The organism is Methylocapsa sp. S129 (genome assembly GCF_009765995.1).
In the GTDB taxonomy this organism is placed as follows: Bacteria; Pseudomonadota; Alphaproteobacteria; order Rhizobiales; family Beijerinckiaceae; genus Roseiarcus.
Map to the genome: position 1 here is coordinate 183,178 of NZ_LMUI01000008.1, position 40,856 is coordinate 224,033.

Annotated in this window: 40 protein-coding genes and 1 tRNA gene (1 of these 41 running past the window's edge); 21 read left to right on the forward strand and 20 right to left on the reverse strand. The window is 62.9% G+C overall.

The window, feature by feature from the left end; genetic code table 11:
- Nucleotides 1-552: the 3' portion of an amylo-alpha-1,6-glucosidase gene (locus tag GSQ90_RS01765; protein ID WP_158812755.1), read on the forward strand. It extends 1,665 nt beyond the left edge of the window; only the last 552 of its 2,217 coding nucleotides appear in the window; its start codon lies beyond the left edge, outside the window; its stop codon occupies nt 550-552.
- On the opposite strand, the gene GSQ90_RS01770 is transcribed toward GSQ90_RS01765, so the two are convergent.
- A complete protein-coding gene (locus tag GSQ90_RS01770; protein WP_158812756.1) occupies nt 549-2,705 on the reverse strand; it encodes a hybrid sensor histidine kinase/response regulator in 2,157 nt (718 codons plus the stop codon). The genes GSQ90_RS01765 and GSQ90_RS01770 overlap by 4 nt on opposite strands.
- A gap of 168 nt (nt 2,706-2,873) precedes the next feature.
- On the opposite strand from GSQ90_RS01770, the gene GSQ90_RS01775 reads away from it, so the two are divergent.
- Nucleotides 2,874-5,582, forward strand: coding sequence for a glucosidase (locus tag GSQ90_RS01775; protein ID WP_158812757.1), 2,709 nt, complete (start codon nt 2,874-2,876; stop codon nt 5,580-5,582).
- Nucleotides 5,583-5,603: 21 nt separating this feature from the next.
- Here GSQ90_RS01775 and GSQ90_RS01780 read toward each other — a convergent pair whose 3' ends face one another.
- The 3 genes from GSQ90_RS01780 to GSQ90_RS01790 are packed head-to-tail and all read right to left on the reverse strand — an operon-like array spanning nt 5,604 to nt 7,398.
- The gene (locus tag GSQ90_RS01780) at nt 5,604-6,485 is read right to left on the reverse strand and encodes a VOC family protein (protein ID WP_158812758.1); all 882 of its coding nucleotides are present in this window, start codon (nt 6,483-6,485) and stop codon (nt 5,604-5,606) included.
- Nucleotides 6,482-6,925, reverse strand: coding sequence for a cupin domain-containing protein (locus GSQ90_RS01785; RefSeq protein WP_158812759.1), 444 nt, complete (start codon nt 6,923-6,925; stop codon nt 6,482-6,484). Before GSQ90_RS01785 ends, GSQ90_RS01780 begins: the two co-directional genes overlap by 4 nt.
- A complete protein-coding gene (locus GSQ90_RS01790; protein ID WP_246731367.1) occupies nt 6,922-7,398 on the reverse strand; it encodes a DoxX family membrane protein in 477 nt (158 codons plus the stop codon). Before GSQ90_RS01790 ends, GSQ90_RS01785 begins: the two co-directional genes overlap by 4 nt.
- A gap of 124 nt (nt 7,399-7,522) precedes the next feature.
- Between GSQ90_RS01790 and GSQ90_RS01795 the strand changes: the two genes are divergently transcribed.
- Both GSQ90_RS01795 and GSQ90_RS01800 read left to right on the forward strand, forming a co-directional pair.
- Nucleotides 7,523-8,380: an SDR family oxidoreductase gene (locus GSQ90_RS01795; RefSeq protein ID WP_158812761.1), complete on the forward strand. Its 858-nt coding sequence runs from the start codon at nt 7,523-7,525 to the stop codon at nt 8,378-8,380.
- A gap of 40 nt (nt 8,381-8,420) precedes the next feature.
- The gene (locus GSQ90_RS01800; RefSeq protein WP_158812762.1) at nt 8,421-10,013 is read left to right on the forward strand and encodes a GMC oxidoreductase; all 1,593 of its coding nucleotides are present in this window, start codon (nt 8,421-8,423) and stop codon (nt 10,011-10,013) included.
- 20 nt (nt 10,014-10,033) lie between these two features.
- Here GSQ90_RS01800 and GSQ90_RS01805 read toward each other — a convergent pair whose 3' ends face one another.
- Together GSQ90_RS01805 and GSQ90_RS01810 are read right to left on the reverse strand one after the other, a co-directional pair.
- Nucleotides 10,034-10,843 (reverse strand): NAD-dependent protein deacetylase, encoded by an 810-nt coding sequence (locus tag GSQ90_RS01805; protein ID WP_158812763.1) that lies wholly within the window; start codon nt 10,841-10,843, stop codon nt 10,034-10,036.
- A gap of 481 nt (nt 10,844-11,324) precedes the next feature.
- A tRNA-Ala gene (locus GSQ90_RS01810) sits at nt 11,325-11,400 on the reverse strand.
- Between the two features lie 106 nt (nt 11,401-11,506).
- On the opposite strand from GSQ90_RS01810, the gene GSQ90_RS01815 reads away from it, so the two are divergent.
- The 3 genes from GSQ90_RS01815 to GSQ90_RS01825 all read left to right on the forward strand — a co-directional run bounded on the left by GSQ90_RS01815 (nt 11,507) and on the right by GSQ90_RS01825 (nt 13,542).
- A complete protein-coding gene (locus GSQ90_RS01815) occupies nt 11,507-11,797 on the forward strand; it encodes a YggT family protein (RefSeq protein ID WP_158812764.1) in 291 nt (96 codons plus the stop codon).
- Nucleotides 11,798-11,876: 79 nt separating this feature from the next.
- A complete protein-coding gene (locus GSQ90_RS01820) occupies nt 11,877-12,941 on the forward strand; it encodes a MaoC family dehydratase (protein WP_158812765.1) in 1,065 nt (354 codons plus the stop codon).
- A 10-nt stretch (nt 12,942-12,951) separates the two neighbouring features.
- A complete protein-coding gene (locus GSQ90_RS01825) occupies nt 12,952-13,542 on the forward strand; it encodes a cysteine hydrolase family protein (RefSeq protein WP_158812766.1) in 591 nt (196 codons plus the stop codon).
- Nucleotides 13,543-13,547: 5 nt separating this feature from the next.
- On the opposite strand, the gene GSQ90_RS01830 is transcribed toward GSQ90_RS01825, so the two are convergent.
- From GSQ90_RS01830 to GSQ90_RS01840, 4 genes are all read right to left on the reverse strand, one after another.
- Nucleotides 13,548-14,324, reverse strand: a complete 777-nt coding sequence (locus GSQ90_RS01830) for a sulfite exporter TauE/SafE family protein (protein ID WP_158812767.1) — start codon at nt 14,322-14,324, stop codon at nt 13,548-13,550.
- 2 nt (nt 14,325-14,326) lie between these two features.
- A complete protein-coding gene (locus tag GSQ90_RS01835; protein ID WP_158812768.1) occupies nt 14,327-14,959 on the reverse strand; it encodes a TetR/AcrR family transcriptional regulator in 633 nt (210 codons plus the stop codon).
- 228 nt (nt 14,960-15,187) lie between these two features.
- Entirely contained in the window at nt 15,188-15,313 is a 126-nt protein-coding gene (locus tag GSQ90_RS32650) for a hypothetical protein (RefSeq protein ID WP_256366581.1), read from the reverse strand.
- Nucleotides 15,310-16,497: a dipeptidase gene (locus GSQ90_RS01840; RefSeq protein WP_158812769.1), complete on the reverse strand. Its 1,188-nt coding sequence runs from the start codon at nt 16,495-16,497 to the stop codon at nt 15,310-15,312. Before GSQ90_RS01840 ends, GSQ90_RS32650 begins: the two co-directional genes overlap by 4 nt.
- A gap of 111 nt (nt 16,498-16,608) precedes the next feature.
- Between GSQ90_RS01840 and GSQ90_RS01845 the strand changes: the two genes are divergently transcribed.
- Entirely contained in the window at nt 16,609-17,958 is a 1,350-nt protein-coding gene (locus GSQ90_RS01845; protein ID WP_158812770.1) for a UDP-glucose/GDP-mannose dehydrogenase family protein, read from the forward strand.
- 12 nt (nt 17,959-17,970) lie between these two features.
- Here the strand turns inward: GSQ90_RS01845 and GSQ90_RS01850 are convergent, their stop codons facing one another.
- The 5 genes from GSQ90_RS01850 to GSQ90_RS01870 all read right to left on the reverse strand — a co-directional run bounded on the left by GSQ90_RS01850 (nt 17,971) and on the right by GSQ90_RS01870 (nt 24,342).
- Nucleotides 17,971-20,517: a bifunctional diguanylate cyclase/phosphodiesterase gene (locus tag GSQ90_RS01850; RefSeq protein WP_158812771.1), complete on the reverse strand. Its 2,547-nt coding sequence runs from the start codon at nt 20,515-20,517 to the stop codon at nt 17,971-17,973.
- Between the two features lie 175 nt (nt 20,518-20,692).
- Nucleotides 20,693-20,851: a hypothetical protein gene (locus GSQ90_RS01855; protein WP_158812772.1), complete on the reverse strand. Its 159-nt coding sequence runs from the start codon at nt 20,849-20,851 to the stop codon at nt 20,693-20,695.
- A 135-nt stretch (nt 20,852-20,986) separates the two neighbouring features.
- The gene (gene hisS, locus GSQ90_RS01860; protein ID WP_158812773.1) at nt 20,987-22,582 is read right to left on the reverse strand and encodes a histidine--tRNA ligase; all 1,596 of its coding nucleotides are present in this window, start codon (nt 22,580-22,582) and stop codon (nt 20,987-20,989) included.
- 238 nt (nt 22,583-22,820) lie between these two features.
- Nucleotides 22,821-23,537, reverse strand: a complete 717-nt coding sequence (locus GSQ90_RS01865; RefSeq protein WP_158812774.1) for a DUF1345 domain-containing protein — start codon at nt 23,535-23,537, stop codon at nt 22,821-22,823.
- A gap of 79 nt (nt 23,538-23,616) precedes the next feature.
- The gene (locus GSQ90_RS01870; RefSeq protein WP_158812775.1) at nt 23,617-24,342 is read right to left on the reverse strand and encodes a DUF930 domain-containing protein; all 726 of its coding nucleotides are present in this window, start codon (nt 24,340-24,342) and stop codon (nt 23,617-23,619) included.
- A 406-nt stretch (nt 24,343-24,748) separates the two neighbouring features.
- Between GSQ90_RS01870 and GSQ90_RS01875 the strand changes: the two genes are divergently transcribed.
- The 11 genes from GSQ90_RS01875 (at nt 24,749) to GSQ90_RS01925 (ending at nt 31,855) form a co-directional block, all read left to right on the forward strand.
- Nucleotides 24,749-25,162 carry an AtpZ/AtpI family protein gene (locus GSQ90_RS01875; RefSeq protein ID WP_158812776.1) on the forward strand — a complete coding sequence of 138 codons (414 nt, stop codon included), beginning with the start codon at nt 24,749-24,751 and terminating at the stop codon, nt 25,160-25,162.
- 26 nt (nt 25,163-25,188) lie between these two features.
- Nucleotides 25,189-25,932: a F0F1 ATP synthase subunit A gene (locus tag GSQ90_RS01880; protein ID WP_158812880.1), complete on the forward strand. Its 744-nt coding sequence runs from the start codon at nt 25,189-25,191 to the stop codon at nt 25,930-25,932.
- A 50-nt stretch (nt 25,933-25,982) separates the two neighbouring features.
- Nucleotides 25,983-26,210: a F0F1 ATP synthase subunit C gene (locus GSQ90_RS01885; RefSeq protein ID WP_158812777.1), complete on the forward strand. Its 228-nt coding sequence runs from the start codon at nt 25,983-25,985 to the stop codon at nt 26,208-26,210.
- A gap of 76 nt (nt 26,211-26,286) precedes the next feature.
- A complete protein-coding gene (locus tag GSQ90_RS01890) occupies nt 26,287-26,835 on the forward strand; it encodes a F0F1 ATP synthase subunit B (protein WP_158812778.1) in 549 nt (182 codons plus the stop codon).
- A 15-nt stretch (nt 26,836-26,850) separates the two neighbouring features.
- Complete coding sequence (locus GSQ90_RS01895; RefSeq protein WP_158812779.1) at nt 26,851-27,336, forward strand: ATP F0F1 synthase subunit B; 486 nt, start codon at nt 26,851-26,853, stop codon at nt 27,334-27,336.
- Between the two features lie 152 nt (nt 27,337-27,488).
- Nucleotides 27,489-27,971, forward strand: coding sequence for a hypothetical protein (locus GSQ90_RS01900; protein ID WP_158812780.1), 483 nt, complete (start codon nt 27,489-27,491; stop codon nt 27,969-27,971).
- Nucleotides 27,972-28,205: 234 nt separating this feature from the next.
- A complete protein-coding gene (locus GSQ90_RS01905; RefSeq protein ID WP_158812781.1) occupies nt 28,206-29,024 on the forward strand; it encodes a ribonuclease T2 in 819 nt (272 codons plus the stop codon).
- A 34-nt stretch (nt 29,025-29,058) separates the two neighbouring features.
- Nucleotides 29,059-29,922 carry a 23S rRNA (adenine(2030)-N(6))-methyltransferase RlmJ gene (locus GSQ90_RS01910; RefSeq protein ID WP_158812782.1) on the forward strand — a complete coding sequence of 288 codons (864 nt, stop codon included), beginning with the start codon at nt 29,059-29,061 and terminating at the stop codon, nt 29,920-29,922.
- Between the two features lie 302 nt (nt 29,923-30,224).
- Entirely contained in the window at nt 30,225-31,187 is a 963-nt protein-coding gene (locus GSQ90_RS01915) for a nitronate monooxygenase family protein (protein ID WP_158812783.1), read from the forward strand.
- A 69-nt stretch (nt 31,188-31,256) separates the two neighbouring features.
- Nucleotides 31,257-31,469, forward strand: a complete 213-nt coding sequence (locus tag GSQ90_RS01920) for a type II toxin-antitoxin system VapB family antitoxin (protein ID WP_158812784.1) — start codon at nt 31,257-31,259, stop codon at nt 31,467-31,469.
- Entirely contained in the window at nt 31,466-31,855 is a 390-nt protein-coding gene (locus tag GSQ90_RS01925) for a PIN domain nuclease (protein ID WP_158812785.1), read from the forward strand. Before GSQ90_RS01920 ends, GSQ90_RS01925 begins: the two co-directional genes overlap by 4 nt.
- An 82-nt stretch (nt 31,856-31,937) precedes the next feature.
- Here the strand turns inward: GSQ90_RS01925 and ilvD are convergent, their stop codons facing one another.
- Nucleotides 31,938-33,791, reverse strand: coding sequence for a dihydroxy-acid dehydratase (gene ilvD, locus GSQ90_RS01930; RefSeq protein ID WP_158812786.1), 1,854 nt, complete (start codon nt 33,789-33,791; stop codon nt 31,938-31,940).
- Between the two features lie 381 nt (nt 33,792-34,172).
- Between ilvD and GSQ90_RS01935 the strand changes: the two genes are divergently transcribed.
- On the forward strand, nt 34,173-34,898 hold the full coding sequence (locus tag GSQ90_RS01935; protein ID WP_158812787.1) for a hypothetical protein: 726 nt from the start codon (nt 34,173-34,175) through the stop codon (nt 34,896-34,898).
- A 175-nt stretch (nt 34,899-35,073) separates the two neighbouring features.
- On the opposite strand, the gene GSQ90_RS01940 is transcribed toward GSQ90_RS01935, so the two are convergent.
- The 3 genes from GSQ90_RS01940 to GSQ90_RS01950 are packed head-to-tail and all read right to left on the reverse strand — an operon-like array spanning nt 35,074 to nt 36,673.
- On the reverse strand, nt 35,074-35,991 hold the full coding sequence (locus GSQ90_RS01940; RefSeq protein WP_158812788.1) for an NAD(P)-dependent oxidoreductase: 918 nt from the start codon (nt 35,989-35,991) through the stop codon (nt 35,074-35,076).
- 41 nt (nt 35,992-36,032) lie between these two features.
- The gene (locus tag GSQ90_RS01945; RefSeq protein WP_158812789.1) at nt 36,033-36,425 is read right to left on the reverse strand and encodes a PIN domain-containing protein; all 393 of its coding nucleotides are present in this window, start codon (nt 36,423-36,425) and stop codon (nt 36,033-36,035) included.
- The gene (locus GSQ90_RS01950; protein WP_158812790.1) at nt 36,422-36,673 is read right to left on the reverse strand and encodes an AbrB/MazE/SpoVT family DNA-binding domain-containing protein; all 252 of its coding nucleotides are present in this window, start codon (nt 36,671-36,673) and stop codon (nt 36,422-36,424) included. The genes GSQ90_RS01945 and GSQ90_RS01950 overlap by 4 nt, the downstream gene beginning before the upstream one ends.
- Before the next feature lie 221 nt (nt 36,674-36,894).
- Here GSQ90_RS01950 and GSQ90_RS01955 point away from each other — a divergent pair, with 221 nt between their 5' ends.
- Nucleotides 36,895-38,115 (forward strand): hypothetical protein, encoded by a 1,221-nt coding sequence (locus tag GSQ90_RS01955; RefSeq protein WP_158812791.1) that lies wholly within the window; start codon nt 36,895-36,897, stop codon nt 38,113-38,115.
- Between the two features lie 36 nt (nt 38,116-38,151).
- Here the strand turns inward: GSQ90_RS01955 and gyrB are convergent, their stop codons facing one another.
- Nucleotides 38,152-40,605 carry a DNA topoisomerase (ATP-hydrolyzing) subunit B gene (gene gyrB / locus GSQ90_RS01960; RefSeq protein ID WP_158812882.1) on the reverse strand — a complete coding sequence of 818 codons (2,454 nt, stop codon included), beginning with the start codon at nt 40,603-40,605 and terminating at the stop codon, nt 38,152-38,154.
- Nucleotides 40,606-40,856: the final 251 nt, after the last annotated feature.

Below are 40,856 nucleotides of genomic sequence, written 5' to 3' on the forward strand. Positions count from 1 at the left end.
CGCGTCGCCGACGCGATGATTTCGCCCGACTTTTTTTCCGGCTGGGGCGTTCGTACGATCGCCAAAGGGGAGCCGCGCTACAACCCGATGTCCTATCACGACGGCTCGATTTGGCCGCATGACAATGCGCTCATCGCGCTGGGCCTTTCGCGCTATGGGTTCAAAGAGCATGCGGACAAGATATTCGAAGCGGCGTTCGCCGCCGCCAGCTACATGGATCTGCGGCGGCTGCCGGAGCTCTATTGCGGCTTTCGCAGACGACGCGGCGCCGGCCCCACGCTTTATCCGGTGGCTTGTTCCCCGCAGGCCTGGGCGAGCGGCGCGCTGTTCCTGATGCTTCAGGCGACGCTTGGCCTCGAATTCGCGCCGGACGCAAGCGAGATCCGATTCAGGAATCCGCGGCTGCCCGCTTCCTTCGATCGGGTCATATTGCGTCAACTCGGCATGAGCGGCGCAAGCGTCGATATCGAACTCAGACGCTCGGGAGGGCATGTATCGATGCGGGTGTTGCGCAACAGCGGCGCGGTTCAGGTCTCGATGATCGTCGGCTAAACCGGACGCCTGTTCGCAGCCTTGTGCAACGCGCGCGACAATTGCTCGACCGAATAAGGCTTGTGCAGAAGCTCGAACCCGTCAGCGCCGTTGCGCGCCAACGCATGGCTGTAGCCGCTTGTCAGCACGACGGGCAGATCGGCATAGCGTCGACGAATTTCCCGACCGAGTTCGACGCCATTCATGCCCGGCATCACGACGTCGGAAAACACGACGTCGAAACGTTCCGCGTTCTTGGCCAGTTCGGCAAGCGCCTCCTCGGCATTGGCGGTCCGGACGCTGGAATAGCCAAGTTCCGTCAAGGTCTGGGCGGCGAGGGCGCCGACATCCGCATTGTCCTCGACCACGAGCACGCAGGCGTCATGACCGTCGGCCGGCGGCGATTCGCGAGTCGCTTCGTCCGGGCGGCTGTCGGCCGCCGCCCTCGGAAGATAGAGCGTGAAGGTGGCCCCCCGACCGACCTCGCTTTCCACCGTAACCTCGCCCCCCGATTGCTTGGCGAACCCAAACACCTGCGAAAGGCCCAACCCCGTGCCGTGGCCAATTCCCTTGGTCGTGAAGAACGGTTCGAATATCTGCTCCAGTTTGTCCGAGGCGACGCCGGCCCCGGTGTCGCTCATCGCCACGGCGATATAATCGCCCGGCGCGGCTGGCCGGGACCGCAGGGCGGGAATCTCGCTGACCGCCTTTACCGTAATGGTCAGGCGTCCTTCGCCGTTCATGGCGTCGCGCGCATTGACCGCCACATTGACAATGGACGTATCGAACTGACTGGGGTCCGCGTTGATGTAGAGCGGCTCGTCGGGAAGATGAGTTTCAATCGCAATGCGCGATCCCGTTAGCGCGCGAACCATTTCGATAATTTTCGTGACATTGTCGACAATGTTGAACGCTTCGGGCTTGAGCGCCTGCCGGCGCGCGAAGGCAAGCAACTGGCCTGTGAGCTTGGTTGCGCGGGTCGTCGTGTCCGAAATGGCGTCGAGGTAGCGGCGGCGGCGGTCATCGGCGAGATCCGGGCGTCGGAGCAAGTCGATCGAGGACCGGATGACGGTCAGCAGATTATTGAAATCATGGGCGATGCCGCCGGTGAGCTGCCCGACCGCCTCCATCTTCTGGGCCTGGCGAAGCTGGTCCTCGGCCAATTCTCGCCGGGCCATCTCCTCGCGGACCTGGGCCAGGGCTTCCTGTTCGCGCCGCGCGCCGCGAAGCGTGGCGAGCGTCACCAGGAAGAGGGCTAGCGCGCCGGCTACGCCCACCGCGAGATAGGCGAACATGCCGTGCAGCCATTCGCTCGTCACGGCGCCGAATGAACGCCCCGCGACGATATAGATCGGATGTCCGGGAACCTTTCGAAATGCGTACAAACGTTCGGGGGCGTCGCTGTCGATCACGGACCGGTTCACATACGCCCCGCCATTGGGATCCGTGTGAATCGCAGCGAAGAAAGGATTGGAGGAGGAAATCGGCGCCGGATTGCCTTCGAAGGCGGGATAGCGCACGAGAATCTGCCCGTCGTCACGGATCATCGTCACGACGCGGCCGTCGAGGCCTTCGCCGACTTCCCGGACGAGCGTGTCGTAAAATCGCATGAAGAAGCTTGGCGAGATCGCGATGTCCACGACCCCGGCCACGGCGCCGTCGGGGCCCCGTCGGGCTTGGCCCCAACCGAAAAATGTCTTGCCGTTGATGCGGCTCGTCTGGAGCTTGCTGATGTAGGTGACGGCGCCGCCTTTCGTCAAAGCGCCGAAATAATCCCGGTCCGAAAAATCCTCTGAGGAAGCGACCGGAAAGGCGGCGGTGGCGACAAGAGGGCGAGCGTCGCGATCGAGGACGATAAGGGACTGAATTTGTGGAAGGTCGCGAATGATCTCGACAAATTTATTATGGAGCGATTCCTCGGACGCGGTAATGGCCTTGTCGTCAAGCCTGTCAAGGAGCCCTTGTACGCGATCGGACACCAATGCGAAGCTATCGAAGACTTTTGAGGCATGTTCGCGTGCAACTTCGCTGGTGCGAATGATCTCATGCTTCGCATCCACGAAAGCGGCCTGATAGGTCAGCCAGGCCACCGCGGCGAGAAGGATCGCCGGGCCGGCGATCGAGGCGACAAGGAGGAAACGCAGCAGCTCTATCGTGCGCAGCTTCCCCGGCATCCGATTGACCCTTGCTGTGAGCTTTGACGCCTGCAAGATATGCCCCAAGCCGAGGCTTATCGCAACGAATGCGCAATGCGAGGGCGCTATCGGATTTGATGCGGACTTCGGATCGCGGCGGATTATACTGGCCGCCCCGCGTGGAGGCGTCGACTTGTGAAGACGGAAATGCCCAATGCCCCTCATGCGCAAGTGCGCGACACGCAGGAGGGGCGCCGCCTCGCCAGCATCGCGTCCGGCGCCGCATGGCGTCGATGGGGCCCCTATCTCAGCGAACGGCAATGGGGAACGGTTCGCGAGGATTACAGCGCGGACGGGTCGGCCTGGGAGTATTTTCCTCACGACCACGCCCGTAGCCGCGCCTACCGCTGGGGCGAGGACGGCATCGGCGGCTTTGCGGACGATCAGCTCCGGATTTGCATGAGCGTCGCCTTATGGAACGGCTGCGATCCGATCCTGAAGGAGCGGCTGTTCGGCCTGACCAACGCCGAGGGCAATCACGGCGAAGACGTCAAGGAGCTCACCTACTATCTCGATGGCCTGCCGACGCACGCCTATATGAAGATGCTCTACAAATATCCCCAGGCGCCCTTTCCCTATGCCGACCTCGTCGCCACGAACGCGGCGCGTGGGCTGCGGGATCGCGAATACGAGTTGATCGACACCGGCGTGTTCGACGACAATAAATATTTCGATGTCGAGATCGAATATGCCAAAGTCGCGCCAGACGATATTCTGCTGCGCATCACGGCGCATAATCGCGGCGCGGCGGCTTCGAGGCTGCATGTGCTGCCCCAAATCTGCGCGCGCAATATCTGGTCGTGGACCGCGGTCCTCGCCAAGCCCCGGCTAGAAGCCAAAGGCGACGACAATATCCTGATCGACCATCCCGATCAGCCGCCGATGGCGATGGCCTGCGAGGGCGCGGCGGCGTTGCTGTTCTGCGATAACGACACCAATACGAATCGCTTGTACGGGACCGATGTCCAGGGCTGGTTCAAGGACGGCTTCAATGACGCGCTGGTCGACGGCAAGACTTCGGCCGTCAACCCGGACCGCTGCGGAACCAAAGCCGCCGCGCATTACGCCCTGGACATTCCCGCTGGCGGCAGCGTGTCCGTCCGGGTGCGGCTGAGGCCGCAGGATGCGTCGGCGCCGCCATTCCTTGATTTCGATTCGACGTTTGCGGCGCGGCGCGCCGAGGCCGACGAATTCTATGCCGCTCTGCAATCGGGCATTGCGGACGAAGATCAGCGGCTTGTGCAGCGTCAGGCGCTCGCGGGCATGCTCTGGTCCAAGCAATTCTATGGCTATGACGTTCGCCGATGGCTGCAAGGCGATCCGCTGCAACCGGCGCCCGCGCCAGAACGCGCCAGCGGGCGCAATGCGAACTGGAGCCATCTTGTGCTGGGCGACATCATGTCGATGCCCGACACTTGGGAATATCCCTGGTTCGCCGCCTGGGATCTGGCGTTCCATTGCGTCACCTTCGCGCTGATCGATCCCGCTTTCGCTAAGGCGCAGCTCGTGCTTGTCACGCAGGCGCGATCGCAAAATCCGAACGGTCAATTGCCGGCCTATGAGTGGAATTTCAGCGACGTGAATCCGCCGATTCAGGCCTGGGCCGCCTTGCAGATCTATGAAATCGACCGCAAGCGTTCAGGCGTCGGCGACACTCTGTTTCTCGAGCGCGTCTTTCATAAATTGATGCTGAATTTCACCTGGTGGGTGAACCGGGAGGATTCGGAGGGACGCAATATTTTTCAGGGCGGTTTTCTCGGCCTCGACAATATCGCCCCTTTCGATCGCAGCGCGCCGCTGCCGGATGGGGGCCATATCGATCAGTCGGACGCCACCGCATGGGTCGCCGCCTTCGCCCTCGACATGATGCGCATCGCGCTCGAATTGTCGATAGAGAACCACGTCTACGAAGATCTCGCTACAAAGTATTTTGAACATTTTCTTTACATCGCCGAAGCGGTTCACGCGAAGGGCGGCGCCACGCAGACCGGACTTTGGGACGAACAGGACAGCTTTTATTATGACGTCCTGCAGACGCCCGGCCACGCCAGCGAGCAATTGCGCGTGCGCTCGCTTGTCGGCCTGATTCCTTTGCTCGCGGTCGAAGTGCTGCACCAGGATTTCGCGCGCACGCTTCCTCATTTCGCCGCGCGCCTCAACTGGTTCATGGCCCAGCGTCCCGATCTGGCGCGCCTCGTATCGAACTGGCGCGAGCCTAACGAACTCGACTATCAATTGCTGTCGCTGATGCGCCGCCATCGGTTGAATTGCGTGCTGTCGCGCATGCTCGACGAGACGGAATTCCTGTCGGATTTCGGCATCCGGTCGCTTTCGAAATATCACGAGCAGCACCCTTGCGTCTTCGTGCTGGGCGATCGAAGCTTCACTGTCGCTTATACGCCAGGGGAAGGAGACACGCGGCTGTTTGGCGGAAACTCGAACTGGCGCGGCCCAATCTGGATGCCGATCAATTATCTGATTGTGGAAGCGCTCCATAAGCTTCACAAATTTTACGGCGACGCCTATCGGATCGAATGCCCCACGGGGTCGGGCGTTTTCCTGTCGCTCGAAGGCGTCGCCGAGGAGCTCACCCGGCGATTGCAGCGCCTGTTCCTGAAAGACCCATCCGGCCGCCGTGTCTATCTCGGCGAGTCCAGCCGGGAGTGGGAGGACGTCAATTTCCGCGACCGTCTGCAGTTTCATGAATATTTCCACGGCGATACCGGACGCGGCCTCGGCGCTTCGCATCAGACCGGCTGGACCGGGCTGATCGCGCTGCTGCTTCATCCGCGCGACGAAACGGATTCGGCGCATGTCACGCCGGCCGACACGACCAATGCGGGCGCAAAGGGCTGATCGCGTCGATGCGCTCGGCCTTTATGCGGACGGCGGAACGATCAGCAGGCGATGGCCGTCCGGATCGATCAGGCTATGCGGCGCGATGCCGCCCGCGTCGGCCGACGGCGCGCGCGTCTCCAATACAAGACGCGTGGCGGCGATGTCATTGCTTTGCGCGACGGCGCCGTGGTCACGGGCGTCCGCGCGATAGCGCAGCAATTCGATATGCGGGGTATCCTGCGCTGGGGCCAGCGCGATGACGTCCACAGGAGGCTCGCGCGCGCCGTCGAGGCGCTCCTGCTCGGGACCGCGGTTGAGCGAGCGCGCGGATACGCTCAGGCCAAGCCCTTCATAAAAGGCGATGCTGCGGGCGCTATCGGCGACGCTGATCGCGGAATGATCGATGCCCAGGCAGGGTTCGCCAGCCACGTCTGCGCGCCAGCGCGGCGGCGCTTTGCCGACGGGAAAGCTGAGAAGTTCAAGCGGGTGACCTTCCGGATCGCGAAACTTGAACGCCGTGACGCCGCCGGAAGTCTCGGGCAGGCGCTGCGGGCCTCCGCTTGAGATGGCGGTCCAGCCTGCAACTGTCGACAGCTTGCGAAAGGCGGCGCCCATATCGGCGACGATAATCGCGAAATGCTGGAAAATGAGGTCCGACGACGACGCCTTTTCGGGATAAGATCGGCCGGGCCGATCGAACTGCAAGAGTTCGACGGTTTCGCGTCCAAGGCCGAGCGTGACGCTTGTCGCTCCTCCCGTCACGCCCATGAGACTTTCAAAACTCCGCCCCGACAGCCTGTTCGCGGCGCGTCGGCGAAAGCCCAACGCGCGCTCGTAGAAAGCGGCAAGATGGTCCGCCTTGGCGGCGACGAGGACAAACCGCGCCAGCCTGCCGATCTCTATGCGATCGCGCGCGCTCACGCGAATGCGCAGGGCGCCGATGGGGCTGGCGCATTGTCGAACTGAACGATCATCAGCACGGCGGGCGCGTCGCCGACCGTCCCCGAGCGATGGCCGCGCTTTCCCGCGATGTCGCGGCAGTTCTGATCGCCGCCGAAAGATATTTCTCCCGGGCCCATCTCGACCCGCGCGCCATCCATCGATTCGACAAACCAGCGTCCCGACAAGGGAATGATCCATTGCGGCTTGGGGTTCTCGTGCCACTCGCCGATCCAGCCGACGGGAAGCACCGTGATCATGGTCGACATGGCGCCGCTGGTCTTGTCGCCCTGCCATTGCGGCGTGGCGGGCTCCTGAATCGATTTCAGCGCGAAACGGGTCATTGCGCATTGCTTCTGGCGGCTGACCCCATCCGAATCCGTCCACAAATGCCAATAGGGAACGATCGGCTTGTCGGTCATCGCCCGTCTCCCGCGTCGCTGATGGCGTAAGGGTGCGATGACGCCAGCGGATTGCCGAGGAAGCGCCGCACCCCGGATGCGTCGGCGCCGAAGGCGAGCAGAAGAAAGCCTCCGGCCAGCGCCAGATTTTTCAAAAAGTCCCAGAAGACGTCCCGTCCGCCGCTCTCGCCTTTCAACCGGAAGTCCGAAGCTCTCCAGAATTGCTTCCAGAGCAAGGCGGTGACGATGCAATAGCCGGCGAGGATAAACGCGGCGAGGCGGTCGGCGACGCCGGCGAGGATGGCGAGCGACATGAAAACCTCAACGCCAAATCCGCATAAAATCAAGATGGTGGCGAGCAAATTCGATCGCACGGCCTGTCCGGCTTGCCCGACCGCTTGCCTAAAGTTCAGAATCTTGTCGAGCGCGCTGAAAGGCAGAAACAGCGCGACCAGCAGGCTGCGCACGGCGAAGGTCACGAAAACGCTCAGCAAAGCCTGCCTCCTGTCGCCGTCCGATAAGACCGCGGCTTCGCATTCTCGCGATAGAAGCAACGCTAGAGGATTCCCTCGCCGTCCGCTACGCTGGCGCCTTCAGCGTCCCGAACAGGAGCCCCGCGTGACAACATCCGAGCCGACGACGCCCACTGAATCGACCGCGCCCGCACTTGCCCCGCAAAAGCTTCTCGCCGGGCAGAAAGCGCTGGTGACCGGCGCCAATTCCGGCATTGGCCGCGGCGTCGCGATCGCCTTGGGGCAGGCCGGCGCCGATGTCGTGGTCAATTATGTCGACGGCGACGATTCCGCCAGTGCGGTGGTCGATGAAATTCGCCGGTCGGGCGCCAACGCGTTCGCCTACAAGGCCGATGTGTCCTCGGAGGATCAGGTCGCGGGCATGTTCAAGAGCATGATCCAGCAATTCGGCACGATCGACATACTCGTCGCCAACGCCGGCCTGCAGCGCGATTCGGCGTTTCACCAGATGACGATGGCGCAGTGGAACATGGTGCTCGGCGTCAATCTGACGGGTCAATTTTTATGCGCGCGCGAAGCGATTCGCGAGTTCCTGCGCCGCGGAATCGTTCCTTCCGTGTCCTGCGCCGCGGGCAAGATCATCTGCATGAGTTCGGTCCACCAGCAGATTCCCTGGGGCGGTCACGCCAACTACGCAACGTCCAAAGGCGGCATCAAGCTGATGATGGAGAGTCTCGCGCAGGAGGTCGCGCCCAAGCGCATCCGCGTCAACGCCATCGGGCCCGGCGCGATCCGCACGCCGATCAACACTTCGGCATGGAATACGCCGGAAGCCTATAATCAACTGATGACGCTGATCCCTTATGGGCGGATCGGTGAGCCCGAAGACATTGCGCGGGCGGCCGTCTGGCTCGCCTCGGATCACTCGGACTATGTGGTCGGGACGACCCTCTTCGTTGACGGCGGCATGACGCTTTATCCCGGTTTTGCGACCGGCGGCTGAGCGCGGCCTGACCTCTGGGATTTCTGCAAGGGAGCGGCGCATGCCCGATGATCGCTACGATGTCATTGTGATTGGCAGCGGGCCCGGCGGCGCCGCGCTCGCCCAAAAACTTGCCCCCACCGGCAAACGAATATTGCTGCTGGAGCGTGGCGATTATCTGCCGCGGTCGCCCGCCAATTGGGATGCGCAGACCGTGTTCGTCGATGGCGCCTATCAGGCCGACGAGACCTGGTACGGCGCCGACGGCCGGACCTTTCACCCCGGCCTGCATTATTATGTCGGCGGCAATTCCAAGGTCTTTGGCGCCGCGCTGTTTCGGATGCGCGAGCGTGATTTCGACGAGATCAGGCACAGCGAGGGGATTTCTCCCGCCTGGCCGCTCAAATACGACGCGTTCGAGCCTTATTACGCGGAGGCGGAACGCCTGTTCCATGTACATGGGCAGCGCGGCGAAGACCCGACCGAGCCGCCGTCGAGCGGACCGTTTCCTTTTCCGCCGGTTTCGCACGAACCGCGTATTCAGGCGCTCAGCGACAGTCTGGCGAAGGAAGGCCTGCGCCCCTTCCATCTCCCCTTGGGCATTTTGCTCGACGAAAAGAACGGCAAGCCGACGCCGACCAGCATTTGCATTCGCTGCGACGCCTTCGACGGATTTCCCTGTCTGCTGAACGGCAAGGCGGATGCGCAGGTCGTCTGCGTCGATCCCGCGCTCAAGGCGCACCCCAATCTGACCCTGCTGACCGGCGCCTATGTCACGAAACTGGAGACCGACGTGGAAGGGCGATCGGTCGCCGGCGTCCATGTGACGAGGGAGGGGCGCGAGGAGCGCTACAGCGCCGACATCGTCGTCGTCGCCTGCGGGGCGCTGTCTTCCGCGCTGCTTTTGCTGCGCTCGGCCAATGACAAGCATCCCAAGGGCCTCGCCAATGGTTCCGATCAGGTCGGGCGCAATTACATGCGCCACAATCAATCGATCCTGATGGCGCTGATGCGCGAACCGAACGACACCATCTTTCAGAAGACGCTCGCCGTCAGCGATTATTATTTCGGGTCGGATGATTGGGAATTTCCGCTCGGCCTGATCCAGATGTGCGCGACCTCGCATGGCGCCCAGATCCGTGGCGAAGCTTTGCCGAGTTGGCTGGAATGGTTTCCCAAAACGCCATTCGAAGAGATGGCGCGCCATTCCATGGATTTCTGGCTGTCCAGCGAAGACCTGCCACGCCCGGAAAATCGTATCTTTTATGATGGCGACCGCGTGGTGCTGGACGTCGTCGAGGGCAATATGGAGGCGCATCGCCGCTTGAGGAAAAAGCTGGAGCAGATTCTCAACGCCGCCAACGCGCATCCGATGCTGCTTGATCGAAGCCTCTATCTTGGCAAAGGCATCCCGATCGGCGGCACCGCGCACCAGGCGGGAACGGCGCGCTTTGGCGCCGACCCTGCGACCAGCGTCCTTGATCTCGATTGCAAAGCTCATCAGCTCGACAATCTCTATGTCGCCGACGCCAGCTTCTTTCCCTCGATCGGATCGGTCAATCCGACATTGACGATCATCGCCAATGCTTTGCGCGTCGCCGACAAGATCAAGGAGCGGATAGGGGTGGGCGCGGCGCCGCCTCCTGGCGCGTGATGCGGCCGGTACGGGCGTAGTCACATCAGAAAAGCCAGCGCCGCCTCGCTTGCCCGCTCCACCTTCAGTGCGAGAAGCCCGTCCGCGCGGGTCCGGCCGAGGTTGACCGCGGCGATCGGCTTTCCAGCGCTCGCCGCCATTTGGGCGAAGCGGAAGCCCGAATAGACCATGAGTGAGGAGCCGACGATCAGCATAGCGTCCGCTTGCGCCAGATGGCGCGCGGCTGCATCGACCCGGTCGCGGGGAACGCTCTCGCCGAAAAACACGACGTCGGGTTTGAGCACGCCGCCGCAGCGCCGGCAGCACGGCGCGACAAAGGAGGAAAAGTCGACGTTTTCGAGATCGGCGTCGCCGTCCGGCGCATCGGCGGCGTCGAGGCCGAGCCAGTCGGCGTTTAACCGATTGAGTTCGTCTTGCAAGTCATCGCGCGGCGTTCTTTCCTCGCAACCCATGCAGCGGACGAGGTCGAGCCGCCCGTGCAAATCGATCACCCGCTTGCTGCCGGCCGCTTGATGCAACCGGTCCACATTCTGGGTCAGAAGAAGCTCGCTCCTACCCATCGCCTCTAACCTGGCCAAGGCGCGATGCGTGTCGTTCGGCCGCGCCCGGCTGAAGCGCCGCCATCCGAGCATGCTGCGCGCCCAATAGCGCCGGCGCGTTCCTTCCGCGCCCAAGAAGGCCTGATACGTCACCGGCTGCATCCTCTTCCATTTGCCGTCGGCGTCGCGATAGTCGGGGATACCCGACGTTGTGCTGCAACCGGCGCCGGTCAAGATGAAGAGACGTCGATGCCGGTCGACGAAGTCATGGAGACTGATGTATTGCGTCATGAGATCAAGGTATCGCCCGCTCGCTGCATAGGCGAGCTTCCCTATTATCGGGTGGATCGAATCTAAGGCGTGGCGGCGTTCGGACAAGGGTTGGCGAGAGCGGAGCCGACAATGGAGTTGTTTTGAGAGTGCGGGTAGAGAGTGCGCCCTCGGCGCCTGATGGAGAATGAGATCGTCTTACCGGACAGGCCGATCTGTCCGCGCCTCATCGTTCAATGATGCGCGTCGGCTCTGCCGCCCAACGTTCCCGTGACTAGCCCGATGCCGGCTTCGTTTCCGCAAAACCTTCGTCTCACGCAACCCGCGCGAACCGCATCCTGGGAAACGGAATTTCGCGCCCAGAGATTCGGTCAAAACGGGAGGCTCATTGAGCCGGCAGACCGTCCAATCGCCATGGAAAACTCGACCGCGCCCCGCCAACCTGCGGAACCGTCGGGCTTTTTCAAACCCAGGGTCGTTATGCCAGTCCGGGGCGACTGGCTGGTGGAGCTGAGGGGAATCGAACCCCTGACCTCTGCAGTGCGATTGCAGCGCTCTCCCATCTGAGCTACAGCCCCGCTGCGCGGGTCTTTACGTGCGCGCCCGGGGCGTGTCAACGAGGGAAAAGGGTCGGCCCGTTCGGGCTCGGCGTCCAAAGAGCCGCCTCGCGGTCAAGGAGTTGGAATGCGCGCTGTCCTCTATGTCGTTCTCGAAGCCCTCAACCTCTACAAATATGTCGTCGTCGGCGCGGCGGTCCTGTCGTGGCTGATCGCCTTCAATGTGGTCAATATCCGCAATGAATTCGTCCGCTCGATCTGGAACATGCTGGACGCCCTGACGACGCCGCTGCTGAGGCCGATCCGCAATTTTCTGCCGAATATGGGCGGTATCGACATTTCGCCGGTCATCTTGTTGTTGGGCATCATGCTCGTCGAGCAATTGATCGTGCTTTACGTCTATCCCTATGTGTTCTGAAGCTTGCCGGCTGCGCGGCGCGTTGACGCCGCCGGGCGAATGATTGTGTGGGGCGAATGATCTTGTAGGGGAGGCGCCGATGACCAAAACCCCAGCCGCCAAGACCGGCGCCGGTCGATTCTTCGAGGATTTTTCGGTCGGGCAGGTTCTCGTCCATGCAACGCCGCGCACCTTGAGCCATGGCGACGTCGCGCTTTATGCGGCGCTGTTTGGCGCGCGCTTCGCCGTTCAGTCGGCCGATACGTTCGCCGCGGCGATCGGCTATCCCCATAGCCCCATCGACGATCTGCTCGCCTTCCATATCGTGTTCGGCAAGAGCGTCGCCGATATCTCGCTCAATGCGATCGCCAATCTTGGCTATGCCGCTTGCCGCTTCCTCGAGCCCGTCTATCCCGGCGACACTGTGTCCGCCGTGTCGGAAATCATCGGACTGAAGGAAAACGCGAACCGCGAGAGCGGAATCGTCTATGTGCGCACGCGCGGGTTCAATCAGCGCGGCGTTGAAATTCTCGACTACGTGCGCTGGGTAATGGTGCGCAAGCGCGATCCAGCCTCGATCGCGCCGGCGCCGGTTATTCCCGAACTCATCAAGGCGTTGCCTGCCGAGAGTCTGGGCGGCGCTTGTCCCGCGCTCGATCCGGCGCGCTACGATTACGCTCTTTCGGGCTCGCCGCATCGCTGGGGCGATTACGCCATCGGCGAGAAAATCGATCATGTCGACGGCATGACGGTGGAGGAGGCCGAACATCAGACCGCAACGCGCCTGTTCCAGAACAACGCCAAAGTCCATTTCAATCAGTTCAGCGAGGGGCAGGGCCGGTTCGGGCGCCGGCTGATCTATGGCGGCCATGTCATCTCATTGGCGCGCGCGCTGAGTTTCAACGGCCTCGCCAACGCGTTCCATATCGCGGGCATCAATGGCGGGCGCCATGTCGCGCCGCTGTTCGCCGGCGACACGGTTTTCGCCTGGAGTGAGATTGTCGACAGCGCGCCATTGCCGGACCGCGCGGATGTCGGCGCCTTACGCGTGCGGACGATCGCGACCAAGAACCGCCCCTGCGCCGACTTTCCCTTGCGCGACGGCGAGGGCTATGATCCCGCCGTCATTCTCGATCTCGACATTTGGCTTCTCGCGCCGCGCTGAGAGGAGAGCCATGCGCCTGCCCTGCGACGCCGCCCTTATCGTCATCGACGTGCAGAACGCAATCGACGATTCGCGCTGGGGGCCGCGCAACAATCCCGGCGCCGAGGCGATCATCGCCGAGCTCCTCGCCGCCTGGCGCGCCGAAGCGCTGCCGATCTTTCATATCCGCCATGATTCGACCGAACCCCATTCACCCTATCGCCCGAACACGCCGGGCCATCCCTTCAAGCCGGAAGCTACGCCGCTGGCGGGCGAGGCGGTGATCGGCAAATCGGCAAACAGCGCCTTTGTCGAAACCGCGCTCGAAGAAGCGCTCGATGCGATTGGCGCGACGACGCTGGTGGTCTGCGGCGTGCTCACGAACAATTCAGTCGAGACGACGGTGCGCCATGGCGGCAATCTCGGCTATCGCATTTTCGTCGTCGCCGACGCCTGCTGGGCGGTCGACAAGCGCGATCTGACGGGGCGCCTGTGGCCGGCCGCCGATGTCCACGCTTTGTCGCTGGCCAATATGCAGGGCGAATATGCGGAAGTGGTCGACAGCGCAGCGGCGCTGCGCGCGGCGGCCATGGCCAATGCGCGCCGGCGCAAGCAGCGATGAGTGGATCAAGCGAGCGCTTTGTAAGCCATATAGAGCGCGATCGCGGTGACAAAACCGACTAGAGCGCGGTGCAGCGCGGTCTCGCTCACCTTGTTGGCCATGCGCGCGCCAAGGTCCGTTCCGACCCATAGCCCGAGCACTACGCCGCCGATCACCGGCCAGGACGCCGACCATCCTTCGCGCCAATAGACCCAGGCGGCTGGGATCGTCGTCGGAATCATCGACAGGACAAGGCTCGCCAATTGCGCCTGGCGCTGCCCCACGCCGAACCCGGCGCTGAGACCGACGGTGATGGCGAGGCCTCCGCCGATGCCGAGGAAGCCCGACGAAAATCCGGCGATGGCGCCGATTCCAAGCAAAGCGCCCCAACCCATGTGCGGCGTCGCGCGATCGGACGAATCCTCCTGTCGCCGACGCCGGAAAATCAGCAGGCCGTCCAATGCCGCGAGATAGACAACATAGGTCCAGCGCAGGACGCCGCTGGAAGCGCCGCCCGCCGCCAACGCGCCCGCGACGCCGCCGACAATAAAACCAGCGGCCAGCAGCGCCAGCCAGTGCATCGGGGTCCGGCTTCCACCTTGCCGATAGCGCTTTATTCCGGAAATGCTGGTCGGCGCTATCTGGGCGAAGAGAGAAACGCCCTGCGCGACATGCTGCTCGAAGCCCAACAGAAGGATTGAAAATATCGCCAATCCGCCTCCGGGACTGACCCCGAGAAGCCCCGACGTGACGCCGCCGACAAGGCCGACGCCGACGCCCACGAGGAGCTCGCTGAGCGGCAAGTTCAGGCGCTCCCGCCTGGCCTGGCTTGCCGATCGCCTTGCGCGAGCCCTTGCAGCATGCGGTCGATCACAGCGACGCAGGCGGCGACGTCGATCTCCTCTCCCCAAGCGACTTGCAGGACGAAGCCCTGGAAGACGGCGATGAAGGAACGGGCGATTGCGTCGGCGCCTAGGTCATCCGGCAACCTGCCCATACGCTGAGCTTGTGCGACCAGTCCGGCGATCATCGAACGGGGAATGTCGATCCCCTCGACGACGCGCGCATGAACGCGTGGGCTGCGCAGCGCTTCCGCCCAGCCATGGACGCCGACGCGCCGTCTTGGCTCGCCAGCCGGATCGGTCAGTCCATGCGCATAGGCGCGGACAAGCGCACGGAGTCCTTCGATCGGGTCCTCCGCTTGTTCAGCCGCGGAATTCAGGATCGCTTCGCTTCTGTGCCGGTCGTCGGCGAGCGCTTCGATAATGTCGTCCTTGCTCTCGAAATAGCCATAGACGGCGCCATGGCTCATGCCCGAGCGCTGCACGATGTCGGCCATGCCGGTCTGGTGGAATCCATTCTCGGAGAAACAGCCGAGGGCGGCTTCGAGAATCTGTTGGCGACGAGACTCGCGCTGGCGTTCGCTGATTTTGGGCATTGGAGCGCTCGATCAATAAAACTGACTGATCAGTCTTTTTATCAGGAAGAAGAGCGCCAATCAAGACGGAGCGGTTGGGGCGCGTATCACGCCAGCGTTGGGGCGGGGATGATCGATCGCAAAAGCGTCGACTACTACGGACGCGGCGGCCGGACAAACGCCCGGCGTTCGTATCGAGAACCAATCCTGACGAGGATTATCAGAGCCTCGGTCTGGATTGCTTCGTCGCTACGCTCCCTCGCAAAGACGATGGAGCGCTTCGAGCATCTCGATCTGGCCGGCGCCCTCCGTCAACGACAGGATTTTCGCGCTGGGCTGGCCGATCGGAACCGGCGCGAGTGTTCTCGAACTCACGTCGCCGGATAATCTTCCAGCCTCCCCAGCGCGGGCCCTTTCTCCTTCCGCAATCGCTCGCCCACCCGCTCCACTTCCCGCATCGCGCGCAAAAAGTTGCGCGATGCGATCTTGGCCAGTGCGCCGTCGGAAAACCCGCGGTGGATCAATTCGGCGAAGAGGTGGGGGAAGCGGCCGACATGTTCGAGGCCGAGCGGCTGGGCGCCGCCGAAGAAATCCGAGCCGATGCCGACATGGTCGATTCCCGCCGTCGCAACGAGATAAACGATGTGATCGGCGAGCTCCTCCAATGTCGCGCGCGGCGCGGGCCCGTGCTGTGTCTCCAGCGCCGCGAGCGCCGCCTTCGGGTCCGCGACGACGGGCGCGGCGCCGGTGCGGCCGCGCGAATGCGCGAGCCAGTCGCGCAGTTTTTGCGAGATGAAGCCGGGCACGAAAGTCGCCATCACGAGCCCGCCATTGTCCTTCAGGCGGCGCAGCACATCGTCGGGCGCATTGCGCGGATGATCGCAGAGCGCGAAAGCGTTGGAATGCGAGAGCACGATCGGCGCCGCCGTCACATCGAGCACGCGCCGCTGCCCGTCATGCGAGACATGCGCGCAATCGACGACCATGCCGAGCCGGTTGAGTTCGCCGACCACCGCGCAGCCAAAGGCGTTGAGGCCGCCGACGCGCGGCTTGTCGGTCGCCGAATCGACCCAGTCGAGGCTTTCATTGTGGCACAGCGTCATCAGCCGCGCGCCCGCCGCCTGCCAGATGCGCAAGGGGCTCAGCGAATTCTCCAGGCCGACGCCGCCTTCGACCGCGATGAACGAGGCGATCTTTTTGGCGCGCCGCGCCTTGGCGACGTCGCCGGCGCGGCGTGCGGGCAGGAACACGTCGGGATAGAGGTCCTCCATGCGGCGGATAAGATCGATCTGCTCAAGCGCCGTGCGCGCGGGATGAGGCGCGCTGGTCGGCTGGAACGCTGCCCAGAATTGCGCGCCGACGAGGCCTTCGCGAAGTCTCGGAATATCGGTGTCGCCGCTTTGATGCTCGCGCCTGAGATCATAAGCCGCGATGTCGCCGCGCGCTTCTCGATCGATGCGAATGACCCAAGGCAGATCGTTATGGCCGTCGAGAAGGGGAATCCGTTCGAGCAAAGCGCGCGCCTGCGCCAAAGCCTTGTCCTGTCGCATGCTCGTCATGACCCTCGATCAAAATATGAGATTCGAGACAATCATCATTTCCGGGCCGGCGACAAGTCACGACCCGTTGTTTGTGGTTGCTGCGCCATCCCTTGAAGCGAAGGTTTATCGATGCGCATTGCGATGGTTGGGACGGGCTATGTCGGGCTGGTGTCTGGGGCGTGCCTGTCGGACTTTGGCCATGAGGTGGTGTGCATCGACAATGACGGCGCCAAGATCGAGGCGCTGCGGCGGGCCGAGATTCCGATCTTCGAGCCGGGATTGGGCGAAATCGTCGCCAATAATCTGAGCGCCGGCCGGCTGTCCTTCACCGACGATCTGGCCGCTGGCGTTCGCGGCGCCCAGGCGATCTTCATCGCGGTCGGCACGCCCACCACGCCGGGCCAGGAGCGCGCCGATCTGTCTTATGTCTTCGAGGCGGCCCGCCAGATCGGGCTGGCGATGGAGAATTACGCGGTTGTGGTGACCAAATCGACGGTTCCGGTCGGCACGGGCGACGCCATCGCTGATATTATCAGGCAGGCGGCGCCCAAAGCGCGGTTCTCGATCGTCTCCAACCCGGAATTCCTGCGCGAGGGCTCGGCGATCAAGGATTTCAAACTGCCCGACCGCATCGTCATCGGCGTCGAGGACGATGAGGCCGCGCGCATCATGAGCGACATCTACCGCCCGCTCTATCTCAACCAGGGGCCGGTGATGTTCACCGGCCGGCGCACCGCCGAACTGATCAAATACGCCGCCAACGCCTATCTCGCGATGAAAGTGACGTTCATCAACGAAATGGCCGATCTTTGCGAGGAGGTCGGCGCCGATGTGCAGGAAGTGGCGCGCGGCATCGGGCTCGACAATAGGATCGGGCGCAAGTTCCTCAACGCCGGCCCCGGCTTTGGCGGCTCGTGCTTTCCCAAGGATATGCTGGCTCTGGCCGAGAGCGCGCGCGAGGCCAACGCCCCGTTGCGGCTTGTCGAGACGGTGATCGACATCAACGAAAAGCGCAAGAGGGCGATGGCCGACAAGATCATCCGCGCCTGCGGCGGGTCGATCGCGGGCAAGACGATCGCGGTGCTTGGGCTGACGTTCAAGCCCAACACCGACGACATGCGCAGCGCGCCGAGCCTCGTCATCGTGCCGGCGCTGCAGGGGGCGGGGGCGACGGTGCGGGCGTTCGACCCGAAGGGGGGCCGGGCGGCGCAGGAGCTGCTGCCGGGGGTGGCGTTTGCGGAGGGTCCCTATGATTGCGTAGCGGGCGCCGATGCGCTGGTGATCATCACGGAATGGGAAGCGTTTCGCGCGCTTGACCTGGCCCGCGTCAAAGCCTCGATGCGCCAGCCGATCGTCGTCGATCTGAGGAACATCTACCGCGCCGAGGATATGACCGCGCTCGGCTTCGTCTACGACAGCGTCGGACGCGGCGCGCCTGGAGCGACTGGCGTCACGGGGCGTCCGCGCCGGGCGAAATAAGCTTTTCCGGCGCTAGGCGGCCGCGATCTTCTTTTGAAACAGGTCCGGCAACGCCCTGGCCGGGCAGGGCCGGCCGAAGAAATAGCCCTGCACTTCATTGCAGCCGTGCACGCGGATCTGATGGAGTTGTTCGATAGTTTCGACGCCTTCGGCCGTGGTGGTCATGCCGAGCGCCGCGCCCATGCTGGCGACGGCCTTGACGATCGCCGCGCAATCGCCCTTTTCGCCGAGGTCTTTGATGAAGCTGCGATCGATCTTGATCTTGTCGAACGGGAAAGACCGGAGATAGCTGAGGCTGGAATAGCCGGTGCCGAAATCGTCCATCGCGATCCGCACGCCGAGCGCGCGCAAATGATTGAGCGTGGCGATCGTGCTTTCGCTATTGGCCAGCAGGGCCGATTCGGTGATTTCGAGCTCAAGCCGGAGCGGCGAGAGGCCCGAGGCGTCCAGGGCCGAGACGACAGTTTGAACGAGCGTCAGGCCCTTGAATTGCGCCGATGACAAATTGACCGCGACGCCGATATGCTTTGGCCATGTCGCCGCCTCGCGGCAGGCCTGCTGGATGACCCAGGCGCCGAGCGGCACGATCACGCCGATTTCTTCGGCCACGGGGATGAATTCGGCGGGCGGCACCATGCCGCGCGTCGGATGATTCCAGCGCAGCAGCGCCTCGCAGCCGGTGATGGCTTCGGTTTGCGCGTCGACCTGGGGCTGGTAGTAGAGTTCGAATTCTTCGTTGGCGACCGCGCGCCGCAGGCTCATCTCAAGCAGGCGCCGTTCCTGAATGCGCGCGTCCATCGCGAATTCGAAGAAGCGATAGGTGTTGCGCCCTTCCGACTTCGATCGGTACATCGCCATGTCGGCGTTCTTCAACAGCGTATCGACGTCCGCGCCATCGCCGGGGCAGACCGAGACGCCGACGCTGACGCCCAGATAGACTTGCCGCCCGTCCAGATCGAAGGGCTCCGCCATCGCCTCGATAAACCGCCGCGCCAGGCTTCCGGCCTGCTCCGGTTTCTCGATGTCGTCCTGCAGCACGACAAATTCATCGCCGCCGAGGCGGGCGAGCGTGTCGGTCTCGCGCAGGCAGCGCCGAAGACGCTCGGCGACCTGCTTGAGCAGGAGGTCGCCGATGGGATGGCCATGCGTGTCGTTGACCGTCTTGAAATTGTCGAGATCGAGATAGTGGATGCAGAACATGCCGCCGCGGCGAATCCGCGCCATCGCTTCGCCGATGCGATCGCGCAGCAGGCTCCGGTTGGGCAATCCCGTCAATCCGTCGTGCGATCCCATATAGCGGATCTGTTCCTCCGCCCGGACCGCCTGGGTGATGTCCTCATGGGTCGCGACATAGGCGCCGCCGCTCATCGGATTATGGGCGATCCGCACCGTGCGGCCGTCGCGCAACGGCACGCGCGTGCTCCTTGCGCCTCCCGCTGCGTTGGCTTCGTCGGCGACATCGAAATAGGTCGCCATCTCGATCGGCGCATTGCCGATCGCGGCGCGATAATCGAGGATGCGCTGCAGCGGCGTGCCGGCCAAGGTCAGTTCGGGCGGCAGCGCGTAAAGCTCCCGGTAGCCGGCGTTGCATAGGATGAGGCGCTTGTCGGCGTCGAACATGCACACGCCATGCGGGATGTTCGTCAAAGCCGCGTCGAAACGTTCGTTTTGCTCGGCTAATGCTTGCTCGGCTTTGACCCGCGCGGATACGTCATCGTAAGTGATGATCCAGCCGCGCTCGCCGTATGGGGCATAGTTGATCTCGATCGTTCGGCCGTCGGAGAGGCGGCTGAGATGTTCGCCGGGCGTGCGATCGGCGAGCCGTTTGCGCCATTGCTCGTAGGCCTGCTCGACGCCGCGTCCGAAATAGTGACCGAGCGTCGCCGCCGCGACGATCAGATCATAGGCGCTGACGCCTTCGCGCAGCGCGCCCGCGGGATAGCCGACAAGTTCGGTGAGCCGGGAATTGAAGTTCCTGACGCGCCATTCGTCGTCCAGCATCAGGAAGCCTTGATGCATGTTGTCGAAGGTCGCCTTCAGCATTTCCGTGCCGGCCGCCAATTCGGCTTCCTTGGCCCGCAATCTCTCGCTCTCTCGCTCCAGATCGCCGTTGGCCAGACCGTCGCTTCGATGAGTGGACAGCGACGGCCAGCCGGCGCCCTCATGGGGCGCCCGCTTTGCGGCGCGAACCCGATGGAGCGCGCGCACCAGCCGGGCGATCTCGCCTTCCGGCATCGGCGACATGACGAACAGACGGTCGGACCGCTCCGCCAGCGAAAGGAGAGCCCGATGCGCGGCGGGCGCGACGCAGGCGATCACCACGACATCGGGCGCCGCAGACAAAATCTGCTCGACCATGGGCGCAGAGGCGGCCGATCCCTCGACAACGACGAACTCAAACGGCTGGCCCTGACCGATGGCGGCGCGAATGGCCTCAAGCGCCTGCTCGCCGTCGCAACGGATGGTCAGATCGAAGGAGGCGGACACCGGAAGCGGGGCCGTCGCGATGGGGGCGCGCCCATCGGCGACCGCAAGAACTTTGGCCGTATATCCAGGCATACCGGTTCCCCCCGAGGAACGGCCGGCTGTCTGAAAAAGCGGCGGGCGCGACTCGAATGGAAGATTTATTGTCTGATATTTGTTTATCGTGCGTTAAAGACAGGCAAAATCGCCCGACGGGCAAGCAGGGCTTCCCGAGGCGCGGCGCTCCGCCAAAAACGGCTGGGATATTCGCCTATTCGCCGTCCATCAGGCCCAGGGACATCATCACCGAAGCGACCCCCGCCAAAGCAAAGACGCCGCCGGCGCCGGTCCCGATGGGCATCACCATATTGGAGCCGAACGCGAGCATTGCCGCGCCGCCGAGCCCGCTTACGATCGCCAGCCAATTCATGGCCCTCTCCCATGCCTTTTCGCTCTCGACCGCCGCGAGGCGAACTGAGCTACCCCCAAAACAAGCGGCGGCGAAGAACGTTCCCGCCTCTGATCGTTTTTTTAGAGATGGGGGGCGGGGTTTCGACGAGAGGGTCTAAACTTGGTGGCGCGCGAGAACTTCGCGCACGCGCGCCACCAGTTCCGCCTCGGGCGCAAGCGCCTGAGCGCGCTGGCGTAATTCCAGATAGTCGGCGCGATCCTTGCTCGCCTTGGCCAGTTCCGCGCCCAGAACGAGATCGCGGATCACGACCTGGCGACCGTTCGCATGGTCGCGCTCGTTCGAACCCTGGATGATCGCGCAATGGCTGCCGCGCTTGTCGGCATATTTGAGCTGGGCGTTGAGGCCGCTGGAGCCGAGATAAAGTTCGGAGGCGATCTCCGCCGCGCGCAATTGCGCGACCAGGCGCTGGTAATCGGCCATATGGTCGCGATCGAGCACGACGACGATAACCGGGCCGGGCTTTTTGGCGGCGGCGACGATCGGGCTGTCGATCGCGCGCAAGGCGGAGAGCAGCCGCGACACGCCGATGGAGAAGCCGGTGGCGGGGACCGGTTCGCCGCGAAAGCGCGCGACGAGCCCGTCATAGCGCCCGCCGCCGCCGACGGAGCCGAAGCGCACAGGGCGGCCGGCGTCGTCCTTGACCTCGAAGGTGAGTTCCGCCTCGAAGACGGGACCGGTGTAATATTCGAGGCCGCGCACGACGGAAGACTCAAAGATGATGCGGCCGGGGCCATAATCTGCCGCGCGGCAAAGCTTCGCTATCGCCTCAAGTTCGTCGATGCCTTCTTGGCCAATGGATGAATCGCCTACATCGTTTCTCCAGGCTCCAAACGACGCGCGTTCGTCAGGGAAAGTCTCTTCTCCGGGTATCTGCGAATATGTGGGCACTTCACCTCGACGCCTTGCCTCGGCGCTCGCGTTGACGCTGCCCGAGTGCATCCTCGTGTCGAGGTAGGACAAGACTTTGTAGACAACTTCGTCTTCTAGCCCGGCACCCTTCGTGAAGTCTCCACTTTCGTCCCTCCTACCATTGCCAAGTAGAGCGCGAACGCCATCACGTCCCAGCCGGTCTAGCTTATCGACCGCGCGCAGCACTGTTAGGCGACGACCCACATTTTCATCACCGCCGAGGCCGATCGCCTCCATCAATCCATCCAGCACCTTGCGGTTGTTGACCTTAATGACATAATCGCCGCGCTTGATCCCCAACGCCTCCATGCAATCGGCCGCCATCATGCAAATTTCGGCGTCGGCCGCGACACTGCCCGCGCCCACCGTATCCGCGTCAAATTGCATGAACTGCCGAAACCGGCCCGGGCCCGGCTTTTCGTTGCGAAACACCCAGCCCGCGCGATAGCTCCGATAGGGCTTGGGCAATTTCTCGAAATGTTCGGCGACATAGCGGGCGAGGGGGGCGGTCAGGTCGTAGCGCAGCGACAGCCATTGCTCGTCATCGTCCTTGAACGAGAAGACGCCTTCGTTCGGCCGGTCGAGATCGGGCAGGAATTTGCCGAGCGCCTCGGTATATTCGATGAACGGCGTCTCCACCGCCTCGAAGCCATAGAGCTCATAGACGGCGCGGATCTTCGCCATCATCGCCTCAGCGGCGGCGATATCGGCCGGGCCGCGATCGATGAGGCCGCGCGGCAGAGCGGGGCGGACGAGAGGGAGCGTTTTTTCGTCGGACATGAAAATTCCTGGCAGGAGCGGCTCGGTTCGAACCCCCTCCCCCCTTGTGGGGGAGGGTCGGGGTGGGGGGTCGCACGAACCTTACCGATTTATGGGGTTTTGCGAAGACCTGGAGAGGTCAGCGCGACCCCCCTCCCTAGCCCTCCCCCACAAGGGGGGAGGGGATTTCCGCGCTCTCATTCTATCGACCTGCCCTAAAGGCACGGCGCGGCGATGGCAAGGGTCGGTTCGCGCCGGCCTAGAAAAGGCCGGCGCCGATATTGATGGTGAGGGCGAGGATGATGGTGTTGAAGAAAAACGCGACGATGCCATGCGCCAGGGTCGTACGGCGCATCGACGGGGAGATGGTGTTGACGTCGGCCGTGGCGCAGGCGCAGCCGATGACGAAGGCGTAATAAAGGAAATCGCCATAGGCGGGCTCCCGGTCGCCGGGGAAGCGCAGCCCCTTGCGGTCCTGCATCGCATTGCTGGTTTCGTCGAACCTGTCGCCGTAATATTCATGGGCGTAATGCAGGGCGAACAGCAGGTGGATGAACGCCCAGGCGCTCAGAATCGTCACCGCCGTCAGGATGATATGCTCGGCTTTGTTCAATCCGGTGAGGTCCTTGACCGCGACAAGTTCGGCGACGATCGCCGCCAGAGCGGCGCATGCGGCGACCGTGCCGACCACGAGCAGCACCCATTGATTCTCGTCTTCCTGCGCCGCATGCGCCTGCATCGATTCGACGCTCGCCCGCGCCGCCATCCATCCCGCCAGAGCGATGAACAGCAAGGCGCCGGCGTTCCAGGCGAGCAGAGCGCGGGTGGCGATCCGCAGGTCGCTTGGAATCAAGAGATAGACGACGACCATGACGACTGCACAGATATAGATGCGCGGCCGATGCCGGATGGCGCCGATAAGGCCGCGGCGTCCGCGCGGGCGGCTGGGATCGGCGGGAAGCGAAGGGCTGGACATGGCGCGAGGGCTCCTGATGGGCGGGCCTGCCTTGCCCGACGCCCGATAGGGGGTCAAGCGCCGCCGCGACGGTCGAACGTCAATCGTCTCCGCCCGCCGTCTGTTGGCGCGGCAGATCATGGGCCGCCCAATCGCGTTCGGGGATTGAATCGCCGGTCGCAAATTCGAATGCCGACACCTTTTTCTGGCGCGGCGATATCCGGCATTTGAAGGCCAGATTGTACCATTTGCCATGGCTCCAGAAGGCGGCGCCGTCGGCGATAATGAGATCGTCGTCGCTCCTTGTCGCTTTCATCGCATAGGCGATCACCGTTTCCGGCTGGAACTGCGTTTCCCTCTCGCCGATCTGCAATATCGCCTCGAGATTGCACAATTGCTCCAGACGCGTGTTTGCTTCGAGCAGATCGAGCTTGGCCGCCATCTTCTTGTGGCGCGGATCGGCAAGCGCCGCTTCCGAGAGAATCTGCGTCGCTTGCCGCCATGTACGAGCGCTTTCGCGGGGCGCCGGATCAGGCCCCGGTAGCGGCGGCGCGAGCAAAACGCCGAAATCGGCGGGCGCCTGTTGCGCAGGATTGTTTTCGGCCGGCTTTTCCGCCGCATGGTCCGGCGTCTTCGCCGCATCGACGATCGCGTTGAATTGCTCGGGCGACAGGACGTCGACCGAGGTTTCCTGCGTCGGGGGCAGGTTCGCCTCGTTGGTCAGCGCAGCGGCGAGCGCGACGATGAGAAGGATATGAAGAAGGGCGGAAAGCAGCCAGGGCGCCGCTCTTTCATAACGCTCCATCGTGCGGCTGACGACGACCATCGCGTTGCAGGCGTTCCAGAACGGGAATGACGATGCAGGCCTCTTTATGGGGAAATCGGCCCGGGAATGAGGCGCTGGCGTCGGCGCCCCTATCGTCCAAAAAAGTCCGTCGCGCGCGCGCCGCGCCTTTGCGCGCGCAAATGACGCGCCCGCGCATCGCCGATCTCCGTCGCCGTCTGCCCGAGTCTCCATTTTTGTTTAAAAGAATCATAATGTTAGCTGTTTTTGCCCTGTTCTTGACACGCCATGGCCTCGACAATATGTTGCGCGCGGCCTGCAGGGGCAGGTTGACTTCGTCTCGATTTCGTCAGACGGCTTTTTTCAAGGCCGTTCATTTGCTGCTCGCCTGGCATGCCGCGCGTACAGCGATCGGTCCTCGCAACCGCATTGCGGCGGAAAGGGTCCGATGGCGGAGCGTGACGGGGGCGAAGACGACGACCGGCTTTTGCGGGCGCGGCTTGAGAAACTCTCAGGCGATCTGCGAAAGAAACGCCTGGAGTCGCCGCCGCGACCCGGCGCGGACGATGGGGACGGCTCCGGCAAGTTTGGCTCTGCAATGGGGCTTGGGCTGCGCGCCGCGAGTGAATTTGCGGCGGCGATTGTGGTTGGCGGCCTGATCGGCTGGCGGCTTGATGCGTGGTTGGGGACGAAGCCGGCTTTCATAATTATCTTTTTCATGCTTGGCGTTGCCGCCGGAGTGTGGAATGTGATCCGCGTGACATCGGCTTTCTCGCGCGGCGCGCCGGCGGCGCCGGGACAAACGGCTCCGCTGAGGGCGGAACAAAGCGCTCCGCCTGGAGCGGATGAGGACGAGGACTAGGAAACGTGGCGACATCCGGACCGGCAATCAATCCCATCGAGCAATTCTCCGTCTCGAAGCTCGTGGACGTTCATATCGCCGGGCACGATTTCTCGTTCACCAATTCGTCGCTCTATATGGCCATCGCCGTCGCGATCGTCTGTATCTTGATGATGATCGGCGCCAATGGCGGGACCGGCATACCCGGCCGTCTGCAGGCTTTGGCCGAAATGGCTTATGAATTTGTCTCGGGCATGGTGCGTTCGGCGGCGGGTGAGCACGGGATGGTGTTCTTCCCGCTTGTTTTTTGCCTGTTCATGTTCATTCTGATCTGCAATCTCGTCGGCCTGATCCCGCATGCCTTCACGGTCACCAGCCACATCATCATTACGGTGTCGATGGCGCTGCTGGTGTTCTTCACCGTCATCATCGTCGGGATCGCCAAGAACGGCCTGCATTTCTTCAAGCTGTTCGTGCCTTCCGGCGTGCCGATCTACATTCTGCCGCTGGTCGTGGCGATCGAGATCATCTCCTTCCTGTCGCGCCCTTTAAGCCATTCCGTGCGCCTGTTCGCCAATATGCTGGCCGGCCATATCACGCTGAACGTGTTCGGCGGCTTCTGCGTGATGCTGCTGGGCGCCGGCGCCGTGACCAAGGCCGTCGCCGTCCTGCCGTTCGCGATGACCATCGGCCTTGACGCGCTCGAACTGCTGGTGGCTTTCCTGCAGGCCTATGTCTTCGCGATGCTGACCTGCATGTATCTCAACGATGCGCTTCACCCCGGTCACTGACCGGCCCCTCAACCGCAACTGATGAAACCGTTCAACAACAGGAGTTTTAGATGGATCCCGTAGCAGCCAAATATATCGGCGCAGGCCTCGCCGCGATCGGAACCGGCGCCGCCGGCATTGGCGTGGGCACGCTGTTCGGCCAGTTCCTCAATGGCGCGCTGCGCAATCCGTCCGCCGTCGAGGGCCAGTTCGGCCGCCTGATTTTCGGCTTTGCGGTGACCGAAGCGCTCGGCATTTTCGCACTGCTGATCGCCTTCCTGCTGCTGTTCGCCGTCTGACGCGAAAACGTAGCTGTTTGAGCGGGGAGGGGCCACGCGCACCTCTCCGCTGTGAGGCTTGTAAGGTTTGTAAGAGATGACAGAGCCCACAAAGGCGACCCAGACCGAAGTTGGCCATGAAGCGGGCGGTCACGCCAACTTCCCGCCTTTCGACTCCTCGACCTTCCCCTCGCAGCTTCTCTGGCTGGCGATCACTTTTGGCGCGCTCTATTACGTGATGGCGAAGATCGCGCTGCCCAAGGTCGGCGCGGTGATCGAGAATCGCAAGGCGCGGATCGCCAAGGACCTCAATGACGCGGCCGCCATGCAGCAGCAGGCGGATGCGGCCGCCGCGGCGCATGAAAAAACGCTCGCCGACGCGCGCGCCAAGGCGCTGGGGGTGGCGCAGGAAGCGCGCGACAAGCTCGCCGCCGAATCCGACCTCAAGCGCAAGGCGCTGGAGGACGAACTCGCCGCCAAAATGGTCGTCGCCGAGGGCCAGATCGCGGCGACGCGCGCGCAGGCGATGAGCAATGTCGAGAGCATTGCAACGGAAGCGGCGGGCGCGATTTTCGAGCGCATTCTCGGCCGGCCCGCCGACTCCCATGCAATCGCCGCGGCGGTCGCTTCCGTCAAGCCGACCTGATCTGGAGCCGGACAAATGGAATTCGACGCCGAATTTTACGTCACGCTAGGCTTCATCGTCTTTCTGTGTCTGCTCGGATATCTGGGCGTGCATCGGATGGTGCTGTCCTCGCTCGATGCGCGCGGCAAGGCGATCGCCGACGAACTCGCGCAGGCCGCCAAATTGCGCGACGAGGCGACCGCGCTGCTCGCCAGTTTCGAGAAGAAGGCCGTCGAGGCTGAGGCCAACGCCGCCGCGATCATCGCCGACGCGCGCGCCCAGGCCGAGCAATTGGCCAAGGAAACCGCCGAGCGCATGGCCGACTTCATCGCCCGGCGCACCAAACAGGCCGAGACGAAAATCGCGATGGCCGAAGCGCAGGCTTCCGCCGATGTGCGCGCCGCCGCCGCCGATCACGCCGTCAAAGCGGCCGAGCTGGTGCTGCGCGATCAAACGCAGGGCGCGACCGGCGCCGAACTGGTGACGCGCGAAATTTCGGGGCTGAAGGATCGGCTGAATTAATTCCTTCTCCCGCTTGCGGGAGAAGGGAAACGCGGCCTGTGTCATAAAAGACCGCCATGCGCGGATTAAGTTCATGCGTCAGCTTCGCCTCTTGACCCTGCCTGGGGCGGCAAGCATTGTGGCTTTTCTTTTTCCTGGAGAGATCGACGGCCATGAGAAGCTTCGCGGTTGCGATTGTCGCCTTGCTGGCTTTGTGCGGGGCCGCTCACGCGCAAGGTTATTCGACGCCCGCCGAGCAGCGCTACAGCCCCTATAGCGCCAATCTGCCGACCTGCGACGATCCTGGCGTGCTCTCGACGATCACCGCCCGGTTCGAGCACAAGGAATCGTCCTATTGGAATTCGACGCTGCAGATCGACGGCTATGATCGCGTGCGCGAGATCGGCTTTCGCGCCAATGGCCTTGGCTATATTCCGCGCCGCTATTGCGTGGCGCGCGCGCAGGTCAATGACCTGAAGCCGCGCGCTGTCATCTATGCGATCCAGGAGGATCTTGGCATTATCGGTTGGGGCTATGGCGTCGAATGGTGCGTCGTCGGCCTCGACCGGAATCTCGCCTATGCGCCGGGTTGCCAGGCCGTGCGGCCGTTCCTTGAGCGCGAACTTGGCGAGAAAGCGTTGCGCGAGCTGTATTGAGGCGCTCCTTCTCCCGCGAAGCGGGAGAAGGTGGCCTTCGCGTTAGCGAAGGTCGCGGACGAATGCTACGCATTCGCCTCGGGTTGAGGGCCTTTCGGCGTGATGGTGCGAAATTAAGATACGGTGTTTAGGTCGGTATCCGGGGCAGCCGCCCTCATCCGTCATGCTTCGCATGCCACCTTCTCCCGATTCTCGGGAGAAGGATTGATCGTCGTCGGCTGCATGGAAACGAAAATGGCGTTTGGGCGGATCGGAATTGGTGTGGCCTTCGCCCTCGCCTTATCGGTCTGCGCGACGGCGGGCTATGCGCAGAGTTTTTGGGACAATTTTTTTCGCGGCCCCACGACGGCGCAGCCGGTCCAGACGCCTTGCGTGCTCGACAAATGCCTGAACGGCGCGGCGCAAAAGCCCGCGCCGGCGCAGGCGGCGCCCGACGCGGCGCCGACGCCCATGGCTCCGCCTGCGTCGGCGGGCATGATCGCGCCGGGCAATTTCGATTTCTACCTGCTGACTTTGTCGTGGTCGCCCGGTTTCTGCGACACGGGCGGCGCCAGCAAATCGCCCGACCAATGCAGCGTCGGCTCCAACCTCGGCTTTGTCGTGCATGGTCTGTGGCCGCAATTCCAGCACGGCTATCCCTCCGATTGCGATCCGAGCCGGCCGGTCTCGAGCGTCGCGCTGCAGGAGACCGACGGCGTTTTCCCGAACGAAGGCCTCGCGCGCTATGAATGGCGCAAGCATGGCACATGCACGGGGCTCAGCCCCGAGGCGTTTTTCTCCAGCGTGAAACGGGCGCGCGCGTCGATTGAAATTCCCGATGCGTTCAATGCGCCGCGCGAACAGCAATCCATGGCGCCGCTCGACATCCAACGCGCCTTCGTCGACGCCAATCCTGACCTGCGGCCGCAAGCGATGGCGATCGGCTGCTCAGGCGGCGAATTGCAGGAGGTGCGGCTCTGCTTCTCCAAGGATTTGCGCGATTTCGTCAATTGCCCCGAAGTCGCGCGCGCGACTTGCCGCGCGCAATCCATCACGATCGCGCCCGTCCATTGAGCGCGCGCTTTTCCCGCGCTTGCGCGGAACGCCGATGAACTATCGCCACGCCTTCCATGCCGGCAATTTCGCCGATGTGTTCAAGCACGCGATGCTCGCGCGCATCCTCGTCTACCTCACGCGCAAGGACGCGCCGCTGCGCTTCATCGATACGCATGCGGGCGTCGGGCGCTATGATCTGACGGGCAAAGAGGCGCAGCGCGCGGGCGAATGGCGCTATGGCGTCGCGCGGCTGAAGGACGCCAAGCCGCCGCCCGCCATCGCGGCTTTGCTGGAGCCCTATTTGAAAGCTGTGGGGCCGCTCGACGCGCAGGGGCGCAGCAAGACCTATCCCGGCTCGCCGGCGATCGCACAAGAATTGCTGCGCGTGCAGGACCGCATCGCCTTGTGCGAATTGCATCCGGAAGATCGCGCCGCGCTCGTCGTGCATATGGGCCATGACGCCAGGCTGTCGATCGTTGAGCTCGACGCTTATGTCGCGCTCAACGCCTGGCTGCCGCCCAAAGAGCGGCGCGGGCTCGTCCTGATCGATCCGCCTTACGAAGAGGCCAACGAGCCTAAACGCGTCGCGGAAGCGCTCGCCCGCGCTCTGGGCAAATGGCCGACGGGAACTTACGCGCTCTGGCGCCCGATCAAGGATCGCCGCGACGATGCGCGTTTCCTGAATGCGATCGCGGCGATCGGCGCGCCGGACATTCTGCAAATGGAGCTCGATGTCGGCCATATCGCACCGACGGCGCATTCGCTCGATCCGCTGACGCGCACCGGCCTTCTCGTCGTCAACCCGCCGCATGTTCTGATCGATGAGGCCCGCGCGCTGCTGCCCTGGCTCGCGACGCTGCTCGCGCGCGAGGGGCATGGCGCTTCGACATGCTCCTGGCTGACGCCGCCAAAATGAATGCGTCGGCGGCCTCCGATCCCCGCCACGCGTGGATGTTGCCTTTGGGCGTGAATTCGGTTCCGATCTAATAGTCTGCGTCAGCCAAATTGAAAGGGCGCCAATATTCCCTCCCCCCTTGTGGGGGAGGGTTAGGGAGGGGGGTCGCACTGCTCTATCCGGTTAAGGCGCAATCCTTTTATCGGCAAGGTCTGCGCGACCCCCCATCCCGACCTTCCCCCACAAGGGGGAAGGGGAAAGCAGGCGTTCCTTCAATTTGGCTGACGCAGACGACTAGATGGACTCGAAAGGAGTTCGTTCGTATGGCCCTGCCGCCCCTGTTACGCGATCGCCTGCGCCTGCCGGCGATCGGCGCGCCTTTGTTCATCGTCTCCAATCCCGATCTCGTCATCGCGCAATGCAAGGCGGGAATCGTCGGCGCGTTTCCCTCGCTCAACGCGCGGCCGGTCTCGCTGCTCGACGAATGGCTGCATCGCATTACCGAGGAACTCGCCGCCTGGGATCGCGCCCATCCCGACAGGCCGGCGGCGCCTTTCGCGGTCAACCAGATCGTCCACAAGACCAACAATCGCCTCGAGGAAGATGTCGCGCTTTGCGTGAAATGGAAGGCGCCGGTGGTCATCACCTCGCTGGGCGCGCGCGAGGACGTCAATTCCGCCATCCATTCCTACGGCGGCCTCGTCATGCATGACGTCATCAACGACCGCTTTGCGCGCAAGGCGATCGAGAAGGGCGCGGACGGTCTGATCGCGGTCGCGGCGGGCGCCGGCGGCCATGCCGGGACGCATTCGCCCTTCGCACTCATCCAGGACATTCGCGCCTGGTTCGACGGGCCGCTGGCTTTGTCGGGCGCGATCGCCACCGGCGCCTCAATCCTCGCCGCGCAAATCATGGGCGCGGATCTCGCCTATATCGGCTCGGCCTTTATCGCGACCGAAGAGGCCAATGCGGCGGCGGCCTACAAGCAGGCGATCGTCGACGGCCGTGCGCAGGACATCCAGGGGACCAATCTGTTCACCGGCATTTTCGGCAATTACCTCAAGCGATCGATCGTCAACGCCGGCCTCGACCCCGACAATCTCCCTGAAAGCGATCCCTCGAAAATGAGCTTCGGTTCGGATCGCAACGCGCCGGCCAAAGCGTGGCGCGACATCTGGGGCAGCGGGCAGGGGATTGGCGCGGTGCAGGCGGTGGTCCCGGCGGGGGAGCTTGTGGCGCGGCTCGGGCGGGAATATGCGGCGGCTAAGGCGAAGATTGCAGGGTGAATCCGCGCTTGTCGTCAAGCGATCTGATGTGTATATACTCAATGGTCTATACACATCAGGTGACGGCGCATGCGTACGAACATTGACATTGACGACGATCTGCTCGCTGAGGCGATGGTCGTCGCGGGGCTCACGACGAAGAAAGCGACGGTCGAGGAAGCGCTGCGAAGACTTGTTCGGCAATATCGTCGCCGCGAGGCGATCCGGGAAATGGCAGGCATCGGATGGGAGGGCGACCTCGACGCCATGCGGCAAGATCGGCTGGACGATCAACTCCTGTGATCGTCGTCGACAGTTCGGTTTGGATCGCCAATCTGCGCAATCTCGACATCAGGCAGGTTCGCGCTCTAAGAGCGCTTGACGATCCAGATGAAGTTCTGGTCGGCGATGTCGTGCTCCTCGAAGTTCTTCAAGGCGCGCGGGATGATGCGCGCGCGGACCAGCTTGAGAAGTGGCTGCGTCGCTTTCCGATTGTGCGGATGCTGGACGAGGAGCTCGCGGCTCGCGCGGCGCGAAATTATCGGTTGTTGCGCAAACGTGGGGTGACGATTCGCAAGACGATCGATGTCATCGTTGGCACGTTTTGCCTTGAGCACGACCACATCCTGCTGCACGCCGACCGCGACTTCGACGGAATGGCCATGCATTTGGGGCTGCGGGTGGCGTGACCTGCCCGCCGCGAGGGGCTGAGGTCGCGAACCCGGAGGAATTCAACCGCACATGAGCTGAATCCGGTGGGCTTTTATCCCCTCACCGCAACCCCGCCGGAATCTCGCGCACCGCGCCGCGCGCGGCGCTGGTCGTCAGGGCGGCATAGGCTTTGAGCGCCGTCGTGACATTGCGCTTGCGCGGTTTGGCGGGGCGCCAGGCGTCGGCGCCTTTGTGCTGCATCGCGGCGCGGCGATGCGCCAGCACTTCGTCGGACACGAGCAGCTTGATGGTGCGCGCGGGAATATCGATCTCGATGCGGTCGCCGGTCTCGACAAGCCCGATCGCGCCGCCCTCGGCGGCTTCCGGCGAGACATGGCCGATCGAAAGGCCCGAAGTGCCGCCGGAGAAGCGGCCGTCGGTGATCAAGGCGCAAGCCTTGCCGAGGCCGCGCGATTTCAAATAGCTGGTGGGATAGAGCATTTCCTGCATGCCCGGTCCGCCGCGCGGCCCTTCGTAGCGGATGACGACGACATCGCCGGCGACGACCTTGCCGCCGAGAATGCCGGTCACTGAATCGTCCTGGCTCTCGAAGATCTTCACCGGGCCGGTGAATTTCAGGCTGCCGGAATCGACGCCCGCCGTCTTCACGATGCAGCCATCCTCGGCGAGGTTGCCGTAGAGCACGGCAAGGCCGCCATCCTTCGAGAAGGCGTGCTCGAGGTCGCGGATGACGCCGCCGGCGCGATCCTCGTCGAGCTCCTCGTAGCGCGAGGCCTGGCTGAAGGCGATCTGGGTCGGCACGCCGCCCGGCGCGGCCATGAAGAATTCGCGCACCGAGGCGCCGGCGCCGCGCTTGATGTCGTTGCGCTCCAGCGCCGCGGCCAGACTCTCGGCGTGGACCATCGGCGTGTCGCGATTGAGCAGGCCGGCGCGATCGAGTTCGCCCAGAATGCCCATGATGCCGCCGGCGCGATGCACGTCCTCGACATGAACGTCGGGCACGGAGGGCGCGACCTTGCACAAAACCGGCACGCGGCGCGACAGGCGGTCGATGTCGCTCATCGTGAAATCGACCTCGCCCTCATAGGCGGCGGCGAGCAGATGCAGCACGGTATTGGTCGAGCCGCCCATGGAGATATCGAGCGTCATGGCGTTTTCGAAGGCGGCGAAATTGGCGATTCTGCGCGGCAAGACGCTCTCGTCGTCCTGCTCGTAATAACGGCGGGCGAGATCGACGATGAGGTGGCCGGCCTCGACGAACAGGCGCTTGCGGTCGGCATGGGTGGCGACGATCGTGCCATTGCCGGGCAATGCCAGGCCGAGCGCCTCGGTCAGGCAATTCATCGAATTGGCGGTGAACATGCCCGAACAGGAGCCGCAGGTCGGGCAGGCCGAGCGCTCGATCACCGCGACGTCTTCGTCGGAAACCGAGGAATCGGCCGCCGCCACCATTGCGTCGATCAGGTCGACCTTCTTGATCTTGCCGGCGACCGTAACCTTGCCGGCCTCCATCGGGCCGCCCGAGACAAAGACGGCGGGGATGTTGAGGCGCAGGGCGGCCATCAGCATGCCCGGCGTGATCTTGTCGCAATTGGAGATGCAGATCAGCGCGTCGGCGCAATGAGCGTTGGCCATATATTCGACGCTGTCGGCGATGATTTCGCGGGAGGGCAGCGAATAGAGCATGCCGTCGTGACCCATCGCGATGCCGTCGTCGACCGCGATCGTGTTGAATTCCTTGGCGACGCCGCCCGCCTTCTCGACCTCGCGCGCGACAAGCTGGCCAAGATCCTTCAGATGGACATGGCCGGGCACGAACTGGGTGAAGCTATTGGCGATCGCGATGATCGGCTTGCCAAAATCGCCGTCCTTCATGCCCGTCGCGCGCCAAAGACCGCGCGCGCCCGCCATGTTGCGGCCGTGGGTGGAGGTGCGAGAGCGATAGGCGGGCATGAGACGGGACCTTGGGGTTGAAGCTTCGGCCAAGCGGACAAAACGCCGAGCGAAGAGAGCCTTTTCGCAAAAACGCGAGGGCGCGGCAAGGATTATGCGATATTTCCGATCGAAGACGCGGTCTATAGCACTCGCTCGCGGTTTTTTGATGGAGCGGATTCTACCAAAATCTCAAGGTTCGGGACATGCAAGCGCTTCGGCGACGTGTGCTGGGTCGATCGAATCCTGAGACGCGAGGGGGGTCAAGTTCAGCCGCAAGCCAAAGCTTATCTATCATCAGCGCCGCGAAGTAATTAAACAGCGGGAAAAGGGCGAAGAGACATTGCGCGAGATCGCGGAGCAATACAACGTCTCGCATCTGACGATTTCGAGGCTGCGTCAATGATTACAGACGAGGAACTCTCTCAGTTGCCTGTCGATCCAGAATTGGCATTTGTTCAATTTGAGAAGATCGTCAGAGAGCGATTGCAGATCGAAGAGAGAAACGCTGCCCGCGGAGAATATGATCCCGACCCCTATCGCCTTGAGTATATGAACAAGGTCGCCGCTGCGGCCAAAGTTTATCAGATCGACACACTCTCGCAATTGGAGGTGCCAAACGATGCCACGAAAAAGCTCGACGGCGATCTTCAGCGGTTCGTGCGTGACGTCGATCATGTGACAATACAGATCAGAATCCATTTAGCTCGGAGCGACCGGACTGGGTCGGTCGCGCTTGATGATATGTCCAAGTCAAAAATACATCATTTTATCCAGCAAATTCGGGAAATTATCGGCAAAGCCGAACTTCCAGACGATAAGCGGGACGCGCTTTATGAAAAGCTGAGTAGGTTTGCCAAGGAGGTCGACAAAGCCAGGACTGCGTTACAGACCGGAATGGTGATATACATTGCGGTCTGCGACGGAATCGGCAAAGGCTTCACCAAGCTTGAGCCTGCGCGAAAATGGATCGACTCTATCGCCGGTGTTCTCGGGCTGGCGAAAGACGGAGAAGACCATGCTGATCACAGATTGCCACCGCCCGCGGAGCGGAAGCGTTTAGAGCCTCCCTCGCAGAGAAGGCTTCCCAAACCACAGACAGAAATAGACGACGACATTCCATTTTAGGAACCGTTGCGCCGCCATGCGAACAATGGCTCAATATCGAAGCGGATGCTGAGCGAGATGCCCGCGTTTCGGCGGGCAGCGCTCGACCTGCGGCCAAGCCGGCAAGCGTCACGACCTCTGGATTGCTTCGCTTCGCTCGCAATGACGGCTGGCGTCGACCGCATGTGATCTTGCTCTAACCCTGAAGCTCCCTCAACCTCTCCGCAAACCCCGTCCTGCACACAAACCCCAACCTTCGCTCCGCCTTGCCCGCGTCATAAACCCGGTCGATCGTCTCAAACATCGTCCATCCCAGCCGCGCATAAATCTCGGCGTAGTGCGGGAACAGCCGCGCGACGACGGCGGGGGCGTTGGCGATCAGGGCGGGGCAATCGTCGCGGGTGAAGGGCGTCTTCGCCGAGATGATGAACGTGTCGAAGCCGATCTCCGGCGCCTTGGCGAGCGCGACGATATGGGATTCGGCCATATCTTCGACGCTGGCGCGGCGGAACAGCAGTTCGTTGGTTTTGGCATTGTCGGCGCTCTGGCTCATCGCATGCGCCATATCGTCATCTTCGGGAAAGAAGCGGGCGGTGCGCAGGATGAGAATCGGCAGGCCGTGGAGTTCGTGGAACAGGCGGCAGAGATGTTCGGCCGAGAGTTTGCTGATTCCATAGATGTTGCGCGGCAGCAGCGGCGCCATATCCTCGTCGATCCACACCGCCTTGTCGGCGCCGCCCGCGCGGCCGGCGCGCGTCTCCTTGGAAATCATCAGCGACGTCGTCGAGGTCATGACGAAGCGGCTGACTTTCGATCCCGGCGCGACGGCTTCCTCCAGTAGGTTGAGCGTGCCTTGCACATTGACCGCGATGAAGGCGGCGCGCTCGTGCGTCTCGACATGCGGCTTGTGCAGCGCGCCTGAATGGATGATGGCCTCGATTTCGAAGTCGCGCATCGTCTTGGCGACGCAAGCGCGATCGGCGATCGAGCCGACGACTTGCGTTGTGGCTGAGGGAACCGGGTCGAGGCCGATGATTTGGTGGCCGTCGCGGGCGAGGCGAGGGGCGAGCGTCTGGCCGAGCCAGCCGGAGGAGCCGGTGAGGAGGATGCGCATGGGGGGTTCCAAGATAAGCTTCGCGAGAACGGGGCGCCGGATTAGACGGGCTCGAAGCCAGGCATTCGAAGCGCCTTTTGATCGAACGTCACCGTATGAGAGCAACCAGATTTGGCGCCGAGTGCTTCGATAAGCGCGTCGGCGAAGCCCAGTCCTGAAGCGAACGCCACCGACGCGATAAAAACTTCACGTTCTTGCTCGACGACGAAAGCATCAGCTTGAAGAATGCGCTCGATCGCCGCGCCGACGCTTTCTCGGTCAAGTCGGTAGGTGCGTTCGAGCACCCAGACCATTTCGACCATCGTGACGATGCTGATGAAGCCCGGATTTTCAGGCGTGAGGCTCCACTCAATGAACCTTGTCGCTTTTGGCGATTGAACGGGATCATCTTGCGTGAAGTAACGAACGAGGACGTTCGTATCGAGGCCGATCATCTGTGGTCGGGGAGAGCGGCGTCCGTCGCGCCGGCCGCAATGGCCTCATCCATCTCTTCGATTGTGGCCGGCCTCTTGCCTGCCTTCACCATCCCCCGCAATTGCGAGACCGGAATCTTCGGCAACAAGACGACACTGCCGTTGGGATGCATGAAGAACTTCACGCGGTCGCCGGGCTTCAAATGCAAATGATCCCGGATGGCTTTGGGGATCGTCGCCTGGCCTTTGGTTGTGATCGCGGATTCCATGACGCGCCCATTACATTGTTACTAATGTAATACCGGAGCGGACTCCTGTCGTCAATCGGACGTGGTCGCCTTCGACCCGCCGATATCCATTTAGTGGATGTCTAATTCTGCCAATTGTTTTCCAATCGAAACAGTGTTCCCGTGTCCGAATGACGTCCGGGTAGACGCCAGATTGCTCGCCATGGCGTTTTCGAGTGATAGCAACAAGATCGGAGTTCTCCATGCTTTCAATCCTAGCGGATGGTCTCTCCATCCAGCACGGGCCGATCTCTTGCCTCTCCTGTTTCCCCAACGGTAGCGTTCCGGGCTGCACTCGGAAGGTGGATGGATGGAGGATCGACAACGATCCGGGTTACTGGGGCGCAGCGCATCCGGAAGTGCTTGTTCTGGGTTTCAGCAAAGGTGCCAATCAGCGCTCTGCCCGTCGGTTCGATGAGATTGCTTTTCGCAATGCACGCTCAAACCTAGCGGAAATTCTTGGTGCGCTTGGCCTTATCAAAGCATCGGCTAACATCGAGGCTTGTTTTACCGCGGCTGAACCGAGACTGGGATTCGCCTCGGTCATCCGCTGTGGCCTTGGCAAGGAGGTCGGACCCGGCAGATACGCGACATCTGGCCCCGTGGCGCGCGCTGCGATTGCCAGAGGCAGTCCTGTACGCCGCTTCTTTGACGGATGCACGGAGCGTTTTCTGGGGCGCCTTCCGTCCACCGTTCGCGTTGTCATTCTTTTGGGACTCGACCAGCCGTACGTCGAGGCTCTCTTTGAACGAGTACGGGAATTGTATCCGTCGGTTCGTCGCTTGAGCCAACTCGCCTACGCCACAGCGACTGTTACGTTCGCGCACGTCATCCATCCCTCTTCTTTGGCGACGAGCCATCGCAAAAAATGGCTTCGTGACGACCAATCGTCTCTCGCGGCGAAGCGTCGGCAAGCTTGCACCGCGCTAGGCATGGCGCCAAACGAAATGGTGGTTCGTTATTGTCCGACTGTTGTCGTAAAAAAGTCTGAGGTCCAGAAAGTGCGCGCTCCCTCTCACATTTGCTCGTCAGCGAGGATTGAGGACCTCGTCGACTTGCTCCGCTTGGCGATGAGGAAGGGAATTCTGATCGCCTCCGTGATTGAAAATCAACGGACCGCGGGGCGTGATCTCAAGAAACTATTCCGACTTCGTCGCGCCGACGGAGAAGAGTTCGCCATTCAGCGCGATGGCTTGGATTTTTGTATTTGGTCCTCTGTATTGCCTGCGGACAGCACCCCGCTCGCCGAACCAATGAAAGAATATCCGCCAACAAAGACTAGGCACGCCAATCTAGGGGCTATGCCAAAGCTTCGGGGTCCGAAGAAAGATGGTACGCTCGGAGCGCGTGCCTGGATGCTGCGGTTCAGCACGCCGTTGGATGCGTTGAACTTCATTGTTCAACGGCGAGCTTCAATGAGCTGACCGCAGACTCCGTCACAAATCCGGAGCGGCGTCCCTTCACACATCCAAATTCGCGACACTCAGCGCATTGTCCTGGATGAACTCGCGGCGCGGCTCCACCACATCGCCCATCAATTTCACGAAAATATCGTCGGCCTCGTCGCCTTCCTTGATCTTCACCTGCAATAGCGTGCGCGCCTCGCGGTCGAGCGTTGTTTCCCAGAGCTGGTCCTTGTTCATTTCGCCAAGACCTTTGTAGCGCTGGAAGGTGACGCCCTTGCGGCCGGCCTCGGTCACGGCTTCGAGAAGGCCTGAGGGGCCGGAGACCTGAGTCTCGTCGCTGCGCCGCGCGAAAACGGCGGGGGCGTTGAAGGCTTCGCGCAACACGCGCGCGTGTTCGTCGAGCCGGCGCGCTTCGGCGGAGGCGAGGAGGCCCGCGTCCAGCGTCAGCGCCTGGCGCACGCCGCGCAATTCGCGCGTCAGGACATAGCCGCCCATCTCGGTGCGGCCGCTCCAGCCGCGCTCGGTCTCTTCCGAAATCGCGTTGAGCCGTTCGGCGATGAGATGGGCGCGCGGTTCGGCGTCGACATCGTCGACGGTGGCGAGCGGCTTCAGCGCGCCCGCAAGCGCGGCTTGCTCCACCGCGCGCCGGTCGTAGCGCGTGTGCAATTGCTCCAGCACATGGCGCAAAGCCCGCGCTTCATTGACGAGCGACAAGAGATCAGCGCCCGCGCGGCTCTCGCCGCCGGCGAGCCGCAGAACCGCGCCCTCAAGGCCCGTATTGACGAGATAGTCTTCGAGGCCGCGCTCGTCCTTGAGATAGAGTTCCGACTGGCCGCGCTTGACCTTGAACAGGGGCGGTTGCGCGATGAACAAATGGCCGGCCTCGATCAGCGAACGCATCTGGCGGAAGAAGAACGTCAGCAGCAAGGTGCGAATATGCGAGCCGTCGACATCGGCGTCGGTCATGATGATGATCTTGTGGTAGCGCAGCTTTTCGAGATTGAAATCGTCGCGCCCGATGCCGGCGCCGAGCGCGGTGATCAGCGTGCCGATCTGCTCGCTGCCGAGCATCTTGTCGAAGCGCGCGCGCTCGACATTGAGGATCTTGCCGCGCAGCGGCAGGACGGCCTGGAATTCGCGGTTGCGGCCCTGCTTGGCGGTGCCGCCGGCGGAATCTCCTTCGACGATGAAGATTTCGGATTTGGCGGGATCGCGCTCCTGGCAATCGGCGAGCTTGCCGGGCAGGCTGGCGATATCGAGCGCGCCTTTGCGGCGCGTCAGTTCGCGCGCTTTGCGCGCCGCTTCGCGCGCCTGCGCCGCCTCGATCACCTTGCTGACCACGGTGCGCGCGTCCGCCGGATGCTCCTCGAACCATTGCGCGAGCAATTCGTTGACGAGGCCTTCGACGACGGGACGCACTTCGGAGGAGACGAGCTTGTCCTTGGTCTGCGACGAGAATTTCGGATCGGGCGCCTTGATCGAGAGCACGCAGGTGAGGCCCTCGCGGCAATCGTCGCCGGTCAGGTCGATCTTTTCTTTCTTGGCGAGGCCTGAGCGTTCGGCATAGCCGGTGACCTGGCGGGTCAGCGCGCTGCGCAGGCCGATCAGATGAGTGCCGCCATCGCGCTGCGGAATGTTGTTGGTGAAGGGCAGCACGTTCTCGTGATAGCTGTCGTTCCACCATAGCGCGACTTCGACGACGATGCGGTCGCGCTCGCCTTTGATCAGGATCGGCGCGCCGATCAGCGCCGTCTTGGCGCGGTCGAGATAGCGTACGAAAGCTTCCAGGCCGCCTTCGTAATAAAGCTCCTCGCGCTTGATCTCGGCATGGCGCGCGTCGGTCAGAATGATGCGCACACCGGAATTCAGGAAGGCGAGTTCGCGCAGGCGATGCTCGATCGTCGCATAGTCGAATTCGACCATGGTGAAAGTTTCGGACGAGGGCGTGAAAGTGACCTGCGTGCCGCGCTTCGGCTTGCCGTCGATGACGGGCGCCGGGCCGACGATGGTGAGCCTGTCGACCGCGTCGCCATGCGCGAAATGGATGACGTGTTCGAGACTGTCGCGCCAGATCTCCAGCTTGAGGCTCGTCGACAGCGCATTGACGACGGAGACGCCGACGCCGTGCAGGCCGCCCGAAACCTTGTAGGAATTCTGGTCGAATTTTCCGCCGGCATGGAGCTGGGTCATGATGACCTCGGCCGCCGACACGCCTTCTTCGTCGTGGATGCCGGTCGGAATGCCGCGCCCGTCGTCGCTGACGGTGCAGGAGCCGTCAGCGTTGAGCGTCACCGTCACGAATTTGGCGTGGCCGGCGAGCGCTTCGTCGATTGCGTTGTCGACGACCTCATAGACCATGTGATGAAGGCCCGAGCCGTCGTCGGTATCGCCGATATACATGCCCGGCCGTTTGCGCACGGCGTCGAGGCCGCGCAGGACCTTGATCGAATCGGCGCCATAGGCGTCGCTGGCGAGGGATTCGGGGCTCTCTTGCGGGTCAGTCGGGATCGGCGTTTGATCGTTCAAAGGGCGGCCTTTTTTGGGCTGGGTGGGGGTCGAGGCGGCGGGGCGCGCGCCTCGATTCGAATTGTCGCCTATTATAGCGCGCAAGGCGCACAAATTGCACGATTTTTAGCCGCGAAAGTCGGGGGGTGAGGCGATTCAATTTGGGCGGTCTTGCGGGGCGCTAGGCGGGGGCTGTTTGGGGCGGCAAGGCAGCGTTTTTCGGCTCCCGCGCGTCATGGCCGGGCTATGTCCCA

What these genes read in the sequence shown, in the direction of transcription:
- GSQ90_RS01770 (WP_158812756.1), bottom strand. Translation starts at nt 2,705, where the DNA reads ATGCCGGGGAAGCTGCGCACGATAGAGCTGCTGCGTTTCCTCCTTGTC.
- GSQ90_RS01775 (WP_158812757.1), top strand. Translation starts at nt 2,874, where the DNA reads ATGCCCAATGCCCCTCATGCGCAAGTGCGCGACACGCAGGAGGGGCGC.
- GSQ90_RS01785 (WP_158812759.1), bottom strand. Translation starts at nt 6,925, where the DNA reads ATGACCGACAAGCCGATCGTTCCCTATTGGCATTTGTGGACGGATTCG.
- GSQ90_RS01800 (WP_158812762.1), top strand. Translation starts at nt 8,421, where the DNA reads ATGCCCGATGATCGCTACGATGTCATTGTGATTGGCAGCGGGCCCGGC.
- GSQ90_RS01805 (WP_158812763.1), bottom strand. Translation starts at nt 10,843, where the DNA reads ATGACGCAATACATCAGTCTCCATGACTTCGTCGACCGGCATCGACGT.
- GSQ90_RS01815 (WP_158812764.1), top strand. Translation starts at nt 11,507, where the DNA reads ATGCGCGCTGTCCTCTATGTCGTTCTCGAAGCCCTCAACCTCTACAAA.
- GSQ90_RS01820 (WP_158812765.1), top strand. Translation starts at nt 11,877, where the DNA reads ATGACCAAAACCCCAGCCGCCAAGACCGGCGCCGGTCGATTCTTCGAG.
- GSQ90_RS01825 (WP_158812766.1), top strand. Translation starts at nt 12,952, where the DNA reads ATGCGCCTGCCCTGCGACGCCGCCCTTATCGTCATCGACGTGCAGAAC.
- GSQ90_RS01835 (WP_158812768.1), bottom strand. Translation starts at nt 14,959, where the DNA reads ATGCCCAAAATCAGCGAACGCCAGCGCGAGTCTCGTCGCCAACAGATT.
- GSQ90_RS01840 (WP_158812769.1), bottom strand. Translation starts at nt 16,497, where the DNA reads ATGACGAGCATGCGACAGGACAAGGCTTTGGCGCAGGCGCGCGCTTTG.
- GSQ90_RS01845 (WP_158812770.1), top strand. Translation starts at nt 16,609, where the DNA reads ATGCGCATTGCGATGGTTGGGACGGGCTATGTCGGGCTGGTGTCTGGG.
- GSQ90_RS01850 (WP_158812771.1), bottom strand. Translation starts at nt 20,517, where the DNA reads ATGCCTGGATATACGGCCAAAGTTCTTGCGGTCGCCGATGGGCGCGCC.
- GSQ90_RS01855 (WP_158812772.1), bottom strand. Translation starts at nt 20,851, where the DNA reads ATGAATTGGCTGGCGATCGTAAGCGGGCTCGGCGGCGCGGCAATGCTC.
- hisS (WP_158812773.1), bottom strand. Translation starts at nt 22,582, where the DNA reads ATGTCCGACGAAAAAACGCTCCCTCTCGTCCGCCCCGCTCTGCCGCGC.
- GSQ90_RS01865 (WP_158812774.1), bottom strand. Translation starts at nt 23,537, where the DNA reads ATGTCCAGCCCTTCGCTTCCCGCCGATCCCAGCCGCCCGCGCGGACGC.
- GSQ90_RS01870 (WP_158812775.1), bottom strand. Translation starts at nt 24,342, where the DNA reads ATGGTCGTCGTCAGCCGCACGATGGAGCGTTATGAAAGAGCGGCGCCC.
- GSQ90_RS01875 (WP_158812776.1), top strand. Translation starts at nt 24,749, where the DNA reads ATGGCGGAGCGTGACGGGGGCGAAGACGACGACCGGCTTTTGCGGGCG.
- GSQ90_RS01885 (WP_158812777.1), top strand. Translation starts at nt 25,983, where the DNA reads ATGGATCCCGTAGCAGCCAAATATATCGGCGCAGGCCTCGCCGCGATC.
- GSQ90_RS01890 (WP_158812778.1), top strand. Translation starts at nt 26,287, where the DNA reads ATGACAGAGCCCACAAAGGCGACCCAGACCGAAGTTGGCCATGAAGCG.
- GSQ90_RS01895 (WP_158812779.1), top strand. Translation starts at nt 26,851, where the DNA reads ATGGAATTCGACGCCGAATTTTACGTCACGCTAGGCTTCATCGTCTTT.
- GSQ90_RS01900 (WP_158812780.1), top strand. Translation starts at nt 27,489, where the DNA reads ATGAGAAGCTTCGCGGTTGCGATTGTCGCCTTGCTGGCTTTGTGCGGG.
- GSQ90_RS01905 (WP_158812781.1), top strand. Translation starts at nt 28,206, where the DNA reads ATGGCGTTTGGGCGGATCGGAATTGGTGTGGCCTTCGCCCTCGCCTTA.
- GSQ90_RS01910 (WP_158812782.1), top strand. Translation starts at nt 29,059, where the DNA reads ATGAACTATCGCCACGCCTTCCATGCCGGCAATTTCGCCGATGTGTTC.
- GSQ90_RS01915 (WP_158812783.1), top strand. Translation starts at nt 30,225, where the DNA reads ATGGCCCTGCCGCCCCTGTTACGCGATCGCCTGCGCCTGCCGGCGATC.
- GSQ90_RS01920 (WP_158812784.1), top strand. Translation starts at nt 31,257, where the DNA reads ATGCGTACGAACATTGACATTGACGACGATCTGCTCGCTGAGGCGATG.
- ilvD (WP_158812786.1), bottom strand. Translation starts at nt 33,791, where the DNA reads ATGCCCGCCTATCGCTCTCGCACCTCCACCCACGGCCGCAACATGGCG.
- GSQ90_RS01935 (WP_158812787.1), top strand. Translation starts at nt 34,173, where the DNA reads ATGATTACAGACGAGGAACTCTCTCAGTTGCCTGTCGATCCAGAATTG.
- GSQ90_RS01940 (WP_158812788.1), bottom strand. Translation starts at nt 35,991, where the DNA reads ATGCGCATCCTCCTCACCGGCTCCTCCGGCTGGCTCGGCCAGACGCTC.
- GSQ90_RS01945 (WP_158812789.1), bottom strand. Translation starts at nt 36,425, where the DNA reads ATGATCGGCCTCGATACGAACGTCCTCGTTCGTTACTTCACGCAAGAT.
- GSQ90_RS01950 (WP_158812790.1), bottom strand. Translation starts at nt 36,673, where the DNA reads ATGGAATCCGCGATCACAACCAAAGGCCAGGCGACGATCCCCAAAGCC.
- GSQ90_RS01955 (WP_158812791.1), top strand. Translation starts at nt 36,895, where the DNA reads ATGCTTTCAATCCTAGCGGATGGTCTCTCCATCCAGCACGGGCCGATC.